The 48663-nt window shown below is 74.1% G+C and carries 5 protein-coding genes and 5 pseudogenes; 9 read left to right on the top strand and 1 reads right to left on the bottom strand.

Annotated elements, in window-relative coordinates:
• Window positions 1-322: pseudogene (locus STRAU_RS42995) on the bottom strand (hypothetical protein); the annotation flags it as partial.
• 43 nt (window positions 323-365) lie between these two features.
• Here STRAU_RS42995 and STRAU_RS17185 point away from each other — a divergent pair.
• From STRAU_RS17185 to STRAU_RS44915, 9 genes and pseudogenes are all read left to right on the top strand, one after another.
• Complete coding sequence (locus STRAU_RS17185) at window positions 366-4457, top strand: beta-ketoacyl synthase N-terminal-like domain-containing protein (protein WP_016641616.1); 4092 nt, start codon at window positions 366-368, stop codon at window positions 4455-4457.
• Window positions 4457-7084, top strand: a complete 2628-nt coding sequence (locus STRAU_RS17180) for a beta-ketoacyl synthase N-terminal-like domain-containing protein (RefSeq protein ID WP_052029128.1) — start codon at window positions 4457-4459, stop codon at window positions 7082-7084. Before STRAU_RS17185 ends, STRAU_RS17180 begins: the two co-directional genes overlap by 1 nt.
• On the top strand, window positions 7081-29457 hold the full coding sequence (locus tag STRAU_RS41500; protein ID WP_016641614.1) for a non-ribosomal peptide synthetase: 22377 nt from the start codon (window positions 7081-7083) through the stop codon (window positions 29455-29457). The genes STRAU_RS17180 and STRAU_RS41500 overlap by 4 nt, the downstream gene beginning before the upstream one ends.
• Window positions 29457-36980, top strand: a pseudogene (locus STRAU_RS17170) (SDR family NAD(P)-dependent oxidoreductase); the annotation flags it as partial. The gene STRAU_RS41500 and the pseudogene STRAU_RS17170, both read left to right, overlap by 1 nt.
• Window positions 36981-37021: 41 nt before the next feature.
• Window positions 37022-37198: pseudogene (locus STRAU_RS44680) on the top strand (hypothetical protein); the annotation flags it as partial.
• A 9-nt stretch (window positions 37199-37207) separates the two neighbouring features.
• Window positions 37208-43726: an SDR family NAD(P)-dependent oxidoreductase gene (locus STRAU_RS17165; RefSeq protein ID WP_016641611.1), complete on the top strand. Its 6519-nt coding sequence runs from the start codon at window positions 37208-37210 to the stop codon at window positions 43724-43726.
• Window positions 43723-45183: pseudogene (locus tag STRAU_RS44925) on the top strand (condensation domain-containing protein); the annotation flags it as partial. The gene STRAU_RS17165 and the pseudogene STRAU_RS44925, both read left to right, overlap by 4 nt.
• Window positions 45169-47043: pseudogene (locus tag STRAU_RS44920) on the top strand (non-ribosomal peptide synthetase); the annotation flags it as partial. The pseudogenes STRAU_RS44925 and STRAU_RS44920, both read left to right, overlap by 15 nt.
• Window positions 47044-47190: 147 nt before the next feature.
• Window positions 47191-48663, top strand: a 1473-nt coding sequence (locus tag STRAU_RS44915; protein ID WP_472980052.1) for a condensation domain-containing protein, incomplete at its 3' end; no start/stop codon positions are given.

Raw genomic sequence — 48663 nt, 5'->3', positions numbered from 1 at the left:
GGTTCCCGCCCCCCTCGCGCCCGCCCCGCTCACGGAGGGCGGCGCCGCGCCGCGCACCACTCTCTTCCTGACCAAGCGGTGGCGCCCGGCCCCGCCCGTCGCCGACGGGCCCCGGCCCGCCGACACCCTCGTCCTGCACGACCACGCCACTCGCCGGCTCGCGGCGGAGATCGCCGAACTCGTCGACGGAGCCGTGCTCGTGGCGGTGACCGACCCGGGTGCGGACGCCCTCCTCGCCCGGCGCGCCGCGTCCTGCTCGGCCCTGATCGACCTCACCGGCATGGGCGACGCCGCCTCGGCCGGGGGGAATCGACCGGATCACGGAACACAGCGCCGCCGGTCGTGCCCTCACGCTGCTGCGGCAGGTGCTCGACGCCAAGGCGTCGCGGGACATCCGGCTGCTGTTCGTGACGCGGGGCCTGGAAACCGTCGAACGCCGGGAAACCGCCGAGGACCTGGCAGCCGCCGAGGGCCCGGACAGCGCCGGGGCCGGCGCGGGCCTCGCGGGCCGCGTCCCCCTGACCGGGGCCGCGCGCGCCGCGCTCTACCGGCTGCTCCAGAGCGAGTACCGGGGCCTCACCTCGTGCCACCTGGACCTGGACCCCGCCGTACGCGACACCGCCGACCTCGCCGCCGTCATCGAGCGGGAGCTGCTGGACGCCGGGAACGCGCCGGAGGTCTGCCACCGTGGCGGCACCCGGCTCACCCCCGTGCTCGCCGAGGCCCCGGCCGGAGCGGCCGCCCGTCGCACCCGGCCCGCCGAGCCCGCCCGGGACACCTTCGCCGCCGACGAGGTGCTGCTGGTGACCGGCGGCACCCGTGGCATCGGCCTGCTCTGCGCCCAGCACCTCGTCGCCCACCACGGCGTACGGCGCCTCGTCCTGACGGGCCGTGAGGCCCTGCCGCCACGCCACCTGTGGTCGGACCCGGACGCCTGCCCGCCCGCCGTGCGGGCGAAGACCGACGCCGTCGCCGCGCTGGAGGCGCGGGGTGTCGAGGTGCGGGTGCTCGCGCTGCCGCTGGACGACGCCGACGAGGTGGCCGCGGCCGTCGCGACGATCGAGTCGACGCTCGGGCCGATCGCGGGGGTGCTGCACGCGGCCGGGCTCGTCGACACGCAGAACCCCGCGTTCGTCCGCAAGCCGCTGCCGGATGTCGCCCGTGTCGTCTCACCCAAGATCGACGGCACCGTGAACCTGCTCACGGCGCTGGACGCCCGGGCCCTGCGCTTCGCCGTCCTGTTCTCCTCGGTCTCCGCCGCCGTACCCACGCTCGGCGCCGGACAGAGCGACTACGCCATGGGCAACGCCTTCATGGACTACTTCGCCCAGGCGTACGCCCACGAACTGCCCGTCACCAGCGTCCAGTGGCCGAGCTGGCGGGAGACCGGCTTCGGCGAGGTGACGAACAAGGCGTACACCGACACCGGTCTGCTCACCATCACGGACAGCGAGGGACTGACTCTGCTCGACGAGATCCTGGCCGCCGCCCATGGCCCCGTGGTCATGCCGGTCCGCGTCGACCCGGACCGCTTCGACGCGGCCGCTCTCCTGGACGCCCGTCCCGCGGCCGCCGCGCCGCAGGCGCGCGCCATCGCCATCGCCATCGCCACCGCCACTGCCGACGCATCGGCTTCGGCATCGGCTCCGGCTCCGGTATCGACACCGGCTCCGGCTCCGCAGGATGCCGAGTCCGCGTCCGACTCCCTCGCGGCACGGCTCGCCGCGTTCCTCAGCGCCACCTTCAGCAGTGAACTCGGCCTCAAGCCGGGGCAGTTGGACGACGAGACCTCGTACGCCGACTACGGCGCCGACTCCATCCTGCTCGCGCAGATCCTCCAGCGCGTCCGGCAGCATCTCGACGTACCCCTCGACCCCTCGGTGCTCCTGGAGTACCCGACGCTGAGCGAACTCGTCGAGTGGCTGATCGCCGCCCACCCGGACGCGGTCGCCGCGCGATTCGGCGCACAGCCGGAGCCGGAGCCGGAGCCGGCGCCAGGGCCGGGGCCCGTACCGGAGGCGAGGCAGAGCCAGGCACAGGACGACGACACGGACCGCGCCGGAGACAGCCGTGACACCGCGTCCGTCGCGGTGATCGGCATGGCCTGCCGCCTCCCCGGCGCTCCCGACCTGGACGCCTACTGGCAGCTGCTGTCCGAGGGGTGCCGCGCCGTGCGCGAGGTGCCCGCCGAACGCTGGGGCAGGGCCACGGGCTTCCGCGCCGGCCTCGTCGACGACGTGCACGGATTCGACGCCGGACACTTCCTGCTGCACGCCGAGGACGTCCGGGCCATGGACCCGCAGGCGCTGGTCCTCCTGGAGGAGAGCCTGAAGGCCGTGCACCACGCGGGCTACCGGACGGCCGACCTCGACGGCACCCGCACGGGCGTGTACGTGGGTGCCCGCAGCCGCCCGGGGGCCGACGAGGCGCTGGTGGGCGCGGCCCGCAACCCGATCATGACGGTGGGTCAGAACTACCTGGCGGCCAACGTCTCCCAGTTCTTCAACTGGCACGGCCCCGCCATGGTCATGGACACCGCCTGCTCGTCCGCGCTCACCGCGATGAAGGTCGCCACCGACGCGCTCGCCGCCGGCACGGTCGACCTGGCGCTGGTCGCCGGCGTCAGCCTGCTCGCCGACCCGGAGGCGCACGAGCTGTTCCGAAGCCGTGGACTGCTGCGCGAGGACGGCGAGTTCCACATCTTCGACCGGCGCGCGGGCGGCGTCGTCCTCGGCGAGGGCGCGGGCGTGGCCCTGCTCAAGCCGCTGGCCGACGCCGAACGCGACGGCGACACGGTCTACGCGGTCATCGAGGGCGTCGCCCTCAACAACGACGGGCGCACGGCCGGACCCGCGACGCCCAACCTCGCCGCCCAGAAGCGGGTCATGCGCGAGGCGCTCCGACAGGCCGGATGCCCGCCGCACAAGGTGGGCCACCTGGACGTCAACGGCTCCGGATCGGAACTGACGGACCTCCTTGAGCTCAAGGCGGTCGACGCGGTGTACGGGGCGGACCGGGCCGCGCCGCTCGGCCTCGGCTCGATGAAGCCCAACATCGGCCACCCGCTGTGCGCCGAGGGCATCGCCGCCTTCCTCAAGGTGGCGCTCATGGTGCACCACCAGCGGACCGTGCCGTTCCTCTCGGGCGAGCGGCCCATGGAGCACTTCACCATCGACCCCGCCGTGCTGTCCCTGCCCCGGCGGGCGGAACCGGTGGACCTGGAGTACGCGGCGGTGAGCAGCTTCGCCGACGGCGGCACCAACGGACACGTCGTCCTGCGCCGGCCCGCGACGCCCGAGGCGGGCCGGGAGCGCCGTGGCCCGGTGCCGCTGCCGCCGCTGGACCGCCGTGACGTACGCACCGGCGCACCCGTCGGCGCCACGGAACCACGGGTGTGGACGCGGACCCTGGACGCCCGCGACGCCGTCGTGGACGGGCACCGCGTCTACGGGAGGCGGCTGCTGCCCGGACTCGCCTGGATCGACCTCCTCTACGGCTGCTGCGCCGACCTGACGCCGGACGAGCCCGTCACCGGACTCGGGCTGCGCGACCTGTCCATCTACCGGCCGCTGGCCGTGGACGCCGACAGCGCGGTGCGGCTCCGTGTCGAGGCCGCCCCCACGGCTGCGGGGGAGTGGCGGATCACGGTCACGGACGCGGAGCGCGGCGACGGCGCGGGCGCCGAGCCGTATGTGACGGCCGAAGTGTTCCGGACGGACGCCGCCGCGGGCTTCGAGGAGACTGTTCCCGCCGACGTCCTGGACGCACTCCGCGGTACCGGGGCGGACACGCGTGACCTCAAGGAGGTCTACCGGAGCTTCCGTTCCCAGGAACTCGTCCACACCGGCACGATGAAGGCCCTCGGCGCGGTGCACACCACGTTCGACGCGATCTGGGTGCGGGTGGCGGTCGACGAGTCCTCGGCGGAGGCCGGGACGGCGGAGCACCTCTTCCACCCGGCACTGATCGACGGCAGCGCGGTGGCCGCGAGCGAGGTGGCCCTGGGCGGCGAGCCGCGCCTGTTCCTGCCGCTGTGCTACGCGTCGTTCCGGGCCACGGAGACGCTGGGCCGTGCCTGCTACACGCGGGTGTCGCGGGCTGGGATCACGCGCGGGGACGAACTGCTCACCTTCGGGATGGAGTTCTTCGACGTCCACGGACGCAAGGTGGGCGAACTGACGGGGCTCACCACCAAGGCGGTGCGCGACGCCGGGCACATCGATCCGGCACGAGCCGTCGATCCCGTACGGGACACGGCACCGGCGCTGGTGGCCGCGTCGAGCGCCGAAGCGGTGTCCGAAGCCGTACCCGCCGACGGGATCGAAGCACTCGTCCGCTCGGTGGTCGCCGGTCCGCTCGGCGTTCCCGCCGACCAGGTCGACACGGGCGCGAGCTACTACGCCCTGGGCCTGGACTCCGCGGGGAGCGGCTCGGCGCCAGGCTGTCGCCGACGGTGATGTTCGAGCACGCCACGGTGACGGCGCTGGCCGCGCACCTGGCACGCGAACACGCCGCGGCGCCGTCGGCACCCGTGACGGCCGGGAAGGCATCCGCGACGGCCGGGACGGCACCCGGGACGGCCGGGACCGCTACGGCTCCAGAGACCCCGGCACCGGACGTCGCCGCACCCGAGGGCCCCGAGACAGCGCTCCCCGCGCGCGTTGCGGTGCCCGCGCGGACCCCCGCCGGCCAGGACATCGCGATCGTCGGCCTCAGCGGTCGCTACCCGAAGGCGCGCGGCATCGCGGAGTTCTGGGAGAACCTGAAGTCCGGGCGCGACTGCGTCGGGCAGGTCCCGGAGAGCCGCTGGCCGCGCGACACGTTCGCGGCCGGGCGCACCCCGGCGGGAGGCGGGACGTCCGCCTGGGGCGGCTTCCTCGACGACCCGGACTGCTTCGACGCGGAGTTCTTCGGCGTGCCCGCAGCCGAGGCGGCTCAACTCGACCCCCAGGAACGGCTGTTCCTCGAAGTGTGCTGGGAGGCGGTCGAGGACGCCGGATACACCCCCGCGGGTCTGTCCGGGACCGGCGAGCCCGGTCCGCGCCGGTCCGTCGGGGTCTTCGCCGGAGTCATGCACAAGGACTACGTCCTGGTGCAGCACGACGCGGCGGACGGCGACGGAACGAGCCCGCCCGCGCCGCTGGCCCTGAACGCGGCGGCCGTCGCCAACCGCGTCTCCCACTTCTGCGACTTCCGCGGCCCGTCCCTCGCGGTCGACACCGTGTGCGCGTCGTCGCTGAGCGCGGTGCACCTGGCGGTGGAGAGCCTGCGGCGCGGCGAGTGCGACGCGGCCCTCGCGGGCGGCGTGAACCTCTCGCTGCACCCGGCCAAGTACCGCACGTACAGCGCGCTCGGCCTGCTGGCCGACGCGGCGCCCGCGCGCTCCTTCGGCGCCGGCGGCGACGGTTACGTGGCCGCGGAAGGCGTCGGCGCGGTCCTCCTGAAGCCGTTGGATCGCGCGCTGGCCGACGGCGACGCGGTGTACGCCGTCATCAAGGGCACCGCCGTCAACCACTCCGGGCGCACCCCCGGAATGCGGGTGCCGTCCGTCGCCGCCCAGGCGGAACTGATCGAGGGCTGTTTGGAGCGCGCCGGGATCGACCCCGCGACGATCGGCTACCTCGAAGCCCACGGCACCGGCACCGAGATCGGTGACCTGATCGAGGTCCAGGGGCTGCGCCGGGCGTTCGAGAAGCACACGGACGCCAAGGGGTTCTGTGCCCTCGGCTCGGTCAAGTCGGCCATCGGGCACGCCGAGGCCGCCGCCGGGATCAGCGGGCTCACCAAGGCGGTCCTCCAACTGCACCACCGGACGCTGACGCCGCTGGTGGGCGACGGAACGCCCAACCCGTACCTGGACCTCGACGGCTCGCCGTTCCGCCTCCAGACGGCACTCCAGGAGTGGACCGGCGACACCACGCGTCCCGGCACGCCCCGCCGCGCCGGAGTGAGCGCGTTCGGCGCCACGGGCACCAACGCCCACGTCGTCCTGGAGGAAGCACCGAAGGCGGCGGAACCCGCCCTCGGCGACGACGCGACGGGCCCCGTGCTCGTGCCGCTGTCGGCGACGGACGGGGAACGGCTGCGGGCCTGCGCGGAGCGGCTGCTGCGGTTCCTCGAGACCAAGGAGGGCGCCGCGCTCGCCCCGGCGGCACTGGCCCACACGCTCCAGACCGGACGGGTCGCGCTGGCCGAGCGCGCGGTCGTCCTCGCCCACGACCTGGACGACATCCGCGAGGGCCTGGAGGCACTGGTCCACGGCGGCGGCACGGGCGACGCCGGGGTGCGGGTGTGGCGCGGGCGCGTCGCCGAACAGGCCGTCGAGGCAAGCCTGTTGGACGAGGACGACGTCCGCGCCGACCTCGTCGCCCGGTGGGTGGCGCAGGGCAAGTGGGGCAAGATCGCCGAACTGTGGCTCGGCGGCCACGACATCGACTGGCACGCCCTGCGCGGCGGAGCGGCACCGCGGCGCGTGCACCTGCCCACGTATCCCTTCGCCAAGCGGCGGCACTGGGTCACGACGGCACCCGGGCGCGGCACCGAGCGGCCGGACCGCCCGTCCGTCACGGAGCCGGGCCGCCCCGCCACCACGGAGTGGCGTATCGCGCCGCAAGGCGCCGAGGTGCCCGCCGGGGCGCGTCAGTCCGGCCTCCCGGCCGAGGAGAAGGCCCGCCGCTACCTGCGAGGGCTGGTCGCCGACCGCGTGGGGCGGCCCGCACGCGAGATAGGCCCGCACCAGGGCCTGATCGAGCTCGGCCTGACGTCGCTCGGGGCCGTCGGCCTCTCCAAGGATCTGGCGGCGACGGTCGCACCCGGGTTCGTACCCAGCGCGCTGTTCGAGCACGGCACCGTCGCGGAGCTCGCCGCGCACCTGGCGGACCGATGGCCCGAAGGACTGGCGCGGCTGGTTCCGGACCGCCCCGCAGTTTTGGCGGCGGACCGGCCCACCGCCGACGCGGCGGAACAGCGGACCCCTCAGGAGGCCGAGCCCGGCGTCCTGGACGTGCTGGAGCGCCTGCGGACCGGCGCCCTGCACCTCGACGACGCCATCGCGCTCATCGACGAAGAGAGTTACGGGAAGTGAAGCACGAGCTCAGCGCCCTCATCGCGGACTACCGGGCGGGCAAGGTCGACGCCCGCCAGGTCGGCGACCTCCTGCGCGAACTGCGTGACCCCGGGCAGGATTCGGCGCCGGGGGACGCTCCGTCGGCGACGGCCGCCGACGTGCGCCCCGCTACGGGCGCCGAGGCGCGCACCTGCCCGCTCTCCGAGGGCCAGCGCGGCCTGTGGGCCCTCCAGCGGGCGTACCCGGACATGACCGCGTACAACGTGCCGCTGTGCTTCCGCGTCGCCGGCCTGGACGTGCCGGCCTTCGAGGAGGCATGCCGGGCACTGCTGCTGCGGCACCCCGTGCTGAGCACGGTGATCCACCAGGAGGGGGACGAGCCGTCCCAGTCCGTCGACCCGCTGCGCGCCCTCGACTTCGCCCGCGTCGACCTCACGCACACCGCCGACGAGGGCGCGGCTCTCGCGGTCGCCGAACGCGCGAGCAAGCGGGTGTTCACGCTGGGTGGGGCCTCCGGGCGCGACGGCGACGGTCTGTTCCGGGTGCGGGTCTTCGACCGCCCCGGCGGTGAGTCGCTCGTCCTGGTCGTCGTCCACCACATCGTCTTCGACGGCACGTCCGCCGCACTCCTGATGAGCACGCTGTTCGAGGAGTACGAGACGCTGGTCGCCGGCACGCCGGGGAACCGCCCGGCCCCCGCCCCCGACCCCGAAGGGGCGGCGGGATTCCACGACTTCGTGCGCGCGGAACGGCGGACGCTGGCCGAGCGCGGCGCCGCGCTGCTGCCGTACTGGCGGGACCGCCTCGCCGCGCCGCTGCCCGTCCTCGCGCTGCCCGCGGACCGACCGCACACGGCCCTCGACGACCGTTTCGCCGGGCACACCCTCGTGACCGAGGTGCCCGCCGAACTGGCCGCCCGTGTGACCGAGTTCGCCGCCGGGCGCCGGGCCTTCGCGTCCACGGCGATGCTCACCGCGTACGCGGCGACACTGGCGACGTACTCCGCCGCCGACGAACTGGTCGTCGGGATGCCCGTGAACGAGCGGGACGGCGAGGCTCTCGCCCGCACCATGGGCCTGATGATCAACATGGTGCCGGTGCGCGTCGCGCTCCCGGCCGAGACGCCCTTCGAGCAACTCGTCACCCGGGCCCAGCGCGACGTCTCCGACGACCTGCTGCACGGCTACCCCTTCCCCGCGCTGGTGCGGGAGCTGGCGCCGGACACCCCGGCCGGGCGTTCCCCGCTGTTCCAGACGGCGTTCGTCTACCAGGACGTCCTAGACGGCATCACAGCGCCCGACCGGCCCTACCGGCTCGTCGAGGAACTGCACCAGGAAGGCGAGTACGAACTCTCCCTGGAGGTGTGGCGCAGCGGCGCGGGTCACACCCTGTACTGGAAGTACCAGCCCGAGCTGTACAGCCGCTCCTTCGTCGAGGAACTCGCGGCGCGCTTCCTGGACGTCCTGACCGCCGTGTGCGACGCCCCGCGCACCACCGTCGCCGCGCTGCGGCAACGGACCGGTGAACCCTGCGTGCACGACCTCGTCGAGGCGGCGGCGCGCCGGACCCCGGACGCCGTCGCGGTCGCGGGCCAGGAGGAGGTCCTGACGTACGAGGCGCTCAGCGCCCGCAGTGACGCCGTCGCCGCCCTCCTCGTGGCCCGCGGGGTGCGCCGCGGCGACCTGGTCGCGGTGCTGCTCGACCGGTCCGCCGAGATGGTCGCGGTGCTGCTCGGCGTCCTCAAGGCGGGCGCGGCCTACGTCCCGCTCGACCCGGAACTGCCCGCCGCCCGGCTCACGGACATCGTGACGGACAGCGGCACCCCGCTGATCGTGACGCAGGCACGGCACGCGGCCCGCGCCGGGGACCTGGCGGACGCGCGCGGCGGCGGTGCGGCCCTGCTGGTGCTCGACGAGGAGCGGGACGCCCTCGCGTCGGCCGCGGGCTCCGGCCTGGTCGCCGTTCCCGTGGCCGCCGACGACCTGGCGTACGTCATCTACACCTCCGGCAGCACCGGCCGCCCCAAGGGCGTGATGATCCCGCACCGGGGCTTCACCAACCTCCTGGACTCGCTGCGGCGCGAGCCCGGCATGGACGCGGCGGACACTCTCTTCGCCGTCACCACCATCAGCTTCGACATGGCGCAGGTCGAACTGTTCCTGCCGCTGGTGTGCGGGGCCCGTGTCCACGTCTGCGACAGTCCGACGCTCAAGGACGTCGACCGGCTCAAGGAGCACCTCGGGCGGGTGCGGCCCACGGTGATGCAGGCGACCCCGGCGACGTGGAGCATGCTGTTCCACTCGGGCTGGCGCAACCCCGACGGCGCCCGGGCCTTCTGCGGCGGCGAGGCGCTGCCGCGGACGCTCAAGGAGTTCTTCCGCGACACCGGGACCGAGGCATGGAACCTGTACGGCCCCACGGAGACCACGGTGTACGCGACGGGCGGACGCGTCCGCCACGACCGGCCGACGACGATCGGCAGGCCGGTCGCGCACACCCAGGTCCACATCCTCGACGAACAGCTGCGTCCGGTGCCGCACGGCGCCACCGGTGAACTGTGCGTCGCGGGCAAGGGCCTCGCGAAGGGCTACGTCAACCGGCCCGACCTGACCGCGGAGAAGTTCGTCGACCACGACCTGGTGCCCGGCGGCAAGCTCTACCGCACCGGGGACCTGGCCCGCTGGACCGACGACGGCGAGATCGACTACCTGGGCCGCAAGGACTTCCAGGTGAAGATCCGCGGTTACCGCATCGAACTGGGCGACATCGAATACCACTTGGGCCGCCACCAGGACGTCGCCGAGTGCGCCGTCGTCGCACGGGGCGAGGACGGCGCCAAGCAGCTCGTCGCCTACTACGTGCCGCGCGGCGCCGGCGCCCGCGCCGACGCCTTCAAGGAACACCTGCGCGCCCTGCTGCCCGCCTACATGATTCCGGACTTCTATATTCCGCTCGATGCCGTCCCACTGACGGGCAGCGGCAAGGTCGACCGCACCGCCCTGACGCGCCGTGAGGTGTCCGCCGCCGCCCCCGCCCCGGCCGCGCCCCCCGAGCGGGCCGCACGCCCGTCCCGCGACGTCGAGCGCGAAGTCCTCGCCTGCTGGCAGGAGGTCCTGAAGGTCCGGGACCTCGCCCCGACCGCCTCCTTCTTCGAGTCCGGTGGCAACTCGCTGTCGGCCGTGATCCTCGCGGACCTCATCAGCCGCCGGCTCGGGGTGCCGTTCGCGGCCGCCGACCTGTTCAAGTACGCCACCGCGGCCGACGTCGCCGCGTACGTGCGGCACCAGGCACCGGACCACGCGGAGGAGGTGGACCACGAGGCTCCGGAGCCCGCCGCGTCCGCTCCCGCGCAGACGCAGACGCAGACGCAGAGGCAGGCGCAGGCGCAGGCGCAGGCGCAGGCGCCGGAGTCCGCGTCCCTGCCCGAGGACGCCGTCGCCGTCGTCGGCATCTCCTGCCGCTTCCCCGACGCCCGCGACCACTGGGAGTTCTGGGAGAACCTCAAGCGCGGCCACGAGGCCGCCGGGCGCTGGACCGAGACGGAGCTGCGCGCTGCGGGCGTGCCCGAACACGTCCTGCGCGACCCCGGCTTCGTGCCGCTGCGCTCCGCCCTCGACGGCAAGGACGAGTTCGACGGCGCGTTCTTCCGGCTCTCCCCGCAGCACGTCGAGCTGATGGACCCGCAGTTCCGTCAGGTCCTGCTGCACGCGTGGAAGGCCGTCGAGGACGCGGGCCGCGACCACCGGGAGATCCCCAGCACCGGGGTGTACGTCTCCACCGGCAACCACCACTACGGCGCGCCGGACGACACCGGAGAGACGCCCGCCGCGGTGATCGAGGACCCCCGGCAGTACCTGTCGTGGGTGATGAGCCAGAGCGGCACCGTCGCCTCCATGGTCTCCTACCAGCTCGGCTTCGGCGGCCCGAGCATGTCCGTGCACTCCAACTGCTCCTCCTCGCTGAGCGCCCTCGCCCTCGCCGCCCAGGCCGTGCGGACCGGTGAGACGGACTTCGCGCTGGTGGCGGCGGCCTCGGCGAACAGCACCGACGGTCTCGGCTACGTCCATCAGGCGGGTCTCAACCTCTCCGGGGACGGACGCGTCAAGGCGTTCGACGCGGATGCCGACGGCATGGCGGGCGGCGAGGGAGTGGTGGCCCTGCTCATCCGCCGCGCCGCCGACGCCGTCGCCGACGGCGACCACATCTACGGACTGCTGCGCGGCATCGCCACGAACAACGACGGCGGCGCCACCGGCTTCTACAGCCCCAGCGTCAACGGCCAGTCCCGCCTCGTCCGGCAGGTCCTGGACCGCACCGGCGTCGACCCCCGCACCATCGGCTACGTCGAGGCCCACGGCACCGGTACCAAGCTCGGCGACCCCGTGGAGGTCGCCGCGCTCACCGAGACCTACCGAGCCTTCACCGACGACACCGGCTACTGCGGCATCGGCTCCGTGAAGACCAACCTCGGTCACCTCGACACCGCGGCCGGACTCGCCGGCTGCGTCAAGGTGCTCCTGAGCCTCTACCACGGCCAGCTCCCGCCGACGCTGCACTACCGCACGCCCAACCCCCAACTCCGCCTGGACACCTCGCCGTTCCACGTCGTGGACCGGCTCCGGGACTGGCCACGGGGCAGCACGCCGCGCCGGGCGGCGCAGAGCTCCATCGGCCTCGGCGGGACGAACGCGCACGCCGTCTTCGAGGAGTACGTCCCCGACACCGCCGCACCGGCTCGCGCGGACGCGACGGCCGGCCCGCAGCTGGTGCCGCTGTCCGCCCGTACGCGCGACGACCTCGTGCGCGCGGCCGCCGAGCTGCTGCGGCACCTGACCGGCCCCCGGGCCGCCACGCTGCGCCTCGACGACGTCGCCCACACACTGCGCACCGGACGCGTCCCCATGGCCTGCCGTGCGGCATTCGTCGTCCGTGACCTTCAGCAACTGGCCGCCGAGCTCGGCGCGTTCGTACGGGAACCGGACGGCGACGGAACGCCGCGCCGCTTCACCGGCCCCGCCGCGGGCGCCACCGCCGACGTCGCCGCGGCACGGAAGCGCACCGAGCAACTCGCCCGGAGGCTCGCCGACGGCAAGCTGAAGAAGGCGGCGAAGACCTGGGTACGAGGCGCCGAAGCGGACTGGAGTCTCCTCCCCGGGGCCCGGACCGCCCGCCGCGTGAGCCTTCCCGGCTACGCCTTCGCGCCGGTGCCCCACCCCTACCCGGAGCGCGGGACGCGCGCCGCCGCGACCCGCCCGGAGACAGCGGCCGCCACACCGCCGCGGCGCCCGGGCGTGCCCGCGCACCCGCTGCTGCACGAGAACGTGTCGCGGCTCGACGGACAGCGCCACCGCTCGTCCTTCTCCGGGGACGAGTACGTCCTGCGCGACCACGTCGTCGACGGCAAGAAGCTCCTGCCCGCGGTCGCGAGCCTCGAAATGGCCTGCGCGGCCGTCCGGCAGGCCCTGCCCGAGGCCGGCGAGCGGCGCACCGTCGTGAAGAACGTGACCTGGGCGCGCCCCGTCGTCGTCGGCGACGGCGGCCGAGATGTCGAGTTCACGCTCGCCCGCGAGGACGGACAGAGCGGGGCGGCGCACCCCGGAGCGCTGCGCTTCGCCCTCCTGGCGGACGGCGACCAGCTCTCCGTGCAGGGCCGCGCGAGCCTGGACGCGTCCGCGCCGCCGCCGGACGTCGACCTCGACCGGCTCCGTGACCGGCTGGGCCTGCGTCCCCTGGCCGGCGAGGACGTCTACGCGCACATCGCCCGCGCGGGCGTCGCCTACGGGCCCGGCTTCCGCCTCGTCCACGTCCTGCACCGGGGCGAGCGGGACGGACACCGCGAGGTGCTCGCCGAGCTGCGGCTGCCCGCGCACCTGCGTGACACGGCCGCCGACTACGTCGTCCACCCGAGCATCCTGGACGCCGCCGTCCACGCCTCGCTCGGCCTGGACCCCGCCTTCGACGGCACCGCCCCCGGCACGACCGGGGACGGCGAGACCCGGGTGCCCTTCGCGCTCGACCGGCTCGACGTCCACGCCCCGTTCGGCGAGACGATGTACGCCTGGGTGCGCCCGGCGGCGGGGGAGCGCTCCGCGGGCGGAGACCGCGTCCGCGACGTTCGCGGCGTACTCGACATCGACGTCCTCGACGCGACGGGCCGGGTCTGCGTCACGCTGCGCGGGCTCGCCTACCGCGCCCTGACGGCCCCGGGCCGTGACGGCGCCCCGACGGCCCCGGGCCATGACCGCTTCCTGACGGCCCCGGACCGCCAACAGCCCTCGCGCGCCTCGGAGTTGCGCACCCTGCTCCCCGTGTGGGAGCCCAGGCATCCGGCCGAGACCCCCGCCGCCCCGCAGCACCCCGCGGGCGCGGTCCTGGTCTTCGACACCGAGCGCCGGCTGCACGCCGAACTCGCGGCGCTCCACCCCGGCCACCACGCCGTCGACCTGCCCGAAGGGGCGTCCGCCGACGCCATCGCCGGACGGATCCGCACCGCCTGCGCGGACACCGGCGGACGCATCGCGCGCATCGTCTGGGTCGCCCCGGCCGAGCACCCCGACGACCTGGTGAGCGGCCAGGAACGCGGGGCGGTCGAGGTCTTCCGCATCGTCAAGGCGCTGCTGTCCCTCGGCCACGGAACGCGCGAACTCGCCTGGTCCGTCTACACGTTCGGCACCCAGCTCGTGCGCGACCGGGACCTGGTCGCGGCGACGCACGCCAGCGTCCACGGCCTGGTGGGCAGCCTCGCCCAGGAGCACACGCGCTGGACGATCGACGTGGTGGACCTGCCGCACGCGGACTCCGGCGAGGCCGTCGGCCGTCGGCTGGGGGAGGAGCGGCACCTGACCGGGGTGCGGCCCGGCACCACGGTGGCCCTGCGCGGCGGCCGGTGGTTCTCCCAGGAACTGCTGCCCACCACGGCCCTCGAACCGGCCACAGGCACCTACCGGCGCGGCGGCGTCTACGTCGTCGTCGGCGGCGCGGGCGGCATCGGCGAGCTGTGGAGCCGGTACATGGTGGACCGGTACCGGGCGACGATCGTGTGGATCGGACGGCGCCCGCTGACGGACGACGTCGAACGCCGCCTCGCCGACCTCGCCGAGCGGGCCCGGGCCGCGGGCGCGGCGGCCCCCTGCTACGTCCAGGCGGACGCGGGCGACCACGAGAGCCTGCGCGCCGCCCACCGCCGCATCAAGCGGGACCACGCGCGCATCGACGGTGTCGTGCACTCCGCGATCGTCCTCGCCGACAAGACACTGGCGCACATGGACGAGGACCGCTTCCGCGCCGTCCTCGCCTCGAAGGTCGACGTCGGCGTCCGCACGGCCGAGGTGTTCGGGGCCGAGCCGCTGGACTTCCTGCTGTTCTTCTCCTCCGTCGAGAGCTTCGTCAGGGCACCCGGCCAGGCCAACTACGCGGCCGGATGCACCTTCAAGGACGCCTTCGCGCACGCCCTGCGGCAGCGCGGGGTCAGCACGGCGAAGACCGTCAACTGGGGGTACTGGGGAGTGGCGGGCGTCGTCAGCGACGCCTTCTACCGCGAGCGGATGGCCGCCGCCGGAGTCGACTCGCTCGACCCCGACGAGGCACTGGGCACCCTGGAGTCCTTCCTCGCCGGAGAGCACGACCAGATCGCTCTGATGCGTACCTTCGGCGACGAGGCACTGCGTGGCCTCGCACTGGACGAACGCCAGGGCCGCCACCCGTCCGGCCTGCCCTCGGTACGCGACGCCGTCGTGTCCGCGCACCGGTCGCCGCGCGGCGAGGTGGAGCGCCTGCACCGCTTCCTGCCGCACGCCCGCATGTGCGAACTGACCCTGAACCTGGTGTACGTGACGCTCCGTGACCTCGGCGCCGAGCGACCGGACGGCGCGGTCCGCCGTGTCCTGCCGCGGTACGCGCGCTGGCTGGAGGAGAGCCACCGGCTGTTCGCCGAGGCCGGGCTCGACACGGCCGCACCGGACCTGGACGGCGCCGCGCTGTGGCGGCAGTGGCGGGCCGAGCGCGACGCCTGGCAGCCCAACGCCAACCAGACGGCGCAGGTCGACCTGGTCGAGTCCTGCCTCCGTGCACTGCCCGAGGTCCTCACCGGCACCCGGCAGGCGACGGAGATCCTCTTCCCCGGCTCCTCGCTGTCGCGCGTCGAGGGCATCTACCGCGGCGATCCGGTCGCCGACTACTTCAACGACCGGCTCAGCGCGCTGCTCGCCGACGCCGTACGCGCCTGGAGCGCGGCCGAACCCGGGCGCCGGCTGCGCGTCCTGGAGGTCGGCGCCGGTACCGGCGCGACCAGCGTCAAGGTCCTCGAAGCCCTGGAGCCGTTCGGCGACCGCATCGCCGAGTACCACTACACCGACTTGTCCAAGGCGTTCCTGTTCCGCGCCGAGGAGCGGCTGAAGCCCCGCTACCCGTACGTGACCACGGGCATCTTCAACGCGGAGCACGCCCCCGCGCCGCAGGGCGTCGACCTCGGCGGCTTCGACGTCGTCGTGGCCACGAACGTCCTGCACGCCACGGCCGACATCTCCCGCACGCTGCGCAACGTCAAGGCGGCCATGCGGCCCGGCGGGCTGCTCTTCCTCAACGAGATGAGCCGCAACACCCTCCTCGCCCATGTGACGTTCGGCCTCCTGGACGGCTGGTGGCTGTACCGGGACGCGGCCCTGCGCGTCCCCGGCAGTCCGGTGCTGTCCGCGGAGAGCTGGCGCGAGGTCCTGGAGGACGAGGGGTTCCGCACCGGCGCCCAGCCGGACACCGAAGCCCACGCGCTGGGACAGATGCTGATCCTCGCCGAGAGCGACGGACGGTTCCGCACGGCGGACGCACCTGAGCGGCCCGCTCCGGAGCGGGCCGTGGACGACGGCGCCCACCGAGCCAAGGCTGCCGACGGCGCCAAGGCCACCGACGGTGCCGAGTTGCGCGCGCACACCCTCGCCTACTTCGAGCGGCTGCTGCGGGAGGCCCTGCGCCTTTCGGACGAGCCGCTCGACCCCGCCAAGGACCTGCACGACTACGGCCTCGACTCCATCCTCGTGTCCGGCATGAACAGCGCCGTGGCCCGGGACTTCGAGGACGTCAGCAGCACCTTGTTCTTCGAGCTGCGCACGCTGGACGAGCTCGTCGACCACTTCATGGAACAGCGGCGGCCGGAGCTGCGCGGGCTGTTCGGGCTCGATGCGGCGGTGGGCACCTCGTCCCTCGCCGAGCGCGCTGTCGCGTACGTCACCGGTCTCGTGGCCGAGACGCTGAAGCTCGCCCCCGGGCAACTCGACGCGGACGCCGACCTCTTCGATCTCGGCCTCGACTCGATCCTGGTGGTGCAACTGAACAACGCGCTCGGCCGGGACTTCGAGGACCTGAGCAGCACCCTGTTCTTCGACCGCCGGACGGTTCGCGAGGTGGCCGATCACTTCATGGCGACGTGCCCGGAGCGACTGGCCGAGGTTCTGGGCGCGGACACGCGCCCTGAACCCACCCGCGAAGTCCGCCCCGCAGCCGCTACCGAAGTCCGCCCCGTGCCGGTCCCCGTACCCGAGGCCGCGCACGAGCCCGTGCCGCGACGACGGCCCGAACCGCGCTCCGGCGACATCGCCGTCGTGGGCCTCGCCGGGCGCTACCCGGGCGCGGACAGCCCCGCGCGACTGTGGGAGAACCTGGCCCGCGGCGAGAGCGCCACCGCGCCCTACCCGGCCGACCGCTGGTGGTGCGACTGGACGGGCCGGGAGCGCCCCTGGGGCGGCTTCCTCGACGACGTCGCCTCCTTCGACGCCGCGTACTTCGGCGTCGACGAGCGCGAAGCGGCGGCCATGGACCCGCAGGAGCGGCTGTTCGTGGAGACGGCGCACGGCGCCGTGCAGGACGCCGGTTACACGCCCGCCGCACTGGCCGCACGCGGCCGCGTGGGCGTGTTCGTGGGGGTCATGAACGCCACGTACAACGGCCGGACCGCCTACTCGTCGATCGCCAACCGCACCTCGTACCTGTTCGACTTCCAAGGGCCGAGCGTGGCCGTCGACACGGCCTGCTCCGCGTCGCTCACGGCCGTGCACCTGGCCGCGCAGAGCCTGCTCGCCGGAGACAGCGACTGCGCGGTGGCCGGCGGCGTCAACCTGCTCCTCGGCACGGACCACTTCGACGTGCTCCAGGAGCACGGGCTGCTGTCGTCCGGAGAGCTGTGCCGCCCCTTCTCCGAGCACGCGGACGGGTTCCTCGCGGCGGAGGGCGTGGGCGCCGTGGTGCTGCGGCCGCTCGCCGACGCCGTCGCCGCGGGCGACCACATCTACGGCGTGATCAAGGGCAGCGCCGTCAACTCCGGGGGTCGCACCAGCCGTTACAGCATGCCGAGCCTCGACGCACAGCACGACGTCGTCGCCCGCGCGCTGGAACGGTCCGGCATCACCCCGGACACCATCAGCTACGTGGAGGCCCACGGCACGGCGACCCCGCTCGGGGACTCCCTGGAGATCTCCGCGCTCGGCCGGGCCTTCGCCGACGCGCGCCCCGGACAGTACTGCGCGGTCGGCTCGCTGAAGTCCAACCTCGGCCACTGCGAGAGCGCCTCCGGCGTCGCGGGGCTCACCAAGGTCCTGATGCAGCTGCGCCACGGAGTGATCGCGCCCTCCATCAACGCCGAGGACCTGAACACCGGCATCGTCTTCAAGCATTCGCCGTTCTTCGTCCAGCGGGAGCTCACCCCCTGGAACCCGACCGACGCCGAAGGGCACCCCCTGCCGCGGCGCGCGGGCATCTCCTGCTTCGGCGCGGGCGGCTCGAACGCACACCTGATCATCGAGGAACACATGGACGACGAGGCGCGCTCCGACCGGCCTGCGGCCGACGAGGCATGTCCGGTGCCGCTGTCGGCGCACACCCCGGAGCGGCTGCGGACGGCCGCCGCGCTGCTGGCCGAACACCTCGGTGACGCCGAGCGGACCGGCCGCCCGCTGCCGTTGCGCGACATCGCGTACACCCTCCAGACCGGCCGTGACGAACTGCCCGTACGCCTCGCGCTCGTCGTCCGCTCCACCGCCGAACTCGCCGCCGCCCTCACGGAGTTCAGCGAGCACGGTGTCGCGGGCCCCGGCCGGTACTCCGACCTCACGGACCCCGGCACCACCGCCCCCGCGCCCGCGCCGGGCGCTCCGGCCGGTGCCCCGCACGAGGTGGCCCGGCGCTGGCTCACCGGAGCGGGCGTCGCCTGGCACGAGCTGTACGACGGACACCCGCCGCGCCGGGTCAGCTTGCCCACGTACCCGCTCGCGAAGAAGGACCACTGGTACGAGGAGAGGCGCGACCACGGGCACGCGGAGCGGGCGCGGGACGAGGCGCGCGCATCCGCGACCCTGGACGAACCGCGGTCGGACGAACCGCAGCGGGACGCAGCGCGGCCGGACGCGCACCGTGCGAACGCCGGCACGGACGCGCGAGCCGGGGACGTCCGCGACTGGCTGCTCGCCGCCGTCGCCGATGAGCTGGGCGGCACGCCCCACGAGGTCGCCGCCGACCGGGAGTTCCCCGAGCTCGGCGTCACGTCCATGGGCCTGGTCCGCCTGGCCCGCCGGGTACGGAGCGAACTCGACCCGGACTTCGGCTCGGCCGCGCTCTTCGAGCACCGGACCGTCGACGCCCTCGCCCGGCACCTCGGCGGCGTACGCCGTCCGGCGGACGCCCGGCGGGCCGAACCGCCCCGCCCCGCCGAGGAGTTCGTGCCGCACCCGCTGTCCGAGGGGCAGCGGGGCCTGTGGAGCCTCCAGAAGTCCGCGCCCGACGCGAGCGTGTACAACGTGCCGCTCTGCTTCAAGGTGTCCGGTCTCGACACACGTGCGCTGCGCGCCGCCTTCGACCACGTGCGCACCCTGCATCCGCTCCTCTCGGCGGTCGTACGCCGTGACGGCGACCGGCTCGTGTTCGCCCGCGCCGAGGACACGCGGGCCGCGTACACCGAGCACCGGCTGTCCGTGAGCGACCCCGACGAGGTGCTCGCGCAGGCACGCGCACAGGCCCGGCGGCCCTTCGACCTGGACCACGGACCGCTGTGCAGGCTGAGCGTCCTCCAGGGCCCCGACGACGCCGCCTGGATCCTCCTCAACGCCCACCACCTCGTCCTCGACGGAGCCTCCGCCGTCGTCCTCGTCAAGGACCTGCTGTCCGGCTACCGGGCCGCCCTCGGCGGCGGCACCCCGCCCGACGAGGAGCGTCCGGCCGCCGACTACGCCGAGTTCGTGGCCGACGAGAGCGCCCTCCTGGCGGGCGAGGAGGGCGCGGCCCGGCTCGCCCACTGGCGCGAGCGGCTCGCCCAACTGCCGCCCGCCGCCGCCTTCCCCACCGACCGGCCGCGCTCCGCCCCCGACCGGGGGCGGCACGGCGCCACCGAAGTCGTGCGGCTGCCCGCGGACCTCGGCGAGCGGATCACCCGGTTCGCGCGCGAGCGCGGCGTCTATCCGTCCGCCGTGTTCCTGGCCGCGCACCAGGTCCTGCTGCGCCAGTACACACAGCAGGACGACCTCGTCGTCGGCATGCCGGTCGGCGCCCGCCCGGACCGCCGCTTCGACGCCACCGTCGGCCACTTCGTCACGATGGTGCCCGTCAGGAGCCGACTGTCCGGCGGACAGACGTTCGCCGAGCTGTGCACCGACGTGCAGGGGACCCTGCTCGACGCCCTCGCGCACCACTACCCGTTCGGCCCGCTGGTCCGCGAGCTCGGCCTGGGCGGCGCGGACGGCTCCGCGCCGGTGTTCCGGAACGCGTTCATGTACCAGGACTGGCTCGAGGACGTCACGTCCGGGGCCCCGGACGTCCACTACGTCGAGGGCATCCATCAGGAGGGCGAGTACGAGCTCGTCCTGGAGGTCATCGCGCCGCACGGCACCGAGGACGGGTTCACCGTCAAGGGGAAGTACGACCCTGCCCTGTTCGACGCCGGCACCGTCGAGCGGCTGCTGCGTCAGTACGTCCACCTGCTGGAGTCCGCCCCGGCCACGGCACCCCACCAGCGGCTCGACGACTGCTCGGCGGTGTCGCCCGAGGAGCTGCACACCCTCACCGTGGCGTGGAACGACACCGCCGTGGCCCAGCCGCGGGCCCGCGTCCACGAGCTGTTCGCCGACCAGGCGGCGCGCACACCGGATGCGGTCGCACTCGTCGCGGGCGCCGAGTCCGTCACGTACGCGCAGCTGGACGAGCGCACGCGACGGCTCGCCGGACGCCTGCGCCGCCTCGGCGTCGGCCCCGGCAGCCTGGTCGCGGTGTACCTGGAGCGCTCGGTCGACCTGGTCGTAGCCCTGCTCGCCACCCTGCGGGCCGGCGGCGCCTACATCCCGCTCGACCCCGACTACCCGCGGGACCGCATCGCCCACATCCTCGACGACGCCGCGCCCGCGCTGGTCCTCAGCCAGTCCGCGCTGCGCGCCCGCCTCGGCGGCCTGGACGAGGCCGGACAGCGCGTGCTCGCCCTCGACGAACCCGAGTCCGACACCGCAGCCGAGGAGTCAGCGGCTGCCGTGGACGACCCCGCGCCCACCGGCGAGGACCCCGCGTACGTCATCTACACCTCGGGCAGCACGGGCATGCCCAAGGGCGTCGTCGTGCCCCATCGCGCGCTCACCAACTTCCTGTGCTCGATGGCGAAGCAGCCGGGCCTGCGCGCCGAGGACCGGCTCCTCGCGGTGACGACGCACAGCTTCGACATCGCCGCCCTCGAGCTCTACCTGCCGTTGATCACCGGCGCTCAGTGCCATCTCAGCGTCCCGGAGACCGCGCGCTCCGCCGACCGGCTCGCCGCGCTGATCGCGCGAGTGCGGCCCACCGTCATGCAGGCGACACCCGCGACCTGGACGATGCTGCTGCACACGGGCTGGACCAACGCCGAGGGCCTGCGGGTGCTGTGCGGCGGCGAAGCGATGTCCGAGGCGCTCAAGGAACGCCTGACGGCGTCGGGCGGCGAGGTCTGGAACATGTTCGGGCCCACCGAGACGACCGTGTGGTCCACGGTCGCGCGCGTCGAGGCGGGCCGCCGCGTCACCATCGGCCGCCCCATCGACAACACCCGCATCCACATCCTGGACGATCGGGGCAGGACCGCCCCGATCGGTGTGCCCGGCGAGCTGTGCATCGCGGGCGACGGCCTCGCGCTCGGCTACCTCGGCAAGCCGGAGCTCACCGCCGAACGGTTCCCCGCGGACCCGTTCACTCCCGGCGCCAGGCTGTACCGCACGGGCGACCTGGCGCGCCGCCTCCCGGACGGCTCCGTCGAGTGCCTGGGACGCATCGACTCGCAGGTGAAGGTGCGCGGCTTCCGCGTCGAGCCGGGCGAGATCGAGCACGCCCTGACCCGGCACCCCGCCGTCCGCGAGTGCGCCGTCGTCACCAGGACCGAGCCCGCGACGGGCGGCACCCAGCTCGTCGCGTACTGGACCGGCGCGACGGAGGGCCCGGACGCGACCGCGCGTGAGCTCACCGCACATCTGCGCGGCAGCCTGCCCGCGTACATGCTGCCCTCCTTCCTCCTGCCGATCGACCGGCTGCCGCAGACCCCCAACGGCAAGGTGGACCGGCTCGCCCTGGCACGACGCCCGATCACGCTGCCCGCGCCCGAACCCGCCTCGGCACCCACGCCCGCCGCCGACGCCCCGCGCGGGCCCGCCCGCAGCACCACCGTGCGCGACAGCGACGTCCTCGACCTGTGGCGGGAGGTGCTCGGCGTCGACGGGCTCCGTCCCACGGACGCCTTCCTGGACGCGGGCGGCAACTCCGTCCTCGCGGTGGTCCTTGCCGACCGCGTCGCCGCGCGCTTCGGCGTCCCCTTCACGTCGGCGGACGTCTTCGGCTGCGTCGACGCCCGTGGCACGGCCGCACGGCTGCGTGCCGAGTCGGGCCACGGGCAGCGGCCGTCCGCCGAGCCGGGCCCGGCGTCCACGGCCGTGCACCCCGGCGCCGTCCGCACCGACTCCGCTCACCGGCCCGCCCCGGCCACCGCCGCTGCTCCGGGGGACCACCTCGACGGGGCCGTCGCCGTCATCGGCATCTCTGTCGGGCTTCCCGGCGCCGACGACCACCGCGCGTTCTGGCGCAACCTGGTCTCGGGCACCGAGAGCGTGGAGCTGTGCGCGCCCGACGAACTGCGCCGTCTCGGCCTCGACGAGCGACTGATCCAGGACCCGGCCCATGTGCCGGTCCGCGCCAGCATGCGCGGCAAGGGCCACTTCGACGCCGCGTTCTTCCAGGTCTCGGCGCGCGACGCCGAACTGATGGACCCGCAGGCGCGCCAACTGCTCCAGCACGCCTGGAAGGCCGTCGAGGACGCCGCGTACCTGCCCGCGGACATCGCCGACGCGGCCGTGTACATGTCCACCGCGAACGCCCTCTACCAGGCGCCCGTCGCGGGCCCCGGCGTCCGCCGCGACTCCGAGGCCCTGGTCGGCTTCCTCCAGGCCCAGCCCGGTACGGCGCCCACGACCGTGTCGCACCGGCTCGGCCTGCGCGGACCGAGCCTGTTCGTGCACAGCAACTGCTCGTCGTCGCTGGCCGGCCTCGCCCTGGCCTGCCAGGGCATCCAGGCGGGCCAGACCACGCACGCGCTGGTCGGCGGCTGCGCGATGTACGGCGAGGAGACCGTCGGCCACCTCTACGAGGAGGGCATGACGCTGTCGCCCGACGGGCACTGCAAGCCGTTCGCCGCGGACGCCGCCGGGATGATCGGCGGCGAGGGCGCCGTCGTCGTCCTGCTCAAGGACGCCCGCGCCGCCGTGCGCGACGGCGACCACGTCTACGCGCTCGTGCGGGGCGTGGGCATGAACAACGACGGTGCGCGCAAGGCGGGTTACTACGCGCCGAGCGAGGCGGGCCAGAGCGAGCTCGTCGCCTCCGTCCTGGACCGCGCCGGGGTCCGCGCCGAAACCGTCCGGTACCTGGAGGCGCACGGCACCGGCACCGTGATCGGCGACCCCATCGAGGTGAACGCGGTCTCGGCGGCCTTCCGGCGGCACACCGACGCCACCGGCTTCTGCGGCATCGGCTCCGTGAAGGCGAACGTGGGCCACCTCGACGCCGCCGCGGGCCTCGCCGGCCTCGTCAAGTCCGCCCTCGTCCTCGGCCACCGCGTGGTGCCGCCGACCATCAACCACGAGGCACCGAACCCGGGGATCGACTTCGCGAACTCGCCGTTCCACGTCGTCGACACCCTCACACCGCTGCCGGACACGGACACGCCCCTGCGCGCGGCGGTCAGCTCCTTCGGCATCGGCGGCACGAACGTCCACGCCGTCCTGGAAGAGGCCCCTCCGCGGGACGGCCGAGACCTGGCGGGCCCGCACCTCGTACCCCTGTCGGCCCGGACCCCCGAGGCCCTGCGCCGCTACGCCCGCGTCCTGGCACGCCACCTCGTCGAGGAGCAGCCGACGGCGACGGGCGCGCCCCGCCTCGCCGACATCGCCTTCACCTTCCAGGTGGGACGCACGGCCATGGCGTGCCGGGCGGCGTTCGTCGTGGACACCGTGGCCGAACTCGTGGGCGCGCTGGAGGACTTCGCCCGGCGCGAGGACCGTCCGGACGCGCCCGCGCAGGCGGCCCCCGGTGCCGCGACGGCCCTCTCCGACGTCCTCGACGAGGCGGACCGGCACGCCCTGGTCCAGCAGTGGCTCGCCGACCGCAGGCTCGACAAGGTGGCCCGGCTGTGGGAGGCCGGCGAACCCGTCGCGTGGACACGGCTGTACGCGGACGGGGCACGGCCGCGCCGGGTCAGCCTGCCCGCCTACCCGTTCGCCGAAGAGCACTTCTGGCTGCGCGCGGAGCACCCGGCCGCCGCGCCGGCCACCACCGGGGAAACCGTGGCACCCCGCTTCTTCGAGGAGCGCTGGGTGGCCCGGGCCCCTGAACCGGTCGCCGACGCCGTCGCGGCCGCCCCGCGTGTGGTCGCGGCCTTCCTGTCGGACCGCGAGGCCCAGGACGCCTATCGCGCCGCGACGCTGCGGCACGCGCCCGGCACCCGACTGGTGTTCGTCGCCAAGCCCGACGCCCGGGCGACCGCTCCCGCGCCGGGGGAGGCGGACGGGCCCTCGGTGTACCGGCTCGACCCCGAGGACGAGCGCGGCTGGGCACGGGTGCTCGCCGCCGTCGCCGACGCCCACGGCGGCCTCGACGCCGTGCACTACCTGTGGCCCACCGAACACCCCGACGGGCCCGACGGCACACCGCTGCTGCGGGAGCTCGCCGACGTCGGCGAGCTGGTGCGGGCCGTCGCCGCCACCGGACACGACGTCTCCGACGTGCTCGTCGCCGGACACTTCGGCCGCGCCCACGACGGCGACGACGCCGTGGACCGGGCCGCCCTGGACGCCCTGATCGGCTACGAGCGCTCCCTGGCCGGACCGCTGCCCGGCACCGCCCTGCGCGTCGTACTGCACGAAGGCACCGCACCCGCGAGCCGCTGGGCGGAGCTGCTGCTGACCGAGCAGCTCCAGGAGCACAGGACCGCCGCCCTGTACCGGGACGGGGAGCGCCACGTCTGCCAGGTGGCGAGCCTGCCCGAGCCCCCGGCGCACGGCCCCGCCGTCCTGCGCGAGGGCGGCACGTACCTGATCACCGGCGCCTTCGGCGGCCTCGGCCGCCGCGTCGCCGAGCACCTGGCCCGCGCGTACCGCGCCCACCTCGTCCTGCTCGGCCGCTCACCGCTGAGCGCGGCCGACGAGGCGTGGGCCGCGGAACTCGGCGCGCACGGCGGCCAGGTCGTCTGCCGCCGCGCCGACGTCACCGACGAGAACGCCCTCGTCGCCGTCCTGGAGGCGCTGCCGTCCGCCCTGCGTCGACTCGACGGCGTCGTGCACGCCGCGGGCACGGCCCAGAAGTCGCCCGTGACGGACACCACGCGGGAGGCGGCACAGCAGGTCCTCGCCGCCAAGGTGAGCGGGACGCTCGCACTCCAGCGGGCCCTGGCCACCACCCGCGTGCTGCGCCCCGAAGGGTTCGTCTGCCTCTTCTCGTCGAGTTCCGCGACCCTCGGCGACTTCGGCAGCTGCGACTACGCGGTCGCCAACCGCTTCCAGACGGCGTACGCGCGTGCCCTGGCCGAGCGCGACGCGGGCTCGCGCCTGCTCGCCGTCGCCTGGCCGCTGTGGGAGGACGGCGCCCTGGGCGCCGCCGCCCAGCGCGCGACGGACGGCGACTTCGTCCGGGCGTACCTGGACGGCAGCGGCCAGCGCCCCCTGCCCGCCGGAACCGGACTCGCCGTCCTTGAACGCCTGCTCACGGTGCGGCCCGGCACAGCCGCGCCGCTGGTCCTGCACGCACCCGCCGAGCGGGCGCGGGCCCTGGCCGAACAGGCCCTCGTACGCGTGACGCGCCGTCAGATACCGGCTGTCGCCGCGCCCGGCGGACCGTCGACGCCCGGGGGGCCCTCCGCGGCGGACGCGCCGGCCGCGCGCGACCGGCGCCGCGCCGACCTCGCCGACGCGGTACGTGACGTCGTCGCCCACGTCCTGAAGGCCCCGGTGGAACAGCTCGACGACGACAGCGGGTTCCACGACCTGGGCCTGGACTCCATCCGCCTCACCCAGCTCGCCCACCGGCTCGCGGAACACCTCGGCACCCCGCTCCAGCCCACCGTCCTCTACGACCACCCGTCGGTGCGCCGCCTGACCGACCACCTCCTGGCCGACCCGTCCGTCACCGTGCCGGGCGCCGCCGCGACGGTGCCGTCACGGGCCACCGAGCAAGAGCGGGAGCAGACCGTCGAACCCGCGCCCGCCCCCGCCGCACACGCGCCCGCACCCGCCGCACCCGAGGACGACGACGCCATCGCCATCATCGGCATGAGCGGCATCTTCCCCGGCTGTCGTGACGTGGACGCCTTCTGGAGCGCGCTCACCGACGGCAAGGACCTCGTCCGCGAACTGCCGCCCGCCCGCTTCGGCGCGGCCCCGGCGCCGGACGGCGACGAGTCGAGGCCGTACCGCTGGATGGGCAGCATCGACTGGGCAGACGAATTCGACGCCGCCTTCTTCGAGATCGCCCCCAAGGAGGCGCGCGCACTGGACCCACGCCAGCGCCACCTCCTCCAGGAGTGCTGGAAGGCGTTGGAGGACGCAGCCCTGGGCGCCCAGGAGCTCGAGGGCCGTCGCGTCGGCGTGTTCGTCGGTGTGGAGCAGGGCGACTACCGGCTCCTCGACGGGGGCGGCGGCAACGTCACCTCGAACCACGACGGGGTGCTCGCCGCGCGCCTGTCGTACTTCCTCGACCTCAAGGGGCCCGTCCTCGCGGTCAACACGTCCTGCTCCTCGGGCCTGGTGGCGCTGCACCAGGCGCGCGCGAGCCTGCGCCAGGGCGAGTGCGACATCGCCGTCGTCGCGGCGGCGAACTTCGTCCTCGCCCCGGAGTCGCTGGCCGCCATGAGCGACGCCGGCATGCTCTCGGCCACCGGCCGGTGCGCCACCTTCGACCAGGACGCCGACGGCATGGTCCCCGGCGAGGCGGTGACGGCCCTGGTGCTGCGCCCGCTGGCGGACGCGGAAGCCCACGGCGACCCCGTCCGCAGCGTGATCACGGCCGGCGGCCTCAACTACGACGGCAGGACCAACGGCATCACCGCCCCCTCGGGCGACGCCCAGCGCGAACTCCTGGAATCCGTCCACGAGCGCGGCGGCATCGACCCGGCGGACCTCGGCTACGTCGTGACCCACGGCACCGGAACCAAGCTCGGTGACCCCGTCGAGGTGAACGCGCTGCGCGCCGCCTTCGCCCGGCACACCGACGAGCGCGGGTTCTGCGCCCTGACCTCGACCAAGCCCAACATCGGCCACACCTTCGCCGCCTCCGGCCTGGTGGGCCTGGTCTGCCTGTCCGAGGCGCTGCGCCACCGCACCATCCCGCCGAGCCTGCACTGCGAACGCGACAACGAGTACATCGACTGGAGCGAGAGCCCCTTCTACGTCAACAAGGTGACGAAGGAGTGGCCGGCACCGCCGTACGGCCACCGGACGGGCGCGGTCAGCGCGTTCGGCATGAGCGGCACCAACGCCCACGTGGTCGTACGGGAGTACACCGGCCGGCGCGCCGCGCCCGCGCCCGTTCCCACCCAGCCCGCCTACCTGCTCCCGGTGTCCGCGAAGACCGGAACGGCCCTCGAAGCGGTCGTCGACGCCCTGCTCGACCGGATCGCGAGCGGCTCCCTGACGGACGCCGACCTGCCCCGGCTCAGCGCCACGCTCGTCACCGGACGCCACCACTTCCGGCACCGCTGCGCCCTCGTCGTGGGCTCCCTCGACGAGGCGGCGGCCCTCTGGACCGAGTGGCGCCGTACGCGCACCGCCCGCCCCGGCGCGTGCTTCGCGGGCGTCGTGCCCCGCGGCTTCACCGCCACCTCGCGGCAGCAGGACCGTATGACGGAGTCCGCCGACAGCGCCCGGGACACGACACTCGCCGCGGCGGCGCGACGGGCGGCCCTCGTGGAGCTGGCCCGCGGTTACGTGGCCGGAGACACCGTCCCGAACCCCGTCCCGCAGTCCGGCGGGCACCGCGTGCCCCGGCTGCGGCTGCCCGCGTACCCGTTCGCCAGGAACCGCTACTGGGTGACGGGCCCGTCCTCCGGCGCCGAGGCGCCCGCGCGGCAGCCGGTCGAGGCCACGGCTGTGCCGGGCAAGCCGGTCGTCCTCCGGGACCTCGCGGACGTACCGCACCGGCTCGACACAGCCGGTGCCACGTCCGCCACCGACCAGCCGCCACGCGTGTCGCTGACGCCCCTGACGGACCCGTCCGCCCCCGTGGCCCCGTCGGCTGAAGACACCGCGGCTGCCCACCCGGTCACCCGTGACCACGACGTCCTGGAGGACCTCAAGGCGGCGGCCGCCATCGACTTCGGCGGCATGGTCGCGACCCTGAACCGCACCGGGGTGATGGTCGAGCGGCTGATCCCGTACTCCGCGGAGTTCGCCGAGTACGCCGGCGGTGGCGACGGCGAGGTCCTCGACCTGGGGTGCGCGTACGGAGTGGCGAGCATCGCCGCACTGGAGCGCGGGGCGCGGGTCGTGGCGCTCGACATGGAGCAGAAGCACCTGGACATCCTCGAACAGCGCGTCAACGACGAGGCCAGGGAACGGCTCTCCCTGCGCCGCGGCATGCTGCCCGACGTCGACTTCGAGGCCGGACGGTTCACGGCCGTGCACGCCAGCCGGGTGATGCACTTCCTCACGCCCGACGGTGTACGGCTCACCCTGCGCAAGATGTACGACTGGCTGGCGCCCGGCGGGAAGGTCTTCCTCAGCTCGGACTCGCCGTACTTCGGGTACTGGGCGTCCAAGGCCGCCGACTACGAAGCGCGCAAGCGCGCCGGTGACCCGTGGCCCGGCTATATCGACGATGTCGCCGCGCACTTCGAGGAAGCCCATGTGATCGGCGGCCCGCCGCTGATCAACGCCATCGACCCCGACGTGTTCCGCCGGGAGTGCGAGGCCGCGGGGTTCGTCGTGGAACGGGCCGGGTTCTTCGGCGCCGTGGGAGTGGACCGCGAGTCGTACGGCGCGCCCGCCCCCGACATGGAGCACGTCGGCGTCATCGCCCGCAAGCCGCAGGACGCGGCCGCCGTCGGCCTGCCCGCCGCCACGGCCTCGTCCGCCGACGGCAACCGCGTCACCTACCGCGTGCGCGGCAGCGGGCCGACGGCTCTGGTGTTCATCCACGGCCTCGGCTGCGACGCCACGTTCTGGGACCTCCAGGTCGATCACTTCGCGGGGCGGCACACCGTGGTCACCCTGAACCTCGCCGGGCACGGCGGTTCGGGCGGGACCCGGCGGCGGTGGACCGTCGAGGCGTTCGCCGAGGACGTCGCGGCCGTCGTCGACCACGCGGGGCTCGACGACGTGATCCTCGTCGGCCACTCGCTGGGCGGGCCCGTGATGCTGGCCGCCGAACGGCTGCTCGGCGGGCGGGTCCGTGCCCTGATCGGCGTGGACACGCTGCACAACTTCGAGCCCAAGGCCATGGACGCGGATGAGCTCGACCGCTTCGCGCGGACGTTCATGGACCAGCCCATGCAGCCGCGCGAGCTGTTCCTCGACGACGCGCGGGACGACCTCGTCCAACTGGTCGCCCGTACCCGGGAGGAGACCGGCGCCGACGTCGTGTCGGGCGCGTTCCGCGAGCTGCTGACCTACCTCCAGGACGTGCCCAAGCACTTCGACGTACCGCTGGTGCTGATCAACTCGACGTCCTGGATGCCGACGAACCTGACCGCCGCGCGCCGCTACGGCGTGGAGGTGGAACTCGTCGACGGCGTCGGGCACTTCGTGATGCTCGAAGACCCCGGGACCTTCAACGCGGTGCTGCGCCGGTACGTCGACCGATTCACTCCCGTTGCAGGTCAGGACGGTGGCGAGTCCGGTGCCACCGTGGAAGGGGCTGGTTCCTGATGCCCGTTGCACGTATTAAGATCCACGCGAAAAGCGACCTGCATCGGTTCCTGCGCGACACGCTGGCCGGCGTCATCGGAACCGACCTGGCTCCGAGCCGTGACGACGCGTCCCTCGTCGAGCTGGGCCTCGATTCGTTCGGCTGCGCCCAGTGGCTGCACGAGGTCAACCGGACCCTCGGGCTTTCCCTCACGGTGGCCCAGGTCTGCGGTCACCCCACCTTCCGTACGTTGTCCGCCCTGATCGAGGGCGCCATGGGAGAACAGATGAGTGCCACACCCTCCGGGGCCTCGGCCGCCCGCGGCGTCTTCGCGCCCGGGCAGCCGGCCATCGCCGCGTACCTCCGCGAGAGCCTCGCGGCGGAGCTGGAACTCGTGGCGGCGGACATCGAGGACGACGTGCCCTTCGTGGAGCTCGGCCTCGACTCGATCACCGGGGTCACCTGGACGCGGAAGCTGAACACGCACTTCCAGCTCTCGCTGTCCGCGACGCAGGTCTACAGCCACCCCACGGTCGGCGAACTCGCGGGCCGGCTCGCCGAACTGCTCGACGGGGCGACACCGGATCCGGCCCCCGCAGTGGAGCTGGCCCCCGCCGCGGAGCCGCACGGAGCGGAGCCGGACCTCGCCGCCGAGCCGGACCCCGGAACACAGGACGCCCTCGCCGCGTGGCTGCGCGCCAGCCTCGCCAAGGAACTGGAGCTCGCCGAGTCCGAACTCGACGACGACGCTCCTTTCGTAGAGCTCGGCCTGGACTCGATCTCGGGCGTCACCTGGACCCGGTCCCTGAACACCCGGCTGGGGCTCTCGCTGTCCGCGACGACGGTGTACGGGCACCCGACGATCGGTGACCTGGCGCGGTATCTGGCGGAGGAGCAGGGCGCGGTCGCCCCCGACGCGGGCAGCTCGCCCGCTCCCGACGCAGCCAAGGCACCCGTACGCGACGCAGCCAAGGCACCCGCCCCCGTCGAGGACAAGGCCGCCGCCCTCGACAAGGACAAGGCGCCCGCCCCCGAGCGGGCTCCCGGGCTCGTCGACATCGCCGTCATCGGCATGTCCGGCGCGTTTCCCAAGGCCCAGGACCTGGACGCGTTCTGGCGCAACATCCTGGACGGCCGCGACTGCATATCCGAGGTGCCGCCCTCGCGCTGGCCCGTGGAGACGTTCTACGACGAGCGGCCCGGCGTACCCGGAAAGTCCGCCAGCAAGTGGATGGGGGTCCTGGAGGACGCCGACCGCTTCGACCCGCTCTTCTTCTCCATCTCGCCCGGCGAGGCCGAGTACATGGACCCGCAGCAGCGCGTCCTGCTGCAGGAGAGCTGGCGGTGCGTCGAAGAGGCCGGGTACGACCCCGACGACCTCTCCGGCACCCGGTGCGGAGTCTTCGTCGGCTGCTCCGTGAACGGATACGGCGGCAAGGTCGACGAGACCGAGCTGAGCGCGCACCAGAACCTCGGCACCAACAGCGCCATCCTCGCCAGCCGCATCTCCTACACCCTGAATCTCAAGGGCCCCTGCCTCTCCATCGACACGTCCTGCTCGTCGTCGCTCGTCGCCATCGCCCAGGCATGCGACAGCCTCTGCCTCGGCGACAGCGACACCGCGCTCGCGGGCGGCGTGTGGGTGATCCCCGGGCCCGGCGTGCACGTGGCGATGAGCCAGCTGCGCGCCCTGTCGCCGGACGGGCGCTGCTACGCCTTCGACGAGCGCGCCAATGGGTTCGTGCCCGCCGAGGGCGTGGGCGTGCTGCTCCTGAAGCGGCTCGCGGACGCGACCGCGGACGGCGACCGGATCCACGCCGTCATCAAGGGCTGGGGCGTGAACCAGGACGGCCGGTCCAACGGCATCACCGCGCCCAGCGCCGAGGCGCAGACCCGGCTCCAGGAGCACGTGTACGACAAGTTCGGCATCGACCCCGGTGACATCGAGCTCGTCGAGGCACACGGCACCGGCACCGCGCTGGGCGACCCCGTCGAGATCGACGGCCTCGTCGGCAGCTTCACCGCGCGCACCGACCGCCGCGGCCACTGCGCCATCGGCTCGGTGAAGAGCAACATCGGTCACACCGCGTGCGCCGCCGGAGTGGCCGGCGCCCTCAAGGCCGTCCTCGCCCTGGAACACGGGACGCTGCCGCCGACCGCGCAGTACGAGCGCCTCAATCAGCACATCGACCTGGACGGCACGCCCTTCTACGTCAACACCCGGGCGCGTGACTGGCGTCGAGGGGACCGGCCGCGCCTGGCCGCCGTCAGCTCCTTCGGGTACAGCGGGACGAACGCCCACATCGTGCTCGCGGAAGCCCCCGCGGCGCCGGCGGCGGGCGAGCGCGAGGGCTCCCGCCTCATCGCCCTGTCCGCCCGGACGGCCGGGCAGCTCCGGGACCGGGCGCGGCAGCTCGCCGCGCACCTCGAAGCACACCCGGACCTGAGCCCGCGCGACGTCAGCCACACCCTCGGCCGGGGCCGCAAGCACTTCCGTCACCGCCTCGCGCTCGTCGCGGACACCACCGCCGACACAGCGCGACGGCTGCGCACCTGGCTGGAGACCGGCAGCGCGCCCTCCGCGTACTCGGGCGACCAGAAGCCGCAGCGACCGGCACGGCAGGACGGCCGGGCGGGCCAAGAGGTGACCGTCCCCGGGCGGCTGCGGACCCTCGCCGAGGCGTACGCCCGGGGCGAGGCCGTCGCGTTCGAGTCGCTGTTCGCCTCCGACCCCCGACCGGCCCGCGTCACCTTGCCCACGTACCCGTTCGCCAGGGACTCCTACTGGCTCGCCGGGTCCGGCTCGCCCGTGGGCGACAGCCCGTCCGACGTCACCGCACAGCACGCCGAGCGGCCGGGCGGCGACCTGCCCGACTCCGGTGCCGTGCTGACCCTGGAGCCGTGCTGGACGCCCCTGACCGCACCCGACGGGCCCGCCGCCGCACCCGCGAACCGGGTGGTGTGGCTCGTCGGCCCCGGCGCCGACGCGGCGGCCGCGGACGCGCTGCGCACCCGGCTGCCCCACACCACGGCGCTGCGCACGTTCGACGCCGACGCGGGCCGACCGCTGGACGCCGAGTACACCCGCCTGACGGCGGACGTGCTGGGGGAGTTGCGCACCAGGATCGCCGCGGGCGACGTACCGGGCGGCAGCCTCGTACAGATCGTGGTCCTGGGCCACGGCGCACCGGCCGCCCAGGTCCTCACCGGGGTGTCCGGACTGCTGCGCACCGCCACGCTGGAGCACCCGTGGCTCCGTACCCAACTCCTGGAACACCTCGACCCCTTCGACGCCAACGACCCCCGGTCCGCCGCGGCGCTCGCCGAAGCCGTCGAGGCCGGCGCGGGTGCCGCCCGCACCGAGCAGCACGTCCGGCGGCAGGGCGGGCAGTCGTACGCCCGGCGGCTCACCGAAGCGGCGGCGTCCCCGGCGACCGGGGCCGACGCCCCGCCGTGGCGGGACGGGGGCGTGTACCTGATCACCGGTGGCAGCGGCGGGCTCGGCCTGCTCGTCGCCGGGGACCTGTGCCGCACCTTGCGCACCGGGACGGTCGTCCTCGTCGGGCGCTCCGCTCCGGACGCGGTCCGGCCGCGCCTCGCCGCGCTCGCCTCTCCGGGCGTCACCGTCGAGTACCGGCAGACCGACGTCACCGACCGGCGGGCCGTGGACGCGCTCGTCGAGGACGTCGTGTCCCGGCACGGCGCGCTGCGCGGCGTCGTCCACTGCGCGGGCGTGCTCCACGACGGGTACCTCGCCACGAAGACGGACACGGACCTGCGTTCCGTTCTCGCGCCCAAGGTCAGCGGCCTGGTGAACCTCGACGAGGCCACCGCCCGCCAGCCGCTGGACCACCTGGTCGTCTTCTCCTCCACGGCGGCCGCGCTCGGCAGCGCGGGGCAGGGCGACTACGCCGCCGCCAACGCGTTCCTCGACGCCTACGTCGACCACCGCGCCGACCTCGCCGCGCGCGGCCTGCGCGCCGGTCGAGCCGTGTCGGTGGGCTGGCCGCTGTGGGCCGACGGCGGCATGCGGGTCGACGACGCGGCCCTGGAGCGGCTGCGCCGGATCGGCGTGACACCGCTTGCAGTCGAGGACGGGCTGCGGGCCCTGTCCTCCGCCGTCGCCGGTGGGCCGCGGCACAGGCTCGTGCTCTGCGGCGACCCCGCGCTGCTGCGCACCCGCCTGTCCGCGCAGCTCACGACGGACCCGCGGACGCCGCCCCCGCCCCTGGCAGCCGTGGCCGGGACACGTTCCACGTGGGAGCGCACGCTGGTCGCCGCGGTCTCCGAGCAGCTGAAGGTTCCCGCCGAGGAGATCGACGGGGACGGGGAGTTCGGTGAGTACGGCTTCGACTCGATCAGCCTGACCGAGCTGACGCAGCGGCTGAACGACGCCCACGGGCTGAGCCTCGCGCCCACCGTGTTCTTCGAGCACACCACCGTCTCCGGGCTGGCCGCCCACCTCGCCGGGCAGGCTCCGGCGCCCGTCCCTGCGCCCGCCCCGGCGCCCATCCCTGCGTCCGCTCCGGCGCCGGTGCCCGCCGTCGCCACGCCGGACCGGCTCGACGCGATCCGGCGGGCGGTGATCGCCACCGTGTCGGAGCAGCTGAAGGTTCCGGCCGAAGAGATCGACGGGGACGGGGAGTTCGGCGAGTACGGCTTCGACTCCATCAGCCTGACCGCTCTCGCCGACCGCCTCGGCGGCCGGTTCGGCCTGAGCCTGGCGCCCACGGTGTTCTTCGAGCACCGGACCGTGGACAGCGTGTCGGCGCATCTGGCGGAGATGGCCGACACGGCGGACACGGCAGATACAGCGGACATGGCGGAGACGATCCCGGTACCGGCCACGGAGCCGACCCCGGCGCCCGCCGGTGAAGTCCGGGACGAGGAAGCCGCGTACGCCGAGCCGGAAGGCGCTGAGCCGAAGAGCGCCGAGCCGGAAGGCGCTGAGCCGGAAGGCGCCGAGCCCATCGCCGTCGTCGGCATGAGCGGAAGCTTCCCGCAGGCACCCGACCTGTCCGCCTTCTGGGACAACCTGTACGCGGGCAGGGACTGCATCACGGAGATACCCGAGGACCGCTGGGACTGGCGTGCCCTCGCGGCGGACCCGAGCGTGCCCGAGGGCAGGAAGCCCGTGCGGTGGGGCGGGTTCCTCGACGGCGTCGACCGCTTCGACCCGCTGTTCTTCGGCATCTCGCCCCGCGAGGCACGCACCATGGACCCGCAGCAGCGCCTGCTGCTCACCCACGCCTGGCAGGCCCTCGAGGACGCCGGGTACGCGCCGTCGAGCCTCGCCGGAAGCGACACCGCCGTCCTGATAGGCACCGCGCCCAGCGGCTACGGCACCCTCGTCATGGGGCAGTCCGAGGGACCCGGGGGAGGGGACGGATACGCGGCGACCGGTGTCTCCGGCTCCGTCGGCCCCAACCGCGTCAGCTACCTGCTCGATCTGCACGGCCCCAGCGAGCCCGTCGAGACGGCCTGTTCGAGCTCCCTCGTCGCCCTGCACCGCGGCGTCGAGCTGCTGCGCTCCGGCCGCAGCTCCCTGGCCCTCGTGGGCGGCGTCAACACGATCGTCAGCCCCGAGCTGCACATCGGCTACAGCCGTGCGGGCATGCTCAGCGAAGACGGCCGCTGCAAGACGTTCTCCGCGCGAGCCGACGGCTACGTACGCGGTGAGGGCGTCGGCGTCCTCGTGCTCAAGCCGCTGCGCGCGGCCCGGCGCGACGGTGACCGGATCCTCGGCGTCATCCGCGGCACCGCCGTCAACCACGGCGGCCGCGCCCACTCCCTCACCGCGCCCAACCCGCGCGCCCAGGCGGACCTCCTCAAGGACGCCTATCGCGACGCGGGCGTGGACCCGCGCACCGTCACCTACGTGGAAGCGCACGGCACCGGCACCGAACTCGGCGACCCCGTCGAGCTGAACGGCCTGAAGAGCGCGTTCGGCGAGCTGTACGAGGAGACCGCCGGGGCGCCCGACCGGCCCGACACGCCGGCCCGCTGTGGGCTCGGCTCCGTCAAGAGCAACATCGGGCACCTCGAACTCGCCGCGGGCGTCGCCGGAGTCATCAAGGTGCTGCTCCAGATGCGGCACGCCACCCTGGTCGAGAGCCTGCACTGCGCCGACCTCAATCCCTACCTGGACTTCGCGGACGGCCCGTTCGAGGTCGTCCGCGAGCGGCGGCCCTGGCAGCGACCGCGCGACGCCACGGGCCGGGAGGTCCCGCGCCGCGCCGGCGTCAGCTCCTTCGGGTTCGGCGGCGTGAACGCACATGTGGTCATCGAGGAGTACGAGGAGTTCACAGCCATGGGTTCGGACGGCGACGCGCACACCGTCGCGCGGCACGAGACGGCCGGTACGCCCGTGCCGCTCCCGGCGCTGATCACGCTGTCCGCGCGCACCACCGATCAACTCCTCGCGCGGGCCCGTGGGTTGCGCGACCACCTGAAGGCCGGGCAGGTGGGCGCGGAGCGCCTCGCCGACCTCGCGTTCACGCTTCAGGTGGGGCGTGACGCCATGGAGGAGCGGATCGCGACCCGCGTCGCCTCGCTGACCGAACTCGAGCGCAGGCTGGATTCGTTCGTGGCGGACCCCGACGCACACGAAGGCTGGCACCGGGGGACCGTGTCCCGCCGGTCGGCCGCGTCGGCCCCCGCCGCGCCGGACGCCGGGCGGCTCGCCGAGACCGCGCGCCGGTGCGCCGCGGGGGAGTACGACGAGGCGCTCGCCCTGTGGGTCACGGGTCACCCCGTCGACTGGCCGCGGCTGTACGCGGCCGGGCCCCGGCCCTCGCGGATCGCCCTGCCGACGTACCCGTTCGCGGACGAGAGCTACTGGGCCGGACGCAGCGGCGCCCCCAACCCGGGCACCGCGCCCGCCCCGGCGGTGTCCGTGGACGGCGCGCACCCGCTGCTGCACGGCCCCGCGCAGGACACCGGGGGCGACGCCGCCGGGATCGCGTACCGCGCCGTGTTCGACGGCGACGAGCCCTTCCTCAACGATCACCAGGTACGCGGCCTGCGCGTCCTGCCGGGTGCCGCGCACCTCGAAATGGCACGCGAGGCCGTCGCCCGCACCCTGGGAGCGGGCGCGGGAGTCCGCCTCAGCGACGTGGTGTGGCTGCGGCCCGCCGTCTGCGACCGGGCGGGCCTGGAGGTGCGGCTGCACCTGAAGCCGGCGGACGCGGACGCCTACGCGTACACGCTGCACACCGTGGGACCCGACGGCGAGCCGACGCTGTCCGGCCAGGGCCGCGCGCATGCCTCCCGGGTGCCCGCCGAACATCCCGTGCTTCCGTTGGCGGACCTGCGTGCCGCCTGCGCCGGGACCGTCTTCCCCGGCGCCGGGATCTACGACCTGTACGACCGGGTGGGCATGGAGTACGGCCCGGCGCACCGCTCCCTCACGGAGCTGACCGTCGGCACCGACACCGCCGGACGCCCCCAGGCGCTCGCCGAACTGCGCCTGCCCCGGGAGGCGGAGCCGACCGGCGCCTACGGCCTGCACCCGAGCATCCTCGACGGCGCCCTCCAGGCCACCATCGGTCTCGGCCTGGGCGCGCACGACGGCCCCGGCTCGGCCTGGGCGCGCACGACGGCCCCGGCGAGCGACCCGCCCGCCCCGCGCTGCCCTTCGCCCTCCAGGAACTGGAGGTCCTGGCCGCCACCCCGGAGACGGCGTACGCCTGGATCAGGTACCAGGACGGCAGCCGCCCCGGCGACACGTCCGCGAAGCTGGACATCACTCTCCTCGACACCGAGGGCCGGGTGTGCGCGGAACTGACCGGCCTGCTCGCGCGCGTCCTCCCCGCCGAGACCGGAGCGACCTCCGCCGCACCGGCTGACGACGAACCGCTGGCCGAGCGCGCGCTGCCGTACCTGCGCGGACAGCTCGCCGCGGCGCTGGAGGTCGAGCCCGAACGCCTGGACCCGGACACGCCGTTGGAGTTCTACGGCATGGACTCCATGATGGCGATGGAGCTCACCCGCCACTTGGAGGACACCTTCGGCGGCCTGTCGAAGACGCTGTTCTTCGAGGTCCGCACCATCCGGGCACTGAGCGAGCACTTCGCCGACGAGTACCCGGAGCGGATGCGTGCCGCACTCGGCGCGGCGGACCCGCAGGACGAGTCCTCGACGCCGCCGCCGCCGACGACGCCGACGCCGACGCCGACGCGGACGGAGACCACCCCCTCGCGGCCGGAGGCGCAGAACACGGCCCACCACACACCTGTCCCCGCCCCCGCCCCCGTCACCGACATCGCGATCGTCGGCGTCAGCGGCCGCTACCCGCGGGCGGAGAACCTGGACCAGTTCTGGCAGAACCTCCGCTCCGGCCGGGACTGCATCACCGAGGTCCCGGCGGACCGCTGGGACCCGCGCGACCACGAGGGCACCTCGCGGTGGGGCGGTTTCCTCGACGGCGTCGACCGCTTCGACCCGCTGTTCTTCCGCATCTCGCCGCGCGAGGCCGAGTTCCTCGACCCCCAGGAGCGGCTGTTCCTGGAGTGCGTCCACCACACCCTGGAGGACGCCGGGTACACCGGCGAGTCCCTGGCCCGGCAGTCCGCCGAACCCGGCGAATCCGCCGAGGCGGGCCTCGTCGCCACGGGCAAGGTCGGCGTGTTCGTCGGCGTGATGTACGAGGAGTACCAACTGCACGGCGCCCAGGCGCAGGCGCGGGGCCACCGCGTCGCCCTGTCCGGGAGCCCCTCGTCCGTCGCCAACCGCGTCTCGTACTTCTACGACTTCCACGGCCCGAGCATGGCCGTGGACACGATGTGCTCCTCGTCGCTCACCGCCATCCACCTCGCCTGCGAGGCGATCAGGAGCGGCCAGTGCGCGGCGGCGGTCGCGGGCGGCGTCAACGTGAGCGTCCACCCGAACAAGTACGTGATGCTGAGCCAGGGCAAGTTCACCTCGAGCGACGGCCGCTGCCGCAGCTTCGGGGAGGGCGGCGACGGCTATGTGCCCGGCGAGGGCGTGGGCGCCGTCCTGCTGAAGCCCCTGGAGCGGGCCGTGGCCGACGGTGACCAGATCCACGCGGTCATCAAGGGCACCGCCCTCAACCACGGCGGCAGGACCCACGGCTTCTCGGTGCCCAACCCCGCGGCCCAGGGCGATGTCATCGCCCGCGCGCTCACCCGCGCCGGGACCGCCCCGCACGAGGTCGGCTATCTGGAGGCGCACGGCACCGGCACCTCCCTGGGCGACCCCATCGAACTCGCCGGGCTCGTCAAGGCGTTCGGCCGCACCGCCGACGCCACCGGTGCGCCCGCCCCGCGCTGCGCCGTCGGCTCGGTGAAGTCCAACATCGGCCACTGCGAGAGCGCCGCGGGCATCGCCGGGGTCACCAAGGTGCTGCTCCAGATGCGCCACGGCGAGCTCGTGCCCAGCCTGCACGCGAGCCGGCTCAACCCGCACCTGGAGTTCGAGGGGACGCCGTTCACCGTGCAGCGGACCCTGGAGCCGTGGCACGGGCCGCGCGTCGCGGGCGTCTCCAGCTTCGGAGCGGGCGGCGCCAACGCCCATGTGGTCCTGGCCGCGTACCAGCCGTCGACCGGCGATGCCCAGAACGCCCCCGCCACCCGGCCGCGCACCGTGGTCGTGCCCCTGTCCGCGGCGACCGACGACCAACTCGTCGAAGCCGCACGGCGGTTGCGGGCGCGTGCGGACGAGCTGACCGACGGCGACCTCGTCTCCCTCGCCTGGACGCTCCAGACCGGCCGGACCGCCCTTGAGGAGCGGCTCGCGTTCACGGCGTCCTCCCTGGAGGCGCTGCGACGCACCCTCGACACGTTCCTGGCCGACCCGCGTGGCGCGGGTGACTGGGTACGCGGCCGCGTACCGCAGGAGCAGGCGCTCGCGCGGGCCACGGGGGGCGCCGGTGTCGTCGCGCCCCAGGAGTGCGCGGCCCTGTGGGCCCGTGGCGAGGCCGTGGACTGGGACCTTATGTACGCGGATGACGCGGATGACGCGGATGACGTGGATTACACGGACGGCACGGCCCGCCCGCGCCGCCTGAGCCTGCCCGGCTACCCCTTCGCGCGGGAGCGGCACTGGTTCGACGTCGAGCCGGACGGCGGGCCCGTGCCGACCTCCGCCCCGCCCTCCGCGCCGACGGAGGAGCAGGTGCTCCTGACGTATCCCATATGGCAGAACGAGGAGGCCCCCGCCGGGGCGGGGAACGCCGACGCCGGGACCGACGGCACGCCCGCCCCGGAACGGCACGTCATCCTGGTACGCCGGTCAGCACCGGGGGAGCAGTCCGGGCTGACGGCCGACCTGACGACCGCCTTGACGGCCGCGCTGCCGGGTGAGGCACGCGTGGAAGTCCTGGACGTGGCGGCCGACGCCCCCTTGGACGAGGCATATCTGACGGCGGCACACCACGTGTTCGCACGGGCCCGCACCCTGCTGGCCGGTGGGCTGAGGGGAGGCGCGGTCCTTCAGGTCGTGCTCGTCGGCGACAGTGACCAGGAACGCGCGGGCCAGGACGTGTTCGCCGGACTGAGCGGCCTGCTGAAGACCGTCTCGCTGGAGAACCCGAAGCTGCGCACCCAGCTCGTCGACTGCCTCGACGGCGCCGCGACAGCCGTCGTCGCCGAGCGCCTCCGCGCGGAGACGGTGCCCGGGACGGCGCCCGAAGTGCGCCACCGCGCGGGCCGTCGCCAGGTCCGGCGGCTGACGGAGCTCGCCCCGCCGCAGGCGGCGCCCGCCGCCGCATGGCGTGCGGGAGGCGTCTACCTCATCACCGGCGGCACCGGAGCCCTCGGCCTGCACACGGCCGCGGACATCGCCGCCGCGACCACCGGCGCCACCGTCGTACTCACCGGGCGCTCGGCACTCACCGAAGCACAGCGCCGGTCCGTCGAAGACCTGCGAGCCGCGGGTCTGGCCCTGGACCACCAGCGCACGGACGTCACCGACCGGGCCGCCGTCGAGCGCCTCGTGCGGTACGTCGCGCGCACCCACGGGCCGTTGACCGGCGTCGTACACGCCGCGGGCGCGGTGCGCGACAACTTCGCCGTGAACAAGACGCCGGAGGAGTTCGGGGACGTCCTCGCGCCGAAGGTCGCGGGCCTCGTGCACCTGGACGAGCTGACCCGGGACCAGCCGTTGGAGCTGTTCCTGTGCTACTCGTCGATGACCGGTGCCCTCGGCAACGCGGGCCAGGCCGACTACGCGGCGGGCAACGCCTTCATGGACGCCTACGCCGCCCACCGGAGCCGCCTGGCGGCCGCCGGACTGCGGCACGGCCTCACCCTCTCCCTGAACTGGCCCCTGTGGGCCGACGGCGGGATGCGCGTGGACCACGCCACCGAGGAACGGCTGCGGCGCATGGACCTCGTCCCCCTGGACACCGAGAGCGCCCTGCGCGCCCTGCGCGTCGGGATCGACGCCCGGCGCACCGGCCTCGACGACGGCCGGCTCCTCGTGGTCGCCGGACGGCGCGAGGCGCTGCTGCCGCGCCTGACCGGGCGACCCGGCGGGGCACCGGAGGCGCCGCAGGAGGGGCCGCACCGCTCGGCCCCGGGCGAGGACCGGGCCCTGCTGGACCGCACCCGGCGCCACCTGCGCAAGCAGCTGGCAGCCGCCCTCAAGCTCGGCCCGGACCGGCTCGACGCCGAAGTGCCGCTGGAGCGCTACGGCATGGACTCCGTCCTGGCGATGAACCTGATCGCCCAGCTGGAGACCGACTTCGGCACGCTGCCCAAGACGCTGTTCTTCGAGGTGCAGACGGTCACCGAGCTGGCCGAGTACTTCGTGGCGGAACACGAGGACGCCCTGCGCGCGCTGTTGGGCGTGCCGGTGCCGGTGCCGGTGGCTGTGCCGTCCGTGCCCGCCATCTCGCCCGTGCCCGCGCCGGACAAGGCACCCCTGACGTCCGCGCCGGACACGGCTCCCGAAACGGCCGCGTCACCCCAGGCCACCGCGCCCCGCACCGCGCGGGACCCGCGTGCCGAAGAAGGCGTCGCCATCATCGGCCTCGCCGGACGCTACCCGGGCGCCGCCGACCCCGACGCCTTGTGGGAACTGCTCCGCACCGGTGCCGACTGCGTCACCGAAGTCCCCGCCGACCGCTGGGACCACGACGCGCTGTTCGACCCGGACCGCGAGGCGCCCGGCAAGAGTTGCGGCAAGTGGGGCGGGTTCCTCGACGGCGTGGACCAGTTCGACCCGCTGCACTTCGGCATCTCGCCGCGCGAGGCCGAGACCATGGACCCGCAGCAGCGGCTGTTCCTGGAGACGGCGTGGCAGCTCCTGGAGCAGAGCGGTGTCACCCAGGAGGCCATCGAGCACACCTACGGCCGGCAGGTCGGCGTGTACGTCGGGGCGATGTACCAGATGTACCGCGCCGACACCGCCGACGTGGTGCGCTCCGCCCTGACCTCGGTGGCGTCGTACAACCTCATCGCCAACCGCGTCTCGCACTTCTTCGGCCTCGAAGGGCCGAGTCTCGCCGTGGACGGCATGTGCGCGTCGTCGGCCGCCGCGATCCACCTGGCCTGCGCCGATCTGCTGCGCGGCGACAGCGAGCTGGCGATCGCCGGAGGCGTGAACCTGACGATCCACCCCGACAAATACCGGGCCCTGTCCCGTGCGGGCCTGCTCGGCAGCCACCCCGGCAGCCGCAGCTTCCGCGACGGCGACGGCTATCTGCCCGCCGAGGCGGTGGGCGCCGTGCTGCTGAAGCCGCTGGCCGCCGCCCGCCGGGACGGCGACACCGTCCTCGCGGTCATCAGGGGCAGCGCCTCGCAGCACGGCGGCCGCGCGGGCCAGTTCATGGCGCCGAGCCGCAGGACGCAGATCGCCGTGGCCCGCAAGGCGCTGGAGAAGGCTGGCTGTGCCCCCGCCACGATCGGCTACGTGGAAGCCGCGGCCAACGGCTCCGCGCTCGGCGACGCCGTCGAGGCGAGCGCCCTGCGCGAAGTGTTCGGTGAGGTCAACGAGCCCGTCGCGGTCGGCTCGGTGAAGTCCAACCTGGGCCACCCCGAGGCCGCGTCGGGCATCGCCCAGCTCACCAAGGTCGTCCTCCAGTTGCGTCACCGGGAACTGGCGCCCCGGGCGCCGATCGGCGATCCCAACCCCGAACTCCGCCTGGACGAGGGGACCTTGCGGGTGTGCGAGACCCTGACCCCCTGGGAAGCACGCCACGGCGAGCCCCGGCGCGCGCTGCTCAACTCCGTCGGAGCGGGCGGCAGCCACGTCAGCCTCGTTGTGGAGGAAGCACCGGCCGCCGAGGCCGCGGAAGCGGCGCCTCCCCGCACGGAGGAGCCGCAGCTGATCGTGCTGTCCGCCGGTGACCCCGACCGGCTGCGCACCGCGGCCCGCCAGCTGCACGACTTCGTCGAGCGGACGGGCGCCCCGGGCGCGGGCGACGGCGCCGCGCTCGCGGACATCGCCCACACCCTCCAAGCGGGCCGGGAGCCCCAGGCGGCCCGGCTGGCGTTCGTGACGGACTCCCGCGCGGGGCTGTTGCGCGCGCTGACGGAGTACCTGGACGGGCAGCCGCCGTACGACCGGCTGTACCTGGGTGATGCCGAGGCCGGCGCGGGCACGCTCGGCGACCTGCTCACGGGCGGCCACGGCGAGGCGTTCATCCGCGCGCTCGCCGCCGACGGCGAACTCGACCGGCTCGCCGAGCTGTGGGTGCGGGGCGGCCGGATCCCCTGGCGCGCCCTGCACGACGGGCGGCGCCGCCGCCTCGTACCGCTGCCGACGACGGTGTTCCGGCGCAAGCGCTATTGGGTGGGGCACACAGGCCCGCTGACCGCGACACTCGCGTCCGAGGAGCCCGCCTCCGCGACACCCTCGTCGGAGGCGCCCGCGCACGCGGGGACAGAGGCGGAACAGCCGCAGCCCGCCCCCGTCACCGACGGCGGCGACATCCTGAGCTACCTCACGGACCACTTCGCCGAAGCCCTCGGCTTCGAGCCCGGTGAGCTCCCGCCGGACAAGGACCTGCACAGCCTGGGCGCCGACTCCGTCATGTGGGTCCGCCTCCGGCGCGCGGTCGAGACCGACCTCGGACTCACGCTCACCACGCGGGAGATCGTCGGACTCACCACCCTGGAGCGCATCGCGGAACGGCTCACCGCCAAGCGCGCACCGGCCACCGCCCGGACGGACGCGGACGAACCACCGGCACCGGACACACACGCGACACCAGCACCAGCAACGGACGTGCGCGCAGCACGGGCCAAGGCCCTGGAGAAGTTCCGGCAGGGTCACGTCGGACTCGAAGAACTCAAGGCACTCATGAAGGAAGCACCGGTCGCGTGAACGAGGATCAGATTCTGGCGGGCTTCAAGGCGGGTCTCCACACCGCCGAGGACGTGCTCGCGTTCTACGAGCGGCTCCAGGCCGCGCGGCAGGGCGGCGCCGACCGGCGCCCGCTGTCCGAGGGGCAGAAGGGCCTGTGGCTGCTGCACAAGCTGCGGCCCACGGCCGACGTGTACAACGTGCCGGTGTGCTTCCGCACCTCCGCGCCGTTCGACGTCGCGGTGTTCGAGGAGGCGTTCCGGCACGTCACGTCCCGGCACACGCTCCTGCACAGCGTGATCGCCGAGGACGAGGGCACCCCGCACCTGGTGCACCGCCCGGACGACGCCGACCTGCCCTTCCGGCACCAGACCGTCCCCCGGGGGCTGCCCGACGACGTCCTGATCGCCCTGGCCCGCGAGCAGGCCAAGGCGCCGTTCGACCTGTACCAGGACGCCCCGGCACGGGCCGTCGTGTACTCGGCGGGCACGGCCGACGCGCCCGAGACCCTGGTGCTGCTCGTCTTCCACCACCTGGTCTTCGACGGCGCGTCCACCCCCGTCCTGCTCCGTGACCTGCTCCAGGCGTACGAGACCCTGCTCCGGGGCGACACGCCGACGCGGGAGCCGGCACCGCACGACGCCTACGACGCGTTCGTGCGCTGGGAGGCCGACTTCCTCGCGGGCCCCGACGGCGCCCGCCACCGCGCCTTCTGGCGGGACACCCTGGCCGGCGACCTGCCCGTGCTGCGCCTCGACATCGAGCGCGCGCCCGCGCCCGGCACCGCCGTGGCGGGGGAGACGGTCGCCCGCCCGCTGCCCCAGGCGCTCGCCGCGCGGGCACGCGACCTGTGCGCGGCCCGCGGAGTCAAGCCCGCGGTGCTCTTCCTCGCCGTGTACGAGCTGCTGCTGCACCGCTACAGCGGCGAGCGGGACCTGATCGTCGGTGTGCCGTCCCTGGGCCGCCCCGACGCCGCGTACGACGACGCGGTCGGCTACTTCGTGAACATGCTGCCCGTGCGTCACGGCGTGGGCGGCGACGTGCCGTTCACGGATTTCCTGCGCGAGCTGACGCTCGTCATGGCCGACGGCCTCGACCACGCCGCGTACCCGTTCCCGCGCACGGTGCAGGACCTGAACCTGCGCACCGACCCCGACTCCGCACCGGTCTTCCAGGTCTCCTACGTCTTCCAGAACCAGCGCATGATGCGCCTGACGGACGACGACGTCCGCGGTCTCGACCTCGTCCGCTCGCTGCGGTTCGTGGAGGAGATATCCCAGGAAGGGGAGTTCAAGCTCCACCTGGAGGTCGTCGAGCACGCCGCCGACGCCTACACGCTGCACCTCAAGTACGACGCCGAACGGTTCGCGGCGGCGGACGTCGAGCGCTTCCTCGGCCACTACGAGACGCTGCTGAGCGCCCTCGTCGCGGACCCCGCACAGCTGCTCTCCGACGCCTCACACCTGTCGGACGGCGAACGCCGCCGGCTCGACGGATGGAACGGCACCGACCGGCCCTACTCGGCCGACCGCGCGCTGCCCGACCTGCTCGCCGACGCCGTCGCCCGCCACGGCGACCGCACCGCCCTCGTCTTCGGCGAACGCACCCTGACCTACGCCGAGTTCGACGCCCGCACCGACGCGCTGGCCGCCGAGCTGCGCCGCCGGGGCGTCACCGCGGACACGGTCGTCGGCGTGTGCATGGAACGCTCCGTCGAGATGGTGATCGCCCTGTGGGCGGTCATGAAGGCGGGCGGCGCCTACCTGCCCCTGGAGCCCGACTACCCGGCCGAACGCGTCCGGTACATGATCGAGGACTCCGGCGCCGTCGTCGTCCTCGCCCAGGCCGCCACCGACGCCTCCGTGCTGTCCGCTGCGCGCGTCGTCCTGCGCGTGGACAGCGACGGGCGACCGGCGTCCGACAGCCGTCAGGACGAGGACCACCAAGGCCAAGGCAGCGGGGGCCAGGACCAGTTGGGCGCCGACGGCGGGCGCCCGGCCTCCGCCCGCGTCGCCCCCGACCACCTCGCGTACGTCATCTACACCTCCGGCTCCACCGGCCGCCCCAAGGGCGTCATGGTCGAGCACCGGGCGGCCGTCAACCGCATCGAGTGGATGCAGAACGAATACGCCCTCGACACCGACGACGTCGTGCTCCAGAAGACGCCGTTCAGCTTCGACGTCTCCGTATGGGAGTTCGTCTGGCCGCTCGTCACCGGCGCGCGCCTCGTCGTGGCCGCACCGGGCGCCCACAAGGACCCGGCCCGCCTCGCGTCGCTGATCCAGGCGGAGCGGGTCACCACGGTGCACTTCGTGCCGCCCATGCTGCGCCTCATGCTCGACCACGCCGGATGGGCCCGCTGCACGACGCTCCGCCAGGTCTTCTGCAGCGGCGAGGCCCTGCCGCCCGAGCTGCCCGCCCGGCACTACGCGCAGCACCGCGCACGGCTGCACAACCTGTACGGGCCGACCGAGGCGGCCATCGACGTCACCCACTGGACCTGCCCGCCCGACGGAGCCACGGACACCGTGCCCATCGGCCGCCCCATCCAGAACATCCAGCTGCACGTCCTGGACGACCTGGGCCGGCACCAGGCCGTGGGCTGCGCCGGCGAACTGCACATCGCCGGCGTCGGCCTGGCCCGCGGCTACCTGAACAACCCCGCTCTGACGCGCGAGCGCTTCGTACCGAACCCGTTCGCGCACGACCCGGACGCCCGCATGTACCGCACGGGCGACCTCGTCCGATGGCTGTCCGACGGCACCCTGGAGTACCTCGGCCGCATCGACAACCAGGTCAAACTGCGCGGCTTCCGCATCGAGCCCGACGAGATCGAGGACCGTCTCGGCCGCCACCCCGCCGTGCGTGCCTGCGCGGTCCTGGCCCGCGAGGACAGCCCCGGCGACCCGAGGCTCGTCGGCTACGTGGTCCTCGACCCGGAGCACCCCGTCGACACGCACTCCTTCCACGACGTCCTCCTGAAGCACCTCGGACAGTCGCTGCCCGAGCACATGGTCCCCAGCGCCCTGGTCCGCCTCGACGCGCTGCCGCTGACCGCGAACGGCAAGCTCGACCGCAAGGCCCTGCCGGCCCCCGAGACCGACGCCTTCGCGGTGTCCGGTGACCGCGTCGCGCCGCGCACCCCCACCGAGCGGACCCTGCTGGCCGTCTGCGCACAGCTGCTCGGCTTCGACGAGGACCGCGTCGGCGTCCACGACAACTTCTTCGCCCTGGGCGGCCACTCCCTGCTCATCCCGAAGCTGATCGCCCGCCTGCTCGACGAGGGCGTCGACTGCGACCTCCAGGCCGTCTTCGCCGCCGCCACGCTCGCGGACCTCGCCGCCGCCATCGACGGGACGGCACCGCGCGACCCGGCGCACCCCGACGCGCCGGACACCGGATCCGACACCCCCGTCCCCCCGCGCACGGCCTTCACCGTCCCGCCGAACGGCATCCCCGCCGGCTGCGACCGCATCACCCCCGACATGCTGCCCCTGGTGTCCCTGACCGAGGACGAACTGGCGTCGGTCGTCGCCGCCGTTCCCGGCGGCGCCCCCAACATCCAGGACGTGTATCCCCTCGCGGCACTCCAGGAAGGCATGCTGTTCCACCACTTGAAGGAGGGCGGCCGCGACCCGTACGTGCTCTCCGGCGTGTTCTCCTTCGACAGCCGCGACCGGCTGGACGGATTCGCCCGCGCCCTGCGCGCGGCCGTCGCCCGGCACGACGCGCTGCGCACGGCGGTCCTCACCCAGGGCCTGCCGCAGCCGGTCCAGGTGGTCGTGCGCCACGCCGAACTCGAACTCGACGAGTTCGACGTGCCCACGGGCACCGACACCGAGGACGAGATCCGCGACCTGCTCGCCCGGCCCCGGTCGATGCGCCTGGACCGCGCCCCCCTCATCCGCCTGCGCGCCACCCGGCAGCCCGGCACGGACAGGTGGTTCGCGGCACTCAACCTGCACCACGTCATCGATGACGCGACCTCGCTCGGCCTGCTGTTCCGAGAGATCGTCGCGCACATGACGGGCCGCGAGGCCGAGCTCGCCCCGCCCGCCCCGTACCGCGACTTCATCGCCCACGTCCAGCACCGCATTCAGGAGCTCGACCCGGCGGACCACTTCGCGGCCGCGCTCGGTGACGTCACCGAGCCCACGGTGATGTTCGGGCTCCAGGACGTCCACGGCGACGGCCGCCGGGTACTCGACCTGCGCCGCCCGCTGGACACGGGCCTCGGCGAGCGGATCCGGGCGTGCGCCAAGGAACTGCGGGTCAGCCCCGCCACCCTGTTCCACGCGGGCTGGTCCCTGGTCGTGGCGGCGTGCGGCGGCCGCGACGACGTGGTCTTCGGCACCGTCATGTCCGGCCGCCTCCAGGGACCGCGAGGGGTCGAGCGCATGCTCGGCAACTTCATCAACACCCTGCCCGTACGCGTCGACCTGACCGGGACGAGCGTGCGCGACCTGGTGCGCGGCATGGACCGGACGCTGCGGGACCTGGTCCGCCACGAGCAGACCCCCCTGGCCGTCGCGCACCGCCACAGCGACGTGCCGCCCGAGACCCCGCTGTTCAACGCGATCTTCAACTACCGGCACCTGGAGTCCGACGACCGCATCGACGACAGCGAGCTGGAGCGCGCCGGCGTCCGGTCCCTGGCCGGCGTCATCGAGCGGAGCAACTACCCCGTGGCCCTCTCGGTCGACGACCTCGGGCACTCCTTCTCCCTGGACGCCCAGATCGACCAGTCCCAGGACGCCGAGCTCGTCATCGGCTACCTGGAAACCGCCATGACGCGCCTCGTCGACGCCCTCACCACCGAAGAAGCGGACCGGCGACCCGCCCTGGACCTGCCCGTCCTGAACGACACTCTCCACGATCAGGTCGTCACGGAATGGAACACCGCCGGGCCGACGGCCCCCGCGGAGCGGTGTCTGCACACGTGGTTCGAGGAGAGGGCC

The organism is Streptomyces aurantiacus JA 4570, assembly GCF_000414115.1.
Lineage (GTDB): Bacteria > Actinomycetota > Actinomycetes > Streptomycetales > Streptomycetaceae > Streptomyces > Streptomyces aurantiacus_A.
Note: the sequence above shows the minus strand (reverse complement) of the source record. Positions and strands in the feature narration are given on the sequence as shown.

Excerpts from the sequence above, each read along its gene's own strand:
- STRAU_RS17180 (WP_052029128.1), top strand. The coding sequence starts at position 4,457 with ATGTTCGAGCACGCCACGGTGACGGCGCTGGCCGCGCACCTGGCACGC.